Origin of the sequence: Marinobacterium profundum (assembly GCF_001528745.1) — a bacterium.
GTDB classification, from domain to species: Bacteria; Pseudomonadota; Gammaproteobacteria; order Pseudomonadales; family Balneatricaceae; genus Marinobacterium_A; species Marinobacterium_A profundum.
Genome location: NZ_BCNS01000208.1, coordinates 1 through 52,847, shown reverse-complemented (window position 1 = coordinate 52,847; position 52,847 = coordinate 1). Strand labels below are relative to the sequence as shown.

Annotated in this window: 48 protein-coding genes and 3 tRNA genes; 28 read left to right on the top strand and 23 right to left on the bottom strand. The window is 58.2% G+C overall.

What is annotated here, in order from left to right; all coding sequences use genetic code 11:
* Positions 1–88: 88 nt before the first annotated feature.
* Positions 89–2,944: an insulinase family protein gene (locus MPRO_RS23465; protein ID WP_067298742.1), complete on the bottom strand. Its 2,856-nt coding sequence runs from the start codon at positions 2,942–2,944 to the stop codon at positions 89–91.
* Positions 2,945–3,194: 250 nt separating this feature from the next.
* On the opposite strand from MPRO_RS23465, the gene MPRO_RS23460 reads away from it, so the two are divergent.
* The 10 genes from MPRO_RS23460 to MPRO_RS23410 all read left to right on the top strand — a co-directional run bounded on the left by MPRO_RS23460 (position 3,195) and on the right by MPRO_RS23410 (position 13,419).
* Complete coding sequence (locus tag MPRO_RS23460) at positions 3,195–3,575, top strand: DUF6394 family protein (RefSeq protein ID WP_067298741.1); 381 nt, start codon at positions 3,195–3,197, stop codon at positions 3,573–3,575.
* A gap of 13 nt (positions 3,576–3,588) precedes the next feature.
* A complete protein-coding gene (locus tag MPRO_RS23455; RefSeq protein ID WP_067298740.1) occupies positions 3,589–5,286 on the top strand; it encodes a potassium channel family protein in 1,698 nt (565 codons plus the stop codon).
* Positions 5,286–6,206, top strand: a complete 921-nt coding sequence (locus MPRO_RS23450) for a DMT family transporter (protein WP_067298739.1) — start codon at positions 5,286–5,288, stop codon at positions 6,204–6,206. The genes MPRO_RS23455 and MPRO_RS23450 overlap by 1 nt, the downstream gene beginning before the upstream one ends.
* Positions 6,194–7,081: a Tim44 domain-containing protein gene (locus MPRO_RS23445; protein ID WP_067298738.1), complete on the top strand. Its 888-nt coding sequence runs from the start codon at positions 6,194–6,196 to the stop codon at positions 7,079–7,081. The genes MPRO_RS23450 and MPRO_RS23445 overlap by 13 nt, the downstream gene beginning before the upstream one ends.
* 100 nt (positions 7,082–7,181) lie before the next feature.
* A tRNA-Met gene (locus MPRO_RS23440) sits at positions 7,182–7,258 on the top strand.
* A 799-nt stretch (positions 7,259–8,057) separates the two neighbouring features.
* Positions 8,058–8,134: transfer RNA gene (locus MPRO_RS23435), tRNA-Met, on the top strand.
* Between the two features lie 843 nt (positions 8,135–8,977).
* Positions 8,978–9,838: a formyltetrahydrofolate deformylase gene (gene purU / locus MPRO_RS23425; protein WP_067298736.1), complete on the top strand. Its 861-nt coding sequence runs from the start codon at positions 8,978–8,980 to the stop codon at positions 9,836–9,838.
* A 66-nt stretch (positions 9,839–9,904) separates the two neighbouring features.
* Complete coding sequence (gene folD / locus MPRO_RS23420; protein ID WP_067298735.1) at positions 9,905–10,807, top strand: bifunctional methylenetetrahydrofolate dehydrogenase/methenyltetrahydrofolate cyclohydrolase FolD; 903 nt, start codon at positions 9,905–9,907, stop codon at positions 10,805–10,807.
* Positions 10,808–10,946: 139 nt separating this feature from the next.
* On the top strand, positions 10,947–11,462 hold the full coding sequence (locus tag MPRO_RS23415) for a cyclic nucleotide-binding domain-containing protein (RefSeq protein ID WP_067298734.1): 516 nt from the start codon (positions 10,947–10,949) through the stop codon (positions 11,460–11,462).
* A gap of 145 nt (positions 11,463–11,607) precedes the next feature.
* Positions 11,608–13,419 carry an ABCB family ABC transporter ATP-binding protein/permease gene (locus MPRO_RS23410; protein ID WP_067298733.1) on the top strand — a complete coding sequence of 604 codons (1,812 nt, stop codon included), beginning with the start codon at positions 11,608–11,610 and terminating at the stop codon, positions 13,417–13,419.
* Here MPRO_RS23410 and MPRO_RS23405 read toward each other — a convergent pair whose 3' ends face one another.
* From MPRO_RS23405 to MPRO_RS23395, 3 genes are all read right to left on the bottom strand, one after another.
* Positions 13,420–15,126 carry a SulP family inorganic anion transporter gene (locus tag MPRO_RS23405; protein ID WP_067298732.1) on the bottom strand — a complete coding sequence of 569 codons (1,707 nt, stop codon included), beginning with the start codon at positions 15,124–15,126 and terminating at the stop codon, positions 13,420–13,422.
* 142 nt (positions 15,127–15,268) lie between these two features.
* Positions 15,269–15,574, bottom strand: a complete 306-nt coding sequence (locus tag MPRO_RS23400; RefSeq protein ID WP_067298731.1) for an HlyU family transcriptional regulator — start codon at positions 15,572–15,574, stop codon at positions 15,269–15,271.
* A gap of 128 nt (positions 15,575–15,702) precedes the next feature.
* On the bottom strand, positions 15,703–15,924 hold the full coding sequence (locus MPRO_RS23395) for an acetyltransferase (protein ID WP_067298730.1): 222 nt from the start codon (positions 15,922–15,924) through the stop codon (positions 15,703–15,705).
* A 483-nt stretch (positions 15,925–16,407) separates the two neighbouring features.
* On the opposite strand from MPRO_RS23395, the gene MPRO_RS23390 reads away from it, so the two are divergent.
* A complete protein-coding gene (locus tag MPRO_RS23390; protein ID WP_067298729.1) occupies positions 16,408–17,148 on the top strand; it encodes an aspartate/glutamate racemase family protein in 741 nt (246 codons plus the stop codon).
* A 155-nt stretch (positions 17,149–17,303) separates the two neighbouring features.
* Complete coding sequence (locus MPRO_RS23385; RefSeq protein ID WP_067298728.1) at positions 17,304–18,665, top strand: NCS1 family transporter; 1,362 nt, start codon at positions 17,304–17,306, stop codon at positions 18,663–18,665.
* Between the two features lie 118 nt (positions 18,666–18,783).
* On the opposite strand, the gene MPRO_RS23380 is transcribed toward MPRO_RS23385, so the two are convergent.
* Positions 18,784–19,434, bottom strand: coding sequence for a glutathione S-transferase family protein (locus tag MPRO_RS23380; protein ID WP_067298727.1), 651 nt, complete (start codon positions 19,432–19,434; stop codon positions 18,784–18,786).
* A gap of 521 nt (positions 19,435–19,955) precedes the next feature.
* Here MPRO_RS23380 and MPRO_RS23375 point away from each other — a divergent pair.
* Positions 19,956–20,327 (top strand): YMGG-like glycine zipper-containing protein, encoded by a 372-nt coding sequence (locus MPRO_RS23375; RefSeq protein ID WP_067298726.1) that lies wholly within the window; start codon positions 19,956–19,958, stop codon positions 20,325–20,327.
* Positions 20,328–20,447: 120 nt separating this feature from the next.
* Here MPRO_RS23375 and MPRO_RS23370 read toward each other — a convergent pair whose 3' ends face one another.
* Positions 20,448–21,116: a YceH family protein gene (locus MPRO_RS23370; protein ID WP_067298725.1), complete on the bottom strand. Its 669-nt coding sequence runs from the start codon at positions 21,114–21,116 to the stop codon at positions 20,448–20,450.
* Between the two features lie 159 nt (positions 21,117–21,275).
* Here MPRO_RS23370 and MPRO_RS23365 point away from each other — a divergent pair, with 159 nt between their 5' ends.
* The 3 genes from MPRO_RS23365 to MPRO_RS23355 all read left to right on the top strand — a co-directional run bounded on the left by MPRO_RS23365 (position 21,276) and on the right by MPRO_RS23355 (position 24,107).
* Entirely contained in the window at positions 21,276–22,478 is a 1,203-nt protein-coding gene (locus MPRO_RS23365) for a glycine C-acetyltransferase (protein WP_067298724.1), read from the top strand.
* Between the two features lie 24 nt (positions 22,479–22,502).
* On the top strand, positions 22,503–23,531 hold the full coding sequence (gene tdh, locus MPRO_RS23360) for an L-threonine 3-dehydrogenase (protein ID WP_067298723.1): 1,029 nt from the start codon (positions 22,503–22,505) through the stop codon (positions 23,529–23,531).
* A gap of 114 nt (positions 23,532–23,645) precedes the next feature.
* Complete coding sequence (locus MPRO_RS23355; RefSeq protein WP_067298722.1) at positions 23,646–24,107, top strand: LEA/WHy family protein; 462 nt, start codon at positions 23,646–23,648, stop codon at positions 24,105–24,107.
* Positions 24,108–24,244: 137 nt separating this feature from the next.
* Here the strand turns inward: MPRO_RS23355 and ppa are convergent, their stop codons facing one another.
* Positions 24,245–24,778: an inorganic diphosphatase gene (gene ppa, locus MPRO_RS23350; protein ID WP_067298721.1), complete on the bottom strand. Its 534-nt coding sequence runs from the start codon at positions 24,776–24,778 to the stop codon at positions 24,245–24,247.
* Positions 24,779–24,897: 119 nt separating this feature from the next.
* Positions 24,898–25,872, bottom strand: coding sequence for a class 1 fructose-bisphosphatase (locus MPRO_RS23345; RefSeq protein ID WP_067298720.1), 975 nt, complete (start codon positions 25,870–25,872; stop codon positions 24,898–24,900).
* Positions 25,873–26,044: 172 nt separating this feature from the next.
* Between MPRO_RS23345 and mpl the strand changes: the two genes are divergently transcribed.
* The 6 genes from mpl to MPRO_RS23315 all read left to right on the top strand — a co-directional run bounded on the left by mpl (position 26,045) and on the right by MPRO_RS23315 (position 30,947).
* A complete protein-coding gene (mpl, locus tag MPRO_RS23340) occupies positions 26,045–27,454 on the top strand; it encodes a UDP-N-acetylmuramate:L-alanyl-gamma-D-glutamyl-meso-diaminopimelate ligase (RefSeq protein WP_067298719.1) in 1,410 nt (469 codons plus the stop codon).
* On the top strand, positions 27,451–28,080 hold the full coding sequence (locus MPRO_RS23335) for a flavin prenyltransferase UbiX (RefSeq protein ID WP_067298718.1): 630 nt from the start codon (positions 27,451–27,453) through the stop codon (positions 28,078–28,080). The genes mpl and MPRO_RS23335 overlap by 4 nt, the downstream gene beginning before the upstream one ends.
* A gap of 157 nt (positions 28,081–28,237) precedes the next feature.
* On the top strand, positions 28,238–28,921 hold the full coding sequence (gene tsaB, locus MPRO_RS23330; RefSeq protein WP_067298717.1) for a tRNA (adenosine(37)-N6)-threonylcarbamoyltransferase complex dimerization subunit type 1 TsaB: 684 nt from the start codon (positions 28,238–28,240) through the stop codon (positions 28,919–28,921).
* Between the two features lie 2 nt (positions 28,922–28,923).
* Complete coding sequence (locus MPRO_RS23325; RefSeq protein ID WP_067298716.1) at positions 28,924–29,724, top strand: undecaprenyl-diphosphate phosphatase; 801 nt, start codon at positions 28,924–28,926, stop codon at positions 29,722–29,724.
* Between the two features lie 80 nt (positions 29,725–29,804).
* On the top strand, positions 29,805–30,089 hold the full coding sequence (locus MPRO_RS23320; RefSeq protein WP_067298715.1) for a hypothetical protein: 285 nt from the start codon (positions 29,805–29,807) through the stop codon (positions 30,087–30,089).
* A 63-nt stretch (positions 30,090–30,152) separates the two neighbouring features.
* Positions 30,153–30,947, top strand: coding sequence for a class I SAM-dependent methyltransferase (locus tag MPRO_RS23315; protein ID WP_067298714.1), 795 nt, complete (start codon positions 30,153–30,155; stop codon positions 30,945–30,947).
* Positions 30,948–31,383: 436 nt separating this feature from the next.
* Here the strand turns inward: MPRO_RS23315 and MPRO_RS23310 are convergent, their stop codons facing one another.
* Both MPRO_RS23310 and MPRO_RS23305 read right to left on the bottom strand, forming a co-directional pair.
* Positions 31,384–33,672, bottom strand: a complete 2,289-nt coding sequence (locus MPRO_RS23310) for a 1-acyl-sn-glycerol-3-phosphate acyltransferase (protein ID WP_067298713.1) — start codon at positions 33,670–33,672, stop codon at positions 31,384–31,386.
* A 1-nt stretch (position 33,673) separates the two neighbouring features.
* Positions 33,674–33,883: a SlyX family protein gene (locus MPRO_RS23305; RefSeq protein WP_067298712.1), complete on the bottom strand. Its 210-nt coding sequence runs from the start codon at positions 33,881–33,883 to the stop codon at positions 33,674–33,676.
* A 192-nt stretch (positions 33,884–34,075) separates the two neighbouring features.
* Between MPRO_RS23305 and MPRO_RS26535 the strand changes: the two genes are divergently transcribed.
* The gene (locus MPRO_RS26535; protein WP_067298711.1) at positions 34,076–34,519 is read left to right on the top strand and encodes a cold-shock protein; all 444 of its coding nucleotides are present in this window, start codon (positions 34,076–34,078) and stop codon (positions 34,517–34,519) included.
* A gap of 13 nt (positions 34,520–34,532) precedes the next feature.
* On the opposite strand, the gene MPRO_RS23295 is transcribed toward MPRO_RS26535, so the two are convergent.
* On the bottom strand, positions 34,533–35,150 hold the full coding sequence (locus tag MPRO_RS23295; RefSeq protein ID WP_067298710.1) for a DsbA family protein: 618 nt from the start codon (positions 35,148–35,150) through the stop codon (positions 34,533–34,535).
* The gene (locus tag MPRO_RS23290) at positions 35,150–36,010 is read right to left on the bottom strand and encodes a DUF72 domain-containing protein (RefSeq protein ID WP_067298709.1); all 861 of its coding nucleotides are present in this window, start codon (positions 36,008–36,010) and stop codon (positions 35,150–35,152) included. Before MPRO_RS23290 ends, MPRO_RS23295 begins: the two co-directional genes overlap by 1 nt.
* A gap of 158 nt (positions 36,011–36,168) precedes the next feature.
* Here MPRO_RS23290 and MPRO_RS23285 point away from each other — a divergent pair.
* Positions 36,169–36,245 (top strand) — tRNA-Met (locus MPRO_RS23285).
* Between the two features lie 935 nt (positions 36,246–37,180).
* On the opposite strand, the gene MPRO_RS23280 is transcribed toward MPRO_RS23285, so the two are convergent.
* The 4 genes from MPRO_RS23280 to uraD are packed head-to-tail and all read right to left on the bottom strand — an operon-like array spanning position 37,181 to position 40,597.
* Entirely contained in the window at positions 37,181–38,461 is a 1,281-nt protein-coding gene (locus tag MPRO_RS23280) for a TRAP transporter large permease (protein WP_067298708.1), read from the bottom strand.
* Positions 38,458–38,943 (bottom strand): TRAP transporter small permease, encoded by a 486-nt coding sequence (locus tag MPRO_RS23275; protein ID WP_067298707.1) that lies wholly within the window; start codon positions 38,941–38,943, stop codon positions 38,458–38,460. The genes MPRO_RS23280 and MPRO_RS23275 overlap by 4 nt, the downstream gene beginning before the upstream one ends.
* A 4-nt stretch (positions 38,944–38,947) precedes the next feature.
* Entirely contained in the window at positions 38,948–39,940 is a 993-nt protein-coding gene (locus MPRO_RS23270) for a TRAP transporter substrate-binding protein (protein ID WP_067298706.1), read from the bottom strand.
* A gap of 6 nt (positions 39,941–39,946) precedes the next feature.
* Positions 39,947–40,597 (bottom strand): 2-oxo-4-hydroxy-4-carboxy-5-ureidoimidazoline decarboxylase, encoded by a 651-nt coding sequence (gene uraD / locus MPRO_RS23265; protein WP_067298705.1) that lies wholly within the window; start codon positions 40,595–40,597, stop codon positions 39,947–39,949.
* A gap of 28 nt (positions 40,598–40,625) precedes the next feature.
* On the opposite strand from uraD, the gene MPRO_RS23260 reads away from it, so the two are divergent.
* Complete coding sequence (locus tag MPRO_RS23260; protein WP_067298704.1) at positions 40,626–41,555, top strand: LysR family transcriptional regulator; 930 nt, start codon at positions 40,626–40,628, stop codon at positions 41,553–41,555.
* A 381-nt stretch (positions 41,556–41,936) separates the two neighbouring features.
* On the opposite strand, the gene MPRO_RS23255 is transcribed toward MPRO_RS23260, so the two are convergent.
* The 3 genes from MPRO_RS23255 to MPRO_RS23245 all read right to left on the bottom strand — a co-directional run bounded on the left by MPRO_RS23255 (position 41,937) and on the right by MPRO_RS23245 (position 45,693).
* Complete coding sequence (locus MPRO_RS23255; protein WP_067298703.1) at positions 41,937–42,950, bottom strand: XdhC family protein; 1,014 nt, start codon at positions 42,948–42,950, stop codon at positions 41,937–41,939.
* 84 nt (positions 42,951–43,034) lie between these two features.
* Positions 43,035–45,221: a xanthine dehydrogenase family protein molybdopterin-binding subunit gene (locus tag MPRO_RS23250; RefSeq protein WP_067298702.1), complete on the bottom strand. Its 2,187-nt coding sequence runs from the start codon at positions 45,219–45,221 to the stop codon at positions 43,035–43,037.
* 13 nt (positions 45,222–45,234) lie between these two features.
* Entirely contained in the window at positions 45,235–45,693 is a 459-nt protein-coding gene (locus MPRO_RS23245; protein WP_067298701.1) for a (2Fe-2S)-binding protein, read from the bottom strand.
* 176 nt (positions 45,694–45,869) lie between these two features.
* On the opposite strand from MPRO_RS23245, the gene MPRO_RS23240 reads away from it, so the two are divergent.
* Entirely contained in the window at positions 45,870–46,751 is an 882-nt protein-coding gene (locus tag MPRO_RS23240; protein ID WP_067298700.1) for an AraC family transcriptional regulator, read from the top strand.
* Positions 46,752–46,782: 31 nt separating this feature from the next.
* Here the strand turns inward: MPRO_RS23240 and MPRO_RS23235 are convergent, their stop codons facing one another.
* Positions 46,783–47,943 (bottom strand): acyl-CoA dehydrogenase family protein, encoded by a 1,161-nt coding sequence (locus tag MPRO_RS23235; RefSeq protein ID WP_067298699.1) that lies wholly within the window; start codon positions 47,941–47,943, stop codon positions 46,783–46,785.
* A gap of 170 nt (positions 47,944–48,113) precedes the next feature.
* Between MPRO_RS23235 and MPRO_RS23230 the strand changes: the two genes are divergently transcribed.
* Together MPRO_RS23230 and mobA are read left to right on the top strand one after the other, a co-directional pair.
* Complete coding sequence (locus MPRO_RS23230; protein WP_067298698.1) at positions 48,114–49,190, top strand: TIGR04552 family protein; 1,077 nt, start codon at positions 48,114–48,116, stop codon at positions 49,188–49,190.
* A gap of 524 nt (positions 49,191–49,714) precedes the next feature.
* Entirely contained in the window at positions 49,715–50,338 is a 624-nt protein-coding gene (gene mobA, locus MPRO_RS23225) for a molybdenum cofactor guanylyltransferase (RefSeq protein ID WP_067298697.1), read from the top strand.
* A gap of 4 nt (positions 50,339–50,342) precedes the next feature.
* Here mobA and MPRO_RS23220 read toward each other — a convergent pair whose 3' ends face one another.
* From MPRO_RS23220 to MPRO_RS23210, 3 genes are all read right to left on the bottom strand, one after another.
* Complete coding sequence (locus tag MPRO_RS23220) at positions 50,343–50,756, bottom strand: gamma-glutamylcyclotransferase family protein (RefSeq protein WP_067298696.1); 414 nt, start codon at positions 50,754–50,756, stop codon at positions 50,343–50,345.
* 117 nt (positions 50,757–50,873) lie between these two features.
* Positions 50,874–52,178, bottom strand: coding sequence for a TRAP transporter large permease (locus MPRO_RS23215; protein ID WP_067298695.1), 1,305 nt, complete (start codon positions 52,176–52,178; stop codon positions 50,874–50,876).
* Entirely contained in the window at positions 52,178–52,762 is a 585-nt protein-coding gene (locus MPRO_RS23210; protein WP_067298694.1) for a TRAP transporter small permease subunit, read from the bottom strand. Before MPRO_RS23210 ends, MPRO_RS23215 begins: the two co-directional genes overlap by 1 nt.
* Between the last annotated feature and the right edge of the window lie 85 nt (positions 52,763–52,847).

Sequence of the window (52,847 nt, the reverse complement as noted above, 5' to 3'; positions counted from 1 at the left end):
TCTGGCGTGACGGACAAATAGGAAGGGAACCTATTTGTCCACCGGGTTAATAGTCACGAGCCACTTTTCAGATAACCGCTATGCGCAATCAGGCGCCCGGCACATAGGCATCCGCGGCCTTGAGTGCGCTGATTGCGGTATCGGCGCGTTTGTTGGTTTCCAGGGTCTCGAATTCGGTGCGAATGCTCTTGCCAAAGCTTCTCACCAGCAGGCTGCGTTCGGAAAGCGTGGCGAACTGGCGCTGCAGATCCGCAACGCTGAGGGCTTCTATGGCGGCGGCGAGTTGCTCGCGGCTGTTAAAACCCAGTTCTCCCCGATCGAGCTCCTGCCAGTAGCGGCCACTGCGCTGGCTCAGGCTGGTTTCCTTTTGCAGCAAACGCGACAGGGCGCTGGCTTTCACTTCGTCCAGGGAGACGGCATCGAGCTGGCTGAACAGTGGCTGGATATCGTCCAGGAACTGCCCCATCTTTTGCTCCAGTGTCAATGGGTCTGCGACCGGTGACTGCACCACCAGGGCGAGTCCAGGTACATTCAGCAGCGACATTGAACTTGCGAAAACGACATAGCCCAGTTGCTGTTCGGTACGCAGTTCGTTGTAGAACGGCGACGACAACATCTCTCCCAGCAGCATATAGGCGGCGCGAGTACCTAAGTCGGTATCTTGTCCCTGCAGATAAAGGGTGACGGCGGAATCTTCGTGCTCCAGCTTCAGCGTCTGTACCAGCGCCTCCAGAGGATTTAGCTGTACGACGTCGATGCTGGCGGGCTCCGCCAGTTCTGCGTTGCGGCGCAGTACCTGGTTGGCGGTTTGCGCCATGGCGAGGGCTTCATCGGCCTGACGGTTGCCGTGGGACAGTACCCGCAGGCGGGTGCTGGCCAGCAAGCGGGGGACGAAGTTCTGTAACTGCGTGCGCGTAACTGACTGCAGTGCCGTGAGTTTTTGCTCACTGGACCACTGTGGCAGCAACAGGTTGTAAAGTTCCCCGGTGGTTTGGCTATAGGGTGTGTCGTTGCGCTCGTTGGCCAACTCCTGGGCGTACTGGCGACGGATTAGCTCAAAGCGGTCGGTATCCAGTTGCGGCTTGACCATGGCCTGTAGCAAGGCATCAAGCAATACCGGCTGGCGCTCGTTGTAGCCGGATACCCGCACGCTGATACCTTTCATATGCGGATACAGGTTTACCGAGAGTCCTGCCAGCGCTGCGTCGTAGAGGGTTTCGTTGAGTTGGTCGTTCACCATGCGGGTATAGAGCGCTGTCAGTACGGCGCCGGTGGCATCGGCATTGGCGGGCTGTGACAGCAGCGAGAAGTAAAAGTCGGCCTTGGGGATACGAAATTCACTGTCTTGCTGGTGCCACAGTTCCAGTCCTGACTGGGACAGTAACGCCTGGGGTCGGTTGCTGGCAGCTAGTGCCAGGGGCTTAAGCTCCAGATCCTGTGCCAGATAGGGATTGAGCGCACGGATGCTCAGCCTGTCGTCGCCCGCAGGATTGCGGCGCCACTGTGACAGCTGGGCATCGGCCAGCGGCGTAATGCGATAGCCAGTCTGGTACCAGGGGTCAATCTGGTCAGTGTCCAGATCCTGTGCCTTTAGCGTAAGCTGCATGTTGTCCGGGCGCACCTGTGCCAGAAAGCGGCGGATCAGCTCGGCGTCGAAGTCGGCAAATACATAACCTGCATCCAGTATGTGTGCGGCCGGGTATTCCTGCAGTCCGCGGGCGAGCTGGCGCACATAGTGCACGGGGGAGCTGGGTTCGACAAAACGAAAGCGGGTGGCGTTGAGCTGTCGCTCTTCGGCAAAGAGCTGCTCGTCGATACCGCTCTGGCGCAGCAGGCGTATGTAGCTGAAAAAGAGCGCTGTTACCTCTTCGTAGTGCTCAAAGCCCTGCTCGGTGAGATCAATATTGACCGCCAGTGATGAGGCGTTGGGCAGGTCCATGCCCTGGGACGCGCCCAGCTCATTGGCCCAGCCCCGGGCCTTTAAGGCCGATAGCAGGCTGCCCTGGCCTTCATAGCCGATCAGGCTCGACAGGTAGTACAGCGGCTTTTGCGCCCAGTAGTCCTTGGCCGGCGGCAGCGGAAAGCTCAGGCTGAGCTCGCGGGTATCATCCAGGGTGCGGATATCCAGCTTTGCCGGGAGGGTACCGGGCGTATAGAGCGGTGCCATGTCGCGAAAGGGAGCGGCATCAAAATTCTTTACGTCGGCAAAGCGGGCCTCGATCAGTGCGCGCAGTTCTGTGACGGGTTCGCGGCCCAGCACCACCAGTGTCATCAGATTGGCGGAGTAGTAACGCAGGTAGAAGTCGAGCAGATCCTGGCGCAACGCGCCGGGTTCGTCGTTGGACAGGGTATCCAGGTTGCCGACATTGAACTGGCTAAAGCTGTGCTGCGGGTTGGTCAGGCGCTTGTAGGTACTCCAGATGCGCCGGCCGTCATCACGCAGGCCGCTCTGGTATTCGGAGTTGACGGCATTGCGCTCGCGGTCGACGTAGGTTTCATCGAACAGCGGTGCGATAAAGAACTGCGAGAAACGATCCAGCGCCGGTGCCAGGTTCTCGGCGCTGACATCGAAGAAATAGTTGGTGTTCTCATAGGATGTATAGGCGTTGTGACTGCCGCCACTGGCGCGGATAAATGCCTGGTAGGCGCCGGCCTCGGGGTACTTTTCGGTGCCCAGAAACAGCATGTGTTCCAGAAAATGCGCCAGCCCCATGCGTGCTTTGGGGTCGGCATTGGAGCCGACATCCACATCCAGCGAGGCAGCGGCCTTGTCGGTGTCGGGGTCTGATATCACCAGCACCTTGAGCTGGTTGTCCAGGGTGAAGTTCAGGTAGTCGCGGGTGTCGTTGGGGCTGACGCTGATTTGGCTCTGGGCCAGCGCCGGCAGACTGAACAACCAGAAAAATAGCAATAGCAGGGGGGCGGCGAAGTTCGTTTGTCTCATGGTGTCTCTGGATCCTTGGGTGCCGGCAACAGGGTCAACATACTACTGAGGCTGCATATGACTTGTCACTCAGAGTTGTGAGCCTTGTGACTGTACCCGGTGTGCAAAGTTCGCTTGCATCTGCCTCAAGCTGCCAGGGCGGCAACACCCGCTGATTCTGTGGGCAGGTCGACACCGCGCGTGGCAGCAACGGGCTACAGTCGATACAATCAGGCATCTATCTGGCCTTTCGATCACGCAAGGGAATTCCATGAACCGTGAGAAAGTGATTTTTGCCTTCTTTATTGTGCTGGCGCTGACCCTGAACTTCGGTTTTTTTGTCGGTGATACGAGTAATCCCAATCACCACAATGTATACGAGCTCTATGCCGCCCTGGTGATCAGCCTGATCTGCACGGTGCTGAAGTTTGGCGACCGGACCCATGTTGGTGCCATGATGCTGGCGACCAGCCTGGTGGCGGATCTGCAGCTGGTGGCCGCGGCGGTTATCTGGGGTTATGCCGCCCAGGTGGGCGGGGGTGTCGACGAGATGATTCTGGCCAGTGTGGTCTCGCTGTCGGGCGGTGCGCTCATGGCCAATATTCTGTCGGTGGTGCTGCTGGTGGTCGAGACAGTGATGGTTCGGCGCTGACAGGCGCGCCGCGATGAACGATGTCATTTATATACTGCTGCGCCGACTGCGGGCGCCGCTGATTACGCTTATTGTGGTCTATGCGTTGTCGGTGCTGGGGCTGGTGCTGATCCCGGGAGAGGATGATCAGGGGCAGCCCTGGCGCATGGATTTTTTCCATGCTTTCTACTTTGTTTCCTTTATGGGGTCGACCATCGGTTTTGGCGAGGTGCCTTACCCCTTTACCGATGGTCAGCGCTTCTGGACCCTGGCCTGCATCTACGCCACTGTCGTCGCCTGGTTGTATAGCATTGGTACCCTGCTGACGTTGCTGCAGGAGCCGGCCTTCGGACGCCTGATGCGCAGGCGGTCTTTCGTTAATGAGGTGCGCCGGTTACGGGAACCGTTTTATCTGATCTGCGGTTACGGTGTTACCGGCTCTCTGGTGGTGAAAAAGCTGGCGGCGCGGGAGATTCGCACCGTGGTGCTGGATCTGAAACAGGAGCGTATCGACGGCCTGGAGATGGACGGTCTGTCGATTCGGGTGCCACGCCTGTGTGCTGATGCCTCTTTGCCCGATGTGCTGCACGATGCCGGGTTGCGGCATCGTCACTGCATCGGTGTACTGGCGCTGACCAATGAGGACCAGACGAACCTGGCCATTGCCATTGCCAGTAAGGTGCTGGTGCCCGAACGGATGGTGATTAGCCGCACTGAATCCGATGTAACCACCGCCAATCTCGACTCCTTTGGCACCGACCTGGTGGTGGATCCGTTTCGCTCCTATGCCGAATATCTGGTGCTGACAACCCACGCCCCCTATACCCATCTGGTGTATGACTGGCTGCTCAACCCCTTGCACCGCCATATGGCGACGGTTAACAAACGCAGGGAAGGGCGCTGGATTATCTGCGGTTATGGCCGTTTTGGTCGCGCACTTTGTGGAGCTTTCCGCAAGGCCGGTGTCGAGTTGACGCTGATCGATGAGGGCAGTGAGAATTTGGTACCGCCAATGCACCGGGTGCGAGGTATAGGCACCGAGGCCGTGACGCTGCAGGATGCAGGTATCAGTGATGCCGTGGGTTTAGTGGCGGGCACCTTTCACGATGCGGATAACCTTTCGATCATCATGACGGCACGGGCGCTGAACCCGAAGCTGATCACGGTGGTGCGACAGAATCTGGGCGAGAACGATCTGGTATTTCAGCATTCCCACGCGGATTTTGTGATGGAGCCCGGTCGGATTATCGCCAACCGCATTCTGGCGCAGATCAAAACGCCGTTGTTACCGGTATTTATCGAACGCATGCTGCGCGAGCACGATGATGTCTGGGCCCATGTGTTGCTCAATCGCATGAGTCATGTGGTGGGGGACCGGGAGCTGGATAGTTGGGGTATCCGGCTGTGTCCGGAAGAAACCCCAGCACTGCTGATGTGCCAGCCCGAGCAGACGCTGAAACTGCGCACCCTGATGAAGGATCCGCGGGATCGTACCCGCAGCCTGGCCTGTCTGGCGCTGATGCATAGGCGTGGTGCCGAGGTGCGTTTGCTGCCGGGCGAGCTGTGGGAGTTGCAGGAAGGTGATGAAATTTTGTTTTGTGGCTTGAGCGAAGCACTGCATCAAATGGAGTGGACAGTGAATAATTACAACCTGTTGCAATACCTGCTGACGGGGCGGGAAAACAGCGATACCTTGCTGTCGCGCCTGCTGAACCTGGGAGGCAGGCGCTGATGGCTCATCTGTTACTGGTGTTCACCGTGCTGTTCTGGGTTGGAAACTCGGTCATGGCGCGGGCGATTCATCTGGAATTCCCGCCGGTAAGCCTGGCTGCCTCGCGCTGGACCCTGGCCATGCTGATTCTGCTGCCCTTTGTGCTGCCGCGCATCAGGCGCGAATGGCCGGTGATCCGTGCCAATTGGCCCATCATACTGCTGCTCTCGATACTGGGCGTTTCCTGCTTCAATACCCTGATCTATACCGGCCTGCAGACCACGACTGCGACCAACACCACCCTGATGCACTCGATGATTCCTGTGCTGATTCTGATTATCAGTCGGGTCTTTCTGCGCCACGCCGTCAGCGGGCGCCAGTGGGTGGGGGTCTCGTTATCGATGTGCGGCGTGCTGGTGCTGCTGAGTCAGGCCAATCTCGAGACCCTGTTGAGTCTTGAATTTAACCGCGGTGACCTCTGGATATTTGCCGCCGTGGCCGACTGGGCGCTCTACTCGGTGCTGCTGCGCTACAAGCCGGCTGAGCTCAGTGGCATGGCTTTTCTGGGGATTACCATCACTATTGGGGCGCTGATGCTCTGGTTGCCGGCGCTGCTGGAGTTGAGCCAGGGGCGTATGCCAGAGCTTTCGCTGCATACAGGGTCGACGGTGCTCTACATGGCCATATTTCCGTCAATTCTTGCTTATATGTGCTGGAATCGCGGTGTTGCGGAACTTGGGGCCCCGGTGGCGGGTCTGTTTATCCATCTTATGCCGCTGTTTGGGCTGCTGATGTCGGTAATCTTTCTTGGAGAGCAGGTTCAGGCTTTTCATTTTATCGGCATAGCCCTAATATTCGGGGGCATTTTTCTAGCCGTGGTTACTGATACACTGCGTAACCTGCGACCGACCAAAACAAAGGAGCCTTCATGCAAAAGCTGATGACCATCATGTTTGCCGTTTTTCTGAGTTTTACCCTGCTGACGCCAGAGGCCGACGCGGGCAAGCGCTTTGGCGGCGGTAGCAGCATTGGCAAGAGCTTCTTTACGTCCAAGAAAACCACAACGCCGACTGCTACTACTCCAACCACGCAGCAGAAAGCGGTTGCGCCTGGGGCTGCACCGCGCAAGGCGGGTTTTGGCGGCATGCTCGGCGGCCTGCTGGCCGGTGGCTTGCTGGCCTCCCTGTTCATGGGTGGTGCCTTTGAAGGCATGCAGATGATGGACTTCCTGCTTATCGCGCTGCTGGCCTTTGCGGCCTTCAAGCTGTTTGGCATGTTCCGGCGCCAGAACGCACCGGCCTATGCCGGCGCGGGTGGCGCGCCTGTACAGGAGCGTGCAGCGACTTCCTACAGCGAGCCGATGGCGCGTACCAGTGCCCAGGAAGGGCCCGCAGCTGCGCCGGCCGGCGGTTTTGGTGCGGCTCTTGGCAGCACTGAAATTGAAACGCCGCAGTGGTTCAATCGCGATGCTTTCGTCGCGGGTGCCCAGAAACACTTCAGCCATCTGCAAAAATGCTGGGATGAGCAGAACTGGGATGAGATCCGCAGCTACGTGTCTCCCGAACTCTTCGCCGAACTGCAGGCCGAACGCGGCAAGCTGGGCGCGCAGAACACCGAGGTGGTGTCTGTGATGGCGGAGCTGGCGGGCTTTATCGACAACAAGGATCACGTGGTGGCCAGCATCAACTTCTATGGCTGGCTGAAGGAAGAATCCGATCAGACCACCGAGTTCAGTGAAGTCTGGCACCTGCAGCGTGACATGTCGGTTGAAAATGCTGACTGGGTTATCGTCGGTATCGATCAGCCGGAAGCCTAGTAAGTTTGTTGCTATAGGGCTAATTTGCTGTTTTTTCAGGTAAATTGGCAAATGGGGTTGCGCATCAGTGGGGCCCTCTATACTATACGCCCCACGTTGATGCGGGGTGGAGCAGTCTGGTAGCTCGTCGGGCTCATAACCCGAAGGTCATAGGTTCAAATCCTGTCCCCGCTACCATATTTAGAGATCGATAATCATCGGTTATCAATCTTGCGAAAAAGGCCTGGAGTCGAAAGATTTCGGGCCTTTTTCGTTTCAGAGCGGTGAGCAGCAAGAGCGTAACGCGTCGGGCTCGCTCTTTATAACTGCAGCGAAGGTCTTAGGTTCAAAGCCTGTCCCCGCTACCACATTCAAGAGTTGGTAATCGAAAGTTATCGGTTCTGCAAAAAAGGCCTGAAGTTGAAAAGCTTCAGGCCTTTTTTGTTATTTGTCGTTAGTAGAGGAGCAAAGAAGACGTCGGGCTCGCTCTTTATAACTGCAGCGAAGGTCACAGGTTCAAATCCTGTCCCCGCTACCACATTCAAGAGTTGGTAATCGAAAGTTATCAGTTCTGCAAAAAAGGCCTGAAGTTGAAAAGCTTCAGGCCTTTTTTGTTATTTGTCGTTAGTAGAGGAGCAAAGAAGACGCCGGGCTCGCTCTTTATAACTGCAGCGAAGGTCACAGGTTCAAAGCCTGTCCGCGCTACCCTATTTAGAGAGAAGGCTGGAGTCGAAAGATTGCAGCCTTTTTTTGCTTTTGAGCAGTGAGGGCATAAAGCGTCGGGCTCGCCCTTCACCGCTGCAGCGAAGGTCGCAGGTTGAAGACTGGTTCTGCTGCCTTGGTTTAGGGGAGAATCTCGTCGGGGCAGGTCGCGACCGTTTTTCGTTTAAAATCATGAAATTGTTGGTTTTGAGGGATTCCTTCGAATTAAAGAGGGCTACGGTTGGATAAGGGGTTGCGCTTGCGGTTGGGCCTCTATACTATACGCCCACGTTGATGCGGGGTGGAGCAGTCTGGTAGCTCGTCGGGCTCATAACCCGAAGGTCATAGGTTCAAATCCTGTCCCCGCTACCATATTTAGAGAGAAGGCTGGAGTCGAAAGATTCCAGCCTTTTTTCGTTTTTGAGCAGTGAGGGCATAAAGCGTCGGTCTCGCTCTTCATAACTGCAGCGAAGGTCATAGGTTCAAATCCTGTCCCCGCTACCATATTTAAAAGTCAGATAGCAAATCGTTATTTGTCTTGAGAAAGGCCTGAATTCGAGAGGATTCAGGCCTTTTTTGTTTTCCAGAAAAAGCCAAAAGCCAAAAGCCAAAAGCCAAGCGTCGGGCTCGCTCTTCATAACTGCAGCGAAGGTCACAGGTTCAAATCCTGTCCCCGCTACCATATTTAGAGAGAAGGCTGGAGTCGAAAGATTCCAGCCTTTTTTCGTTCAAATCGACGTTTGGGTTAGTTTGCCGGCACAGCTTTTTGGGAGAATTGGTCGGGCTCGCTCTTTATGACCCCGGGCGAAGGTCACAGGTGCAAATCCTGTCCCCACGGCCGTATTTAGAGATCGATAATTATGGGTTATCGGTCTGGCGAAAAAGGCCTGAAGTCGAAACACTTCAGGTTTTTTTCGTGCTGATGCGTAAAACCGGTTTTCTTGTGCGCTGCGGCGCAGGAAGGCTTCGTTCTCCATCACTATCGCGGGCGCTGGGCTGGTAAGATAGGCGGCTGATAAGTGCATAGCTGAGGGTATCACTGCTGTCATACAGTACCGGGCCGGCAAGGGTGCATTGAACATAGCCCCATGCTGAGTGGCCAGGGTGTCGAAGCGCTTTTTTCAGGTGGCTGATTGATTATGGTTGGTGATCTGCCTGAACTATGCCCCAGCGTGCAGCTGTGCTCTAACGTATTGAGAAAGAACGAGAACTCTAATGAAAGACAAGCCCGCATACATCCTCCGGGTATCCTGCCCCGGCCGCGTCGGAATCGTTGCCGCCATTGGCAACTTCATGGCGGATCGTGGTTGCTTTATCAAGGAACTGCATCAGTACGATGACCTGAACACGGGGCGATTTTTTTCGACCATCGAGTTCGTTTTCGAAGGTAGTCAGAAGCCCAGTGTTAATCAGGTGAAAGCGGCGTTCGAGGTTACGGCACTGCGCTTTGATATGGAGTGGGAAATCCATGACGCCACCGAGCCTGCCAAGGTGCTGATCATGGTCTCCAAATATGACCATTGCCTGCGCGACCTGCTGTACCGCCGTGCCACCGGCGAGCTGAATATTGAGATTACGGCGGTAGTGTCCAATCACGAAGATCTGCGTTACATGGCAGAGCGCGAGGGCATCCCCTTTGTGTACCTGCCCGTAACCAAGGCCAACAAGGTCGAGCAGGAAGCCGCTTTGTTGCAGCTGGTTGAAGATACTGGCACCGAGCTGGTGGTACTGGCGCGCTATATGCAGGTGTTGACCGATACGCTCTGCACGGCACTGGCCGGGCGCTGCATCAATATCCACCACTCCTTTCTGCCGGGCTTCAAGGGCGCCAAACCCTATTACCAGGCCTATGAGCGCGGCGTGAAGCTGATCGGTGCCACGGCGCATTATGTAACGGGGGACCTGGACGAAGGCCCGATTATCGAGCAGATGGTGGAGCGTGTCGACCATGGCCATGACCCGCAGCACTTGACTCAGGTCGGCCGCGATATGGAAGCCCAGACACTGGCCCGCGCAGTGAAGTATCATGTGCGCCGCCGCGTGTTTCAGAACGGACTGCGCACCGTCGTTTTTTAGAACAGAAGCCGGGTGGCAGCGGGCCTTAGCGGACCCACAGCTACCTGCAGCATAAGGGGACAACAGATGAGCGAACTCGCACAGCATCAGCAACTGGCCACCTCTCAGGCAGCCGTGATTGACGGCAAGGCTTTTGCCGCCCAGGTACGGGGTCAGGTGAAAATCGGGGCAGAGGCTTTCAGCGCTTTAACGGGGCGTCGGCCTGGCCTTGCGGTTGTGCTGGTGGGTTCAGATGCTGCCAGCCAGGTATATGTGCGGACCAAGGTGCGCCAGGCCGCAGAAGCCGGTATTGAGTCCTTTGCGCATCTGCTGGATGTCACCACGACCCAGGCACAGTTGCTGGCCCTGATCGACTCACTGAATGCGGACGAATCCGTCGACGGCATTCTGGTGCAGTTGCCGCTGCCCGCCGGGCTGGACGAGGCGGCGGTGATAGAGGCGATTGATCCTGCCAAGGATGTGGATGGGTTCCATCCCGTTAATGTCGGGCGTCTGAGTGCTGGTCAGCCGTCACTGGTGCCCTGTACGCCACTGGGCTGCCTGTTGCTGCTGCAGGACCGTCTCGGTGATCTGTCCGGTCTCAAGGCGGTGGTGGTGGGGCGCTCCAATATAGTCGGCAAACCCATGGGCCAACTGCTGCTTAATGCCAACTGCACGGTAACGATTGTTCATTCACGCAGCCGTGATCTGGCTGCTGAGTGTCGCCAGGCAGATATTCTGGTGGTGGCGGTGGGGCGCCCCGGCATGATTACGGCGGATCACATCAAGCCCGGCGCCACTGTGCTGGATGTGGGCATCAATCGGCTGCTCGACGAGTCTGGCAGTTCCCGCCTGGTCGGCGATGTTGATTTTGCTGCCGTCAGCGCCCTAGCAGGTGCCCTGACGCCGGTGCCGGGCGGCATTGGGCCCATGACGGTGGCCTGTTTGCTGCGCAATACTCTGACGGCGGCGCAGCTGCGCCGCGCCTGAGAGCAGCACACCTTTGCATAAACCCTGAGCGCCAGTGCATAGCCACAGGCGTGCAGGGGTTGCTGGCATATCCTGCTCGGCACTATAGTCAGGGTTGTCACTGGGCTGTTTACAGGCTCGGTCCTGCGGGATTTTGCTGATGAAAACGCTGGAAGTCGATTTTGTCACTGAGTGGCTCGGTCGAGCCTATTTTCACGACCTCTCAACCTTTGGTGCGCTGTCCGAGGCGGCGGTGCGCTTTTTGCTCTGCGGTGGGCGTTTGCTGCAGTTGCAACAGGGGGATCTGCTGTACCGTGCCGGTGATCCTGCGGCCGAGTTTTATGTGGTGCTGCACGGCGATCTGAGCTTCTACAAGCAGTCCGAGGGGCAGGATGTACTGACGCGGCATTTTCAGCGCGGCGAGCTGCTGGGCTTCGATGGCATGATTGGGTTGCACGCCCGTTCAGGTACCGCGGTGGCAGGCGAGGAAGTGGTGGTGCTGGAGGTCGGCAGCGCGCTGTTTTTCGACCTGCATACGCTTTTCCCCGCCGACTTTGGCCTCATGATGATCAACTTGTCGCGCGAACTGTCGCGGGAGATCGCGCTGCTGGAGAATGTGATTGGGCAGAGCATTGGCTGGCAGTCCCCGCAGGATGAGGCAACCTCCAGTGACTGACCCTGCCGGGCTCCTGTGACGGGACCTGAGCTCAACTCCCTGATGAATCCCCTGACTCATGCTGCTACTTATTACAGAGCCTGCGCGCCGCAGCGGGTATGATGGCTGACTTCAGACTCTTTTCACCCATCAGCAGGGCCGCGCCATGAAACATCGCTCCTATCATCCGGAGGCGGACGATTCCAGCATCAATCTGCAAACCCTCAAGGCGCTGATACCCTATCTGCTGGAATACCGTAGCCGCATTCTGCTGGCGCTGGGCTGTCTGGTGGCGGCCAAGGTCGCCAGCGTCGGCATGCCCTTTATTCTCAAGCATATAGTGGATGCCATGGATGCCGGTGCCGGCACCCTGGTGGCACTGCCCCTGGGGTTGCTGCTGGCCTATGGCTCGGTGCGGTTTGTCAATGTGCTCTTTGGCGAGATCCGCGACACCCTGTTCGGTCGCGTAACCGAGCGGGCCATGCGTCGTATTGGGCTGGCGGTATTCAACCATCTGCATGCGCTGGAGCTGGATTTTCACCTTAATCGCAGCACCGGCGGTTTGTCGAGGGATATAGAACGCGGCGTGTCCGGCGTCAGTTTCCTGATGCGTTTCATGGTGTTCAACATAGTGCCGACACTGCTGGAAATTGCCCTGGTGATCGGTTTGCTGTTTTACAACTATTCGGCCTGGTTCGCGGTGATCACGCTGGTGGCTGTGGTGGCCTATGTGGCCTATTCGGTGGTCGCCACTGACTGGCGTACCGGTTATGTGCGGGCCGCCAACAAGGCTGACTCACAAAGCAATTCGCGGGCCGTGGACAGCCTGCTGAACTACGAAACGGTCAAATACTTCACCAACGAGAGCTATGAAGCCGGCCGTTACGACAGTGATCTGGAAGAGTGGGAAGTGGCCAGGCGCAAGAACCGCCTGACGCTCTTTGCCCTAAATGGGGGTCAGGCGCTGATTATTGGCCTGGCAATGACCGCCATGATGGTGCTGGCCGGGCGCAATGTGGTGGCGGGCAACATGACGCTGGGCGACTTTGTACTGATCAATGCCTTCATGATGCAGCTGTTTATGCCGCTGAATTTTCTGGGCTTTGTCTATCGGGAAATGAAAGGTTCCCTGGCCAACATCGAGCGCATGTTTGCCCTGATGCGCCGCACGCCTGCGGTCATGGATGCGGCCGATGCCAAAACACTGCAGATCAGCCGCGGCGAGATTGAGTTTCGCGGTGTCGACTTTGGTTATGGCCCAGACCGGCAGATACTCAATGGCATCAACCTGCGCGTGCGGCCGCGACAGAAGGTGGCGGTGGTGGGGGCCAGCGGCTCCGGCAAGTCTACCCTGGTAAAGCTGTTGTTCCGTTTTTACGACGTGGGCACCGGGGCTGTGCTGATCGACGGTCAGGATATCCGCTCGGTGAGCCAGGACTCGCTGCGCCGCGCCATCGGTATAGTGCCGCAGGATACGGTGCTGTTTAACGCTTCTATCTATGAAAACATTCGCTATGGCCGTATTGATGCTACCGAAGCGGAGGTGAAAGAGGCCATTCGGCTGGCGCATCTGGATGATTTTATCGCCCGTCTGCCCAACGGGCACGACACCCTGGTAGGAGAGCGCGGACTCAAGCTCAGTGGCGGTGAAAAGCAGCGCGTCGCCATCGCCCGCACCATTCTCAAGCGCCCGCCTATTCTGGTGTTCGATGAGGCGACCTCATCCCTGGATAGCCGTTCGGAGCGCAGTATTCTGCAGGCCATTCGCGAGGTCTCCCGTGGTCAGACCAGTCTGGTGATAGCCCATCGCCTGTCCACCATTGTTGATGCGGATCATATTGTAGTCATGCAGGAGGGGCGCATCGTTGAGCAGGGCAGCCACGAAGCACTGCTGGCGCAAGGCGGCAGCTATGCGCACCTGTGGCAGATTCAGCAGCAAAAACAGCATGAACCCGCCGGTGACGAGGTTGCGGGCTAGTTAAGCCCTTGTGCTCAGTGCCTGCCAGGCCTGGTAGGTGCTCAGAAAGATGCGCCCGCTCAGGTGCTGCAGGAAGTCGCTGTTGCGCAGAGCATCCGTCACAGGCCCTTTTACCTCGCTCAGGTGCAACTCAATGCCTGCGTCCTGCAGGCGGGCGTTAATGGCCTCCAGTGCTTCCAGTGCCGAGGCATCTATATGATTGACCGCAGGACACATCAAAATCAGGTGTCGCAGTGATTTCTGCGCCGCCATCTGGGCGTAGATGCGGTCTTCCAGAAAGCGGGTATTGGCAAAATAGAGCCCTTCATCGATGCGCAGAATACAGAGCGAAGGGTCAGTTTCAACCTGGTGGCGCTCTACGTTGCGAAAGTGCTCGCTGTCGGGGACTCGGCCGACAATGGCGCTGTGGGGGCGGCTGGTGCGGTGCAGATAGAGCAGCAGTGACAGCACAACGCCGATGATAACCCCCGAGGTCACGCCTGTGATCAAGGTTGCCAGCAGTGTCGCCAGCAGAGCCAGTCCATCGTGACGCGAATAGCGCCAGGTGCGCGGGAGGGCGCCAAGGTCCACCAGGCTGAGCACGGCCACCATGATGGTGGCGGCCAGTACGCTCAGTGGCAGGAAGTAAATCAGTGGCGTCAGAAAGAGTGTCGCCAGCGCAATTCCGACCGCGGTAAAGGCACCCGCGGCAGGGGTGGCGGCACCGGCATCGAAATTTACCACGGAGCGGGAAAAACCGCCGGTCACCGGGAAGCCGCCGGACAGCGACGAGGCGATATTGCAGGCTCCAAGGCCGATCAGTTCCTGGTCTGGATCAATACGCTGACGGCGTTTGGCGGCCAGGGTTTGCGCCACCGAGACCGACTCCACAAAGCCGATGGTACTGATCAGCAGTGCCGGCACCCACAGCTGCTCAAGCAGCGTCAGCGATATGGAGGGAACGGTCAGGGCGGGCAGACCAGCAGGCACAGCTCCAAGAATTCGCAGTCCCTGGGTATCCAGGTTTAGCCAGGCGGTCAGGGCCGTCGCGCTTATCACGGTGATTATAGGGCCGGCTTTGGCAATAAGGTCGGCAAGCTGCAGCGGGCATCCGAGGCGCAGCAGTGCGGGTTTGAGCCAGCGGCGTACCAGCAGCAGAAACATCACGCAACCGGCCCCAAGCGTAAGCGTTATACCGTGAATACTGTGGCGGTTTTGCCACAGGCTTTGCAGCAGTTCCCACAAGTTGTGCCCCGAGGCTTCAACCCCCAGCAGATGCTGTAACTGGCTGGCGGCGATAATCAGGCCAGAGGCTGAAATAAACCCCGATATCACCGGATGACTCAGGAAGTTGGCGACAAACCCGAGTCGTAACAGCCCCATGGTCAGCAGCATCAGGCCGCTAATCAGTGCCAGCAGGATGGCCGCGTTGAGGTAGCCGATACTGCCCTGCAGTGCGATTTGTCCCACTACGGCGGCGGTCATCAGGGAGACCACGGCTACGGGGCCCACGGCCAGGGTGCGGCTGGTGCCAAAGAGGGCATAGGCGATCAGTGGCAGTATGCTGGCGTAAAGGCCGGCTTCGGCAGGCAGGCCTGCCAGCAGGGCGTAGGCCAGTGACTGCGGGATTAGCATGATGGTGACGATGACGGCCGCCAGCAGATCAGCCGCAAGGTCAGTGCGTTTGTAGCCGGGCAGCCATTGCAGTATGGGAAAGTAACGTTGCATGGCGCACCGGGTACCTTGCTGACAGGGGGGCATCAGTTTAGCGGATATTCAATTTAGCGATAGGCTTATTCTTATTTTGAATATAGGTGGCGACAGAGACATGGGCCTGGATGGATCTGCTACAGGCCCATCCGGCAGGGGCTCAGCTTTCCGGGAACAGGCTGTCGCCCAGAGTATCGATAGCATTCTGGGCTTTTTGCAGGGTGATTTCGTTGCACAGGTCTCGGCTTGGTGCCTGATCTGCACGAATAAAAACATGCTCGCGAGTTTCGCCGTCCACTGTCTTGCGAATCAGGCCGCCGACGCCAAATTGGCCACCCAGGTTGCGCGGCTGCAGAAAAATTTCATATCCCTTGTATTCAATGGGCTCGCCGAGGCTTTCGGCTTTCTCGCCCTGGCCGCTGTCGCCCGCCCCCAGTATCCTTTTCAGTAATGTCCCCAGGCCCATCGGGTTCTCCCGTTTCGTGTTTGATGATGTGTGTGCAGTCCGGTGCCCTTTCAGGGGGCGTTTCAGTGCTGCAGCGATGGACAGACGGTAGCCTCTGGTGGGAACAGGAGCAAGGGAATTTAGCCGCCTCAGCGCCTTAGTTCATCGTCGCGGTAATGGGAGTCGGTCCAGCAGCGCGGCAGGCTTTCACCGGAGAGGAAAATCAGATCGCTCTTGTTGAAGTCCTCCGGATCCTGGGCTTCCTCGCCATGATTGTAGCGCCCGGAAATGGATGGGGAGAACGGGTTAAAAAGGTCTGCCAGGGCGAGTATCTCCACCATGTGCCCCGTGGATTTCTGTTTCAGGAACATAACGCACGCCTCCTGCTAATACCGATTGTTGAGCCTGGATTCCCGTTGCTATCGCTCATACGTAGCCTATTGGCTTGAGTGGGAGCCTGCGCCAGAGCCTTTAACACAGCATAGGTGATGTTGATTTGGCGCGCAGTCTATCCCCTGCCAAGTGTTGCGTTCTTGGGTTTGAGTACCGGTATAGCTATCTGGGATAGCGAGAAATTTTTATCAAAGATCCTGGTTCTTCATGCAGCTGTTTCATGTTAATGGGGCTGCAGACACTGATACTGCGCCGGCTTTCAGGCCTTTCCTTTATCTTTAAGCGGTTGAAAAAAAAGCTTTAGTGGTCTTCCTGACGGTGTGGCTTGGCGTCCGTGCCGGCTGTCAAATCGGATTTTTGTCGGCAAAACATTATTGTTAACGATAATGTTATTTATCTTGTGTATTAAATTGTTTTTTTGTAAAACTACATAGGCACCTCAACCAGACGAGAGAGCGACGATGCATATTCGCGTAATAAATCCTAATACGACGGCGAGCATGACCGAGAAGATCGGTGAAGCCGCACAGCATATAGCGGCTCCCGGTACCCGGGTCGTTGCAACCAATCCGCGCAGTGGTCCTGCGTCGATCGAGAGTCATTTCGATGAGGCTATCAGCGCTGTAGGCGTGCTGGAGGAAATACGTGCTGGCGAACTCGAGCAGGCGGATGCTTACATTATCGCCTGCTTTGGCGACCCTGGGCTGCTGGCGGCGCGTGAGCTGACACGGGCGCCGGTGATCGGAATTGCGGAGGCCGCGTTTCACATGGCCACGCTGATAAGCACCCGCTTTTCCATCGTCACGACCCTGGGCCGCACCGGCATCATCGCCGAACACCTGCTGCAGTCTTACGGCTTTGCCCATCACTGCCGGCGAGTACGGGCGGCGGAGATTCCGGTGCTGGACCTGGAAGACGGCGGCAATGCTGCACTGGATCGCATCATCGAGGAATGTCTGCGTGCGAAGGCAGAAGACAACATAGGTGCCATCGTGCTGGGTTGTGGTGGCATGGCGGACCTGCGCCAGCAGATAAGTCAGGAAGTCGGGCTGCCGATCGTCGAGGGAGTCACTGCGGCCATGAAACTGGCGGAATCGCTGGTCAGCCTGGGGCTGGGTACAAGTAAACACGGGGATCTCGCTTTCCCGCGGCCCAAGGCTTTTAGCGGCCAGTTCGAGTATCTGTCTGAGTCTGGGCGCTGAGCTTTTGGTGAAAACAGCTTAGTGACAACAGCTATCGAGACAAGCTGTAAAAAGGCGATTGAGTAAACCGGAGTCGTGTTGGGTGCGCCAAGACAAGCGTCCAGCCGAAATATAATAACAATACGGGCCCAAGGCCTGTTGTATGAGGAAGCATCATGCAAAATGAACAAGTATTAACGGGGGCCGCTTCGGCGCATGAGCCCGTCCAGAGCAAAGCCGCAGGCGAGGAATCACTGGCGCCCCAGGAAACACGCATCATGGGGCGGCTGTCCTATCTGCTGGCCTGGTTCGGTGGCTGTGTCTCCATCGGTACCTTTGCGATGGGTTCCAGCATCGTCGGTACGCTCAACCTGTTGCAGGCCTGTGCGGCCATTGCCATCGGCTGTTTCGTCATCGGTATCGCCCTGGCATTCAACGGCGCCGCTGGTTACAAGTACGGTATTCCCTTTATGGTGCAGGCGCGCAGTGCCTTTGGCTTTGCCGGTACCCGCTTCCCTGGGCTGGTGAGGGCAGTGCCGGCCATTGTCTGGTACGGCTTTCAGAGCTGGATCGGCGCCGGTGCCATTAACGCCGTTTCGGCCAGTCTGTTTGGCTTCGATAATCTGGTGTTTTACTTTGTAGTATTCCAGTTTCTGCAGATCGGTCTGTCGATGCTTGGTTTCCAGGGCATCAAGTGGCTGGAAAACTTCGGCAGTGTCTTCATCCTGGCGTCGCTGGTCTACATGTTCTACAGCGTCATTGACCGCTACGGCGATGAAATTACCACCAATCTGGTGAATATCGAGGGTACCTGGGGCATGCCGTTCTGGGGTGCCACCATGCTGTTTCTGGGTATCTACAGCACCATGATGCTGAACGTGAGTGACTATTCACGCGAGCTCAAAAAGGGCAGTGGCCCGGGTTTGCTAGCCACCTTGTATGCCATGTCTATTCTGCCCTGCACCCTGTTCATGGGCCTGATCGGGCTGATGGTCTCTGGTGCCACCGGTGTATCCGATCCGATTCAAGTGTTTGCCAGTGCGGTGGATAACCAGGCGCTGCTGATCACCACCTTGCTGTTTATTGCCTTTGCCCAGGTCACCACCAACGTGCTGAACAACGTGGTACCGCCGACTTACATCCTGATGGATGTGTTCAAGCTGAAGTTTCGCACCGCCACTATTCTGGTGGGTCTGGCGGCCTTTGGTACCTTCCCCTGGGAATTGGTGAAGGAAGAGTCTTCTGCGGGTCTGCAAACCTTTGTTCAGACTTACTCCGCTTTTCTGGGGCCGATCTTCGCGGTTATGGTAGTGGACTACTTCATCCTGCGTCGTCGCACTCTGGATATTTCGAAGCTATATGACGAGAAGGGTCCTTACCGGGGTGTGAACTATGCTGCCATCATTGCGTCGCTCGTCGGTGCCGTGATCGCACTCTGGTTCTCATCCATTTCCTGGTATGCCAGCCTGATTCCAGCCGGTGTCACCTACTACCTGTTGATGAATAACTGGGCGGCCTGTGCACGTTTTCGTGACTGATGGCAGCGGGCCTGTACGCTGGGCCTGACTGAGTATTCCTGCATAATGCGAAACGCCGGCCCCAGGGCCGGCGTTTCGCCGTTTACGTTATGCAGTGTTGCGTACTGTTAAGACGCAGCTAAGCCTGTTTCGCCATCATGGCTTCGCGGACTTTTTTCTGGGCCGCCAGCACCGTCAGGCTGTGTTCCCGCGCAGCAGCACGCTGCATCCAGTTGGCCAGTTCAGGTTCCTGCGCCAGAATGTCCCAGTCGTACACGGGTTTGATGATGGCGAGTACCAGGCCCATGATATGCAGCAGGGCAATGTCGGCAAGGCTGAATTCAGTGCCTGCAACCCAGGGCTCAAAGCGAGCAATGCGCTTGAGGGCTGTCAGATTCTTCTCAAGCGCGGGTCGCACCTCATCAAAGGCTTGTTGTGGCAGTGGGGCGCCGAAGATCACGTGCCCCAGCAGTCGGCGCGCAGGTCCATCGAGATACAGCTCGGCGTACTTGATGATTTCGCGGGTCTTGGCACGCTGATAGGCATCGCCCGGCAGCAGGCTAGGGGTTGGGTGAGTTTCTTCCAGATACTCGATAATGGCTAGCGACTCAGATAAAAAGCCCTCGGGTGTTTCGAGGCAGGGAATCTTGCCCATCGGGCTCTTGGTCAGAAAGCTCGCGTCCTGCGATGGAGGTGCCGTGATTTCTTCGAAGGCGATGCCTTTTTCCAGCATGGCCTGCTTGACGATGTTGTAGTAGTTGCTGAGCGCAACGCCGTGAAGTTTTAGCATGGGTTACAGGTCCTTCCTGGTCGATTGGTCTGAAGTTGCCCGGGAGCATTAGACAGACAGTGCAGAGGGTGACTCGTTCCCTGTGCGCAGCTCGCTACAAATAGCTCCACAGCAAGGCTGTCCGGTCATCATCATGGACCCGATTGGAAAAACTGGCCAGTCCGCAATGATTGATGAGCTTTAGTGAAAGCCTCTGTGTCGGTATCTCGAGACGTCTGGCATCTGCAGGCGGGTGGCTTTAAAATGCGCGCCTTCATGTTTTGTTCAGTGTTGTTGTTGTTAAATAGGCGCTATTGAGAGACAGGGCAGCAGTTTTTATTTGATTATATTGCTACCTGTTTCATTTAAATGAGAGCCATTCAAATTGGTGCTTGTTTAAAATGTGAAGGTTGTTGCGACAAGACTCAGTTGCAGATTTTAAAACTGTTTAAACTATTGAGGCGGCTGTTAATTCAACGCTTTCACTAAGCTCTTCCATTTTTTTGTTTCGCATAACTCTGGATATCCCGAAGGAGATTCCCATGAAAAAGTCTCTGTTTGCCATAGTGCTTGTATCGCTGCTGCCCGTTATGGCAATGGCCGGCAACAACCTGACCGTTGACTCTGCCATCGGTGGTGCCCTGGGTGGCGCAGTAGGCGGTGCTCTGGGGGCTGAAGTAGGTGGTCGTGATGGCGCCATTATTGGCGCCGGTGTCGGAGCGGCTGTGGGTACCTCGATCAATACCCAGGGGCATCGCAGTGATTATCGTGAAACCAGTTATGAGCGTCGTGAAGTCTATTACTATGACGACGATGATCACGATCATAAGCACAAGAAATACAAAAAACACAAAAAACATCATAACGACGGGCACTTTTGCCCGCCGGGGCAGCACAAAAAAGGTCACTGTTAACTGACCAAATAAAAAAGCCGGAAGGGGAAACCTTTCCGGCTTTTTTATTGTGCAAGTGTGGCTGTGATTCTTTGTTTCCCTCGCACCTCGCACCTCGCACCTTTTCCAGGCTTGCGGTTGTCAGGTGGTCAGCTCTTCGAGCAGGGCTTCGAGCTCGGCAACCTTGGCCTTGAGTTCGAGGACCTCCTGTTCCAGCTGCTCAATGCGGCCGCTGCCTTCTGGCTCGTGGGCAGCTCTTGGCTCCGACAGGGGAGGCGGTGCCTTCTGGCCCGGCTCAATATCGCCATTGAACAGATGGGCATAGCGCGATTCCCGCTTGCCGGGTTCCCGTGCAAGCTTGACGATAAAGGGGCCATCGTCCCGGGTCATGAGCTTGTAAAGTACCTTCTCGACCTTGAGTACATCATCAAAACTACACAGTCGGTTGGTGCGAGTACGCAGTTCGCCAGGGGTTTGGGGGCCGCGCAGGAACATGACGCAGAGGATGCCGAGTTCCTGTTCGCTGAACTGAAGTACGCCGAATTCGGTATTGCAGAAGCGGTGCTTGTATTTCTGTACCCGGCTACCGAAGCCGGATTCTTCCTTGACCATGCGCAGCTGGGTCAGTTCATCCAGGGTTTGCTGCACAGTGCCTTCATCCAGGTCTAGCACCGGGTCACGGTTGCTTTTCTGGTTGCAGGCCATGGTGAGGGCGTTCAGTGACAGCGGATACTGATCCGGTGTGGTGATCTCCTTCTCGATCAGCGCGCCTATGACTCGGGTCTGGTAGAGCGACAGATTCAGGTCCATGGGTACTCCTTATTCAACCGCAGACAGATAGTGCTTGAGAGTAAAGTTAAACGGGAACTTTGACCAGCCTTGCGCGGGAGCCATGTGACTAAGGTTGCGGGCTGCTATGGTTTTGGCAGCAGGTTTTTTCCCGAAATTCGGCTAAGGCGGGAGTACAGCATGGACAATGCCTTTCTAGGTCGGCTGCAAAGCCGACTGGATACACTCAGCGATGCGGGCTTTTTCAAGACCGAGCGAGTTATCGACAGTGCGCAGTCTCCCCTGATCCGCCTGGCCGGCGGTGATCAGGTACTTAATTTCTGTGCCAATAATTATCTGGGGCTCGCGAATGATGAGCGCCTGGTGGAGGCCGCGGTGCAGGGGCTGGAACACCAGGGTTTTGGCATGGCCTCGGTGCGCTTTATCTGTGGTACCCAGCAGCCGCACAAGGACCTGGAAGCCGCGCTGTCGGCATTCCTGGGTACCGACGACTGCATTCTCTATTCCAGCTGTTTCGATGCCAATGGCGGCCTGTTCGAGACACTGCTAGAGGCCGAGGATGCAGTGATCTCCGATGAGCTGAATCATGCGTCCATTATCGACGGGGTACGTTTGTGCAAGGCGAGTCGTTACCGCTATCGCAACAATGACATGGCTGATCTGGAAGCCCAGTTGCAGGCAGCCGATGCCGCGGGCGCGCGCTTCAAGCTAATCGCCACCGACGGGGTCTTTTCCATGGACGGGGTGGTCGCCGATCTGCGCGGTATCTGTGATCTGGCTGAGCGTTATGGTGCCCAGGTGATGGTGGATGATTCCCATGCGGTGGGCTTTGTCGGCAAGGGTGGGCGCGGCACTGTGGAGCATTGTGGCGTTGAGGGACGGGTCGATATCATTACCGGCACTCTGGGCAAGGCGCTCGGGGGCGCTTCCGGTGGCTTTACCGCCGGGCGGCGCGAAATAGTCGCGCTGCTGCGTCAACTGTCGCGGCCCTACCTGTTTTCCAACAGTCTGGCACCCAGCATCGTCAGCGCATCGTTGCGGGTGCTGCAACTGCTCCAAAGCGCCGAGGGCGCAGCCCTGCGAGCCCAATTGCAGCGCAATACGGCACGCTTTCGCGCAGGTCTGCAGGCAGCGGGCTTTACCCTTGCTGGCGCCGGCCATCCGATTATCCCCGTCATGCTGGGGGATGCTGCCCTGGCGGCGCGTATGGCCGACGCACTCTTGCAGGAGGGTGTCTATGTGATCGGCTTTAGCTTCCCGGTGGTTCCCAAAGGCAAGGCGCGCATTCGGACCCAGATGAGCGCCGCCCATACCGATACCCAGATCGATGCCGCCATAGGCGCTTTTGCCCGGGTGGGGCAGGCGCTGGGGGTGCTGTCATGAGGATACAGCCATGAGGACTCAGTCATGAAAGCGCTGGCCAAACTGCAGGCAGGCCCTGGGCTGAGCCTGATTCGAACGCGCATGCCCAAGGTCGGGCACAACGATGTGATGATCAAAATCCGCAAGACGGCTATCTGCGGCACCGACATGCATATCTGGAACTGGGACGACTGGGCGCAAAAGACGATTCCAGTGCCCATGCATGTAGGGCATGAATATGTGGGAAAGATCGTCAAAATCGGCCAGGAGGTGCGCGGCTTCGAGATCGGTGACCGGGTGTCGGGGGAGGGGCATATAACCTGCGGTGCCTGTCGCAACTGTCGTGCCGGCAGGCGGCACCTGTGTCGAAATTCGGTGGGAGTGGGGGTGAATCGCGAGGGTGCCTTTGCCGAGTATCTGGTCATTCCCGCTTTCAATGCGTTTCGTATTCCGCCCGATGTGTCGGATGATCTGGCGGCGATATTCGATCCGTTTGGCAATGCGACCCATACGGCGCTGAGCTTTAATCTGGTGGGGGAGGATGTGCTGATCACCGGCGCGGGCCCCATTGGTATTATGGCGGTGGCTATTGCCCGCCATGTGGGAGCGCGTACGGTGGTAATCACCGATGTAAACGATTACCGCTTAGGGCTGGCGACGCAGATGGGGGCGACCCGCGCGGTGAATGTGCAGCGCCAGTCACTGACTGATGTGATGCAGGATCTGCATATGCTGGAGGGCTTTGATGTCGGGCTGGAGATGTCCGGCGTGCCAGCGGCGTTCACCGACATGCTGGCGCACATGAACCACGGCGGCAAGATCGCCCTGCTGGGCATCCCTCCGGGCAATACCGCGATTGACTGGAACCAGGTGATTTTCAAGGGGCTGGAGATAAAGGGTATCTACGGGCGTGAAATGTTTGAAACCTGGTACAAGATGGTGGCCATGCTGCAAAGTGGACTCAACCTGGCGCCGGTCATTACCCATCACTTCAAGGTGGATGAGTTCGAGGCGGGCTTTGCCGCCATGCAGTCGGGCCTGAGCGGCAAGGTAATTCTCGACTGGACCGCCTGAGGGAAGTCCGCGTCTGCGCGCCGCATTGTGGCGTTCAGACGAGGGCTGCGATACTGTGCAGCACTTGCCGTCCAAGAGATGGCCCCTGAAACGAACACGCTGGAGACTCAAGCAATGTTGAGCCTTAAACGGGCACTGCTGGTGCTGTGGATATTAATGCTGGGTGGCTGTGCCGCAGTACAGTCTGATTTCGAAAAGCCGCAGGTTTCGGTCACTTCCTTCAGGTCCTTGCCCTCCGAAGGCATGGCGCCGCGTTTTCTGATCGGGCTGCATATTATCAATCCCAACCGGGAGGCGATCAGTCTGCAGGGCATCAGTTACCAGGTGTCGCTGGAAGGGCGCAAGCTGCTCAACGGCGTGGCCAATGATCTGCCCGAGGTGCCGGCCTACGGTGAGGCGGACTTCAGTGTGACTGCTACGGCGGATCTGCTGAACGGCTTCAGGCTGCTGACCGATCTGCTGCAGTCCAGGCGTGACAGTGTGAACTATGAGTTGAATGCGCGGCTTGATCTGGGCGGCTACCTGCCCTACGTCAATGTGGTGGAAAGCGGGAAGTTGAACTTGGGCACGCTCTGATGGGCGTGGGTCAAGATGTGTGCGGGGTCTGATCAGAGGCTCTTGCTGGAGGCTCTTGCAGGCAGTTGGCTAAGGCAAAGTGTTAAAGCAGTGCCGGGTGGGCCCTGAGGGCTCCACCCGGCAGAGTGCGACAAGTCTTACTTGGCGGCTTCGTAAGCGGCGGCGGCCTCAACGATAGCAGCACGCGCGGCATCGGCATTCGCCCAGCCTTCAACCTTGACCCATTTGCCTTTTTCGAGAGTTTTGTAGTTCTCGAAGAAGTGGGATATCTGATCCAGCAACAGCTTGGGCAGGTCTTCAACGTCCTTGACGTCGTTGTAGGCCTGGCTCAGCTTTTCGTGGGGCACGGCGATGAGCTTGGCATCTTCGCCAGCTTCGTCGGTCATGTTCAGCACACCCACAGGGCGGCAGCGAATCACGGAGCCCGTGATGACCGGGTGCGGGGTCAGAACCAGCACGTCCAGCGCATCGCCATCATCGGCCAGGGTGTTGTTGATGTAGCCATAGTTGGCCGGGTAAAACATGGGGGCAGCCATGAAGCGGTCAACGAAGACGGCATCGGCATCCTTGTCGATCTCATATTTGACCGGGGAACTTTGGGCCGGAATTTCGATGATCACGTACAGATCGTTCGGCAGGTCTTTACCGGCAGGCACTTTAGCAAAGCTCATGCGTATCTTCCTGTTAGCAGTTTAAAGGTCGGGACTGAATGCAGTGGGGGATTATAGTCACAGACGGCCGTTCAGTTATATTCGACTTATGGCCGTCTGGTTCTGTGCATCCGGATAAATTATTTGTCCGTGCGGTGATAGCTCAGCAGAGCTTCCACTTCGTCACTTGAGCCCAGGGCGATGGAGACGCGTTCGTGTATCTCTTTTGGCTGGACGTCAAGGATCGGAGCGTAACAGGTGCTGGCAATGCCACCGGCCTGTTCTATCAGCAAGCTCATGGGGTTGCCTTCGTACATCAGGCGCAGCTTGCCGGGCTTGGCCGGTTCACGCGCGTCCCAGGGATAGCTGAAAATGCCGCCGCGAGTCAGTACACGATGCACTTCGGCCACCATGGAGGCGATCCAGCGCATGTTGTAGTTCTTGTTGCGAGGGCCGTCGCTGCCCAGTAGCAGGTCGCCGATGTAGTTCTGCATGGCCGGTTCCCAGTGACGCTGATTCGACATGTTGATGGCGAACTCGCGGGTCGTCGGCGGAATTTTGACGTTTTCACGGGTAAGGATGAAATCGCCCGTGTGGGCCAGGGTGAAGAAGTTCACGCCCTGGCCTGTGGTCATCGCCAGTACGGCGGAGGGACCGTAAAGTACGTAGCCTGCGGCTACCTGGCGGCGGCCGCTCTGCAGGTAGGTTTTGTGCAGTGCAGGGTCTTCACCGGGGGCCATTTCCAGCACCGAGAAGATGGTGCCGACCGAAACATCGATGTCGATATTGGACGAACCGTCCAGCGGGTCGAAGGTCACCAGGAAGCGGCCATTCGGGTTGCCGGGAACAGGATCGTCTTCCTCTTCCGACGCCAGGCCAGCCACCAGAGGGTTGTCCAGCAGGAGCTGTTTCAGTACATCGTTGGCGATGACATCGAGCTTCTTCTGGGTTTCGCCCTGCACATTGGTATTGTCGGTGGTGCCCAATACGCCGGCCAGCTCACCTTCACGTAGCTGCAGTGCAATTTCCTTGCATGCGACCATCAGCGTGTTGATCAATTCGACCAGTTGTTCGTCAGTCTTCTGGTGTTTCAGGAACTGGCTCAGGAGCTGCATCTTTATGCTTAAACCTTTAGGGTTCTGGAAGGGGGTTTCGGCGCAAAATTATACGGGACTTGGTGGCCATTTGCATGGTTCGGCGGCAAATTTATGCAGATTTAAACGGGTGCGAGCCAGGCCGTAAAACGGGTATCATGCCCCAATTCGATGTTGAACAGGATTCTGTTGCGTGCATATCCATATACTGGGCATTTGCGGCACCTTCATGGGGTCGCTGGCCATTCTGGCCAAGGAACTGGGGCACCGCGTCACGGGCTCCGACGCCAACGTTTATCCGCCCATGAGCACTCAGCTGGAGCAGCAGGGGATCGAGCTGACCCAGGGGTTTGACCCGCTGCAGCTTGAGCCTGCGCCCGATATGGTCATTGTTGGCAATGCCATGTCCCGCGGCAACCCCTGTGTCGAGTATGTGCTCGATCGCGGGCTGCGCTATCAGTCGGGTCCGCAGTGGCTGTCGGAGAACCTGTTGCACGAGCGCTGGGTGCTGGCGGTGGCTGGAACCCACGGCAAGACCACCACGGCCACCATGCTTGCCTGGGTGCTGGAGCACACCGGCATGGCACCGGGCTTTCTGATCGGTGGAGTGCCGAAGGACTTTCCGGTTTCGGCACGCCTAGGGGATTCACCCTTTTTCGTTATCGAAGCTGATGAGTACGACACGGCTTTTTTCGACAAGCGTTCCAAGTTTGTGCATTACCATCCGCGCACGCTGATCCTGAACAATCTTGAATACGATCATGCCGACATTTTTCCCGATCTGGCGGCTATTCAGCGCCAGTTTCATCATCTTGTGCGCATAGTGCCGGGAAATGGCCAGCTGGTGGTGCCCCGGGATCAGCCTGCACTGGACGCGGTTCTCGAGATGGGCTGCTGGTCTGAACTGGTACGCACCGGTGTCGCCGGCGATCCTGATGATGGCGTCAATGGCGGTGATAACACTGATGCGGCCTGGCAGGCGCGCCTGCTGAACGAGGACGGCAGCCGGTTCGAAGTCTGGTTTCAGGGCAAGTGCCAGGGCATCGTCGACTGGGCGCATACCGGCCGGCATAACGTCAGCAATGGCCTGGCGGCGCTGGTGGCGGCGCGCCATGTGGGCGTACGGCCGCAGCACGGCATTGAGGCGCTGTGCCGTTTTGGCGGCGTAAAAAGGCGCATGGAGCTGGTGGGCGAGGTCGGCGGGGTCTGTGTGTACGATGACTTTGCCCACCATCCCACTGCCATCGAAACCACCCTGGCGGGCCTGCGTGCTCGAGTCGGCGAGGCGCCGATCATCGCCGTGGTGGAGCCGCGTTCCAATACCATGCGGCTTGGCGCCCATAGAGCAGCACTCGCGCACTCGATTGCGGCCGCAAGTCAGGTGTACTGGTATCAGCCGCAGGGGCTGGACTGGTCCCTCGATGAGGTGGTGGCGCAGTCGCCGGTGCCAGCGAGTCTGGCACGGGACACTGCGGCCTTGATCGAGGAGCTGGTGCGCCAGGCACGCAGCGGCAGCCATATCCTGGTCATGAGCAATGGCGGCTTTGAGGGTATTCATCTGCGTCTGGTGCAGGCGCTGCGTGAACGGGAGGCCTTGGCATGAGTCAGAGCGATCCGCGCCGCGTCACCCTGGCCATTACCGGAGCCTCAGGGGCTCAGTACGGTCTGCGGCTGCTGCAGTGTCTGGTGGCGGCGGATATTCAGGTCATGCTGATGATTTCCAAGGCAGCCCAGGTGGTGATTGCCACCGAAACCGACCTGGCGTTGCCGGGCCGGCCAGACGAGCAGCAGACCTTTCTGAGTCAGCTCTATGGTGCCAAAGCGGATCAGATTCGGGTGTTCGGGCGCGAACAGTGGATGGCGCCAGTGGCGTCGGGTTCAGGCGCGCCTTCGTCCATGGTGGTCTGTCCCTGCAGCACCGGCTGTCTGTCCGCCATTGCCACCGGTGCCAGCAACAACCTGATCGAACGTGCCGCCGATGTTGCCCTCAAGGAGCGACGTCAGCTGATACTGGTTCCCCGCGAGGCACCCTATTCGGAAATTCACCTGGAGCACATGCTCAAACTTACCCGCATGGGTGTGGTGGTGGTGCCTGCAAGTCCAGGTTTCTACCATAGGCCGCAGTCGGTGGAGGATATGGTGGACTTCATCGTCGCCCGTATTCTCAATCAGCTGGGGGTTGAGCAGGCGTTGTTGCCGCGCTGGGGTGAAGGGTTGCTCTCTTCCTGAGTCTGTTTGCGATAATGAAATGTAACAGTGTCGCGGGTAGAATGCCGGCTGTCGTATCGTCAGGCTGTTGTGCCTGCCCTTAATTTTCCGGGTCTGTGTTCGCTGTGTTTGTTGGCCAGGGCCTGTGCCTCAAAAGTTTGTGTTCAAGAAGGTCGTAATGAGCAAGATACTCGCACTGGATACCTCCACCGACGCCTGTTCCGTTGCCCTTTGGCAAGACGGTGAAGTGGTGGAAGATTTTCGCGTAGTGCCGCGCAAGCATATACAGCTGCTGCTGCCCATGACGGATGCGCTGCTGAGTGAGGCGGGCTTGAGTGCCCGTGATCTGGATGCGGTTGCCTTTGGCCGTGGGCCGGGCTCCTTTACCGGTATTCGTATCGCCACGGGCATTGCCCAGGGGCTGGCGTTCGCCGCGGATATACCTGTATTGCCCATCTCCACACTGGCTGCCATGGCGCTGGAACAGGGGCGCTTGCTGGGGGCTGAGCGGGTGATTGCAGCCCTGGATGCGCGCATGAACGAAATTTACTGGTGCGCCTTTCGGCTGGAAAACGGTCTGCCCGAAGCCATGCTGGATGAGCAGGTCTGTGCCGCTGACGAACTGCGGCTGATGGAAGAGGCGCGCTGGGAGGGTGTCGGCCCCGGTTTTAATTACCTGGCGGACATGAGTGCTGCGGTGCAGGCGGTTATTACCGCGCCTGTGCTGGATGTGTACCCAAGGGCCAGTTCGATGCTGCCGATTGCAGCACGGGATCTGGCCTGTGGGCGAGGGCTGGCACCCGAGGATGGTCTGCCAGTGTATATTCGTGAAGGTGGCTGGAAGAAAAAGGAACAGCAGTAAGCATGGATATTTACCAGGCCATTATATTGGCCGTGATTCAGGGATTGACCGAATTTTTACCGATCTCGAGCTCTGCCCATCTTATCCTTCCATCGCAGCTGTTTGGCTGGCCAGATCAGGGGCTGGCCTTCGATGTAGGCGTGCATGTCGGCACCCTGGTGGCGGTAATGTTCTATTTCCGTACTGATCTGGTGCGTTTGCTAAGTGCCTGGTTGCGCTCTCTTGCCGGCACCCGATCGGCGGACTCGGCCTTGGCCTGGTATCTGTTGCTGGCAACGCTGCCGGCGGTATTTGCGGGCTTTTTCCTCAGCAATATGATCGAACACCTTGCTCGCTCTATTCTGGTGATTGCCGGCACCACGCTGGTTTTTGGTGCCTTGTTAGGCTGGGCGGACAGCCGGCGCCGGGAAGTGCGTACACTGGGGAATCTGGGCGTGAGTGATGCGATCTGGATCGGTCTGGCCCAGGCCATGGCGCTGATGCCGGGTACATCGCGCTCCGGTATTACCATGACAGCGGGTCTTATGCTGGGATTTGAACGTGATGCGGCGGCACGATTTTCCTTCCTGCTGTCCATTCCGATTATCGTGGGTGCCGGTGTTTTCAAGGGCATCGATCTGGCGCAGTCTGGCACAGCGGCCAGTTGGGAGCTGGTGGGCCTGGGTGCGGTGCTGGCGGCACTCAGTGCCTGGGCCTGTATCTGGCTGTTTTTGAGCTGGCTGAACCGTATAGGCATGCTGCCCTTTGTTATTTACCGGATGCTACTGGGTGTCGCCTTGCTGGCGGTGTATTTCGTCGGTTGAAACGCTTTGGCGGGGCGCTGGCGTTTATTTCCGTTGCGGTATTGGCGATACTGAGCCCCTTAATATGCGGGGTGATATGAATGCAGATAGGCTCCAGTTTTCGCCTGCCGGCACCCAGGGCTGCGCGCAAGCGTCGTCAGGCGGATCGCAGCACTGTGGCCGAGCCGCAGGGCCCGGTGCGCGAAGGGGAATGGGAGCCGCGCCTGGCGAGCGAAAGAGCGGGGCGTCGGCGCGATGCCGAGACTGACGCACGCTTTGCTTCGCTGGATTACCACAGTCAGCGCGCCCTGCTGGCCTATGACGCTACCCAGTCGAGCAGCGCCTCAGGCCTGGCCGACGCCGCCTTTGTTGATGTGCTTATCTGATCATCAGTCTCCGCCCTTTTTTATTCGCAGCGCATGCCAAAGCTGCCACTGAACAGACCCCTCATGACAGAATCCGCCAGTCTTGCCGTTGAGTACGTTCATCCTGATCATCTTTCCCGTGCGCGGGCGCTGTCTGAGCAGCTGGGACTGGATTTGCTCTGTGGCGCAGATCTTGGCCGCTGTGACTATGAGTCGCTGCTGCGTGTCACTGCGCAAGGACTGCAGTTACAGCCCACTGGGCGCAAGGCGCCGGGCCCTGTATGGGTGGATTTTGTCGGCGGCGCCGTGGCCCATCGTCGGCTGCAGGGCGGTGGCTCTGGCCAGCTTATTGCCAAGGCTGTGGGCGTGCGCCAGGGTGTGCGGCCCAGGGTGGCGGATGTGACCGCGGGTCTTGGGCGCGACAGCTTTGTGCTGGCGAGTCTAGGCTGTGAGGTGCAGTTGATTGAGCGGGTGCCGGTGATTCAGCTGCTGCTGGCCGATGGCCTGGGTCGGGCCTGGCAGGATCCGGAGGTGGCGGAAATTGTCGCCCGCATGCAGCTGATCGAGACGGACAGCATTGCCTGGCTGGCCGAGCAGGCAGGGCGTGAAGACAGACCCCAGGTGGTGTATGTGGATCCGATGTTTCCACACTCGGACAAAAGCGCTCTGGTGAAAAAGGAAATGCGCCTGTTCCGCGATCTGGTGGGCGATGATGCGGATGCCGGTCTGCTGCTGGAGGCGGCGTTGGCCGCTGCAGCCAACCGGGTGGTGGTGAAACGCCCGCGCAAGGCGCCGGTGATTCCGGGCCCGGCGCCCAGTGTGCAGCTGGCGGGCAAGTCGAGTCGTTACGATATTTATGCGCTGAAAAAGCTGGTCTAGAGCACTTTCATCTTACCTCGACCCATTGCGATGGTTGAGACGAGATTAAGATGACCGTGTTGGAGTCTGTGCAGGCTGGGGTGTCGGAGCGGCTTGGTGGCTCATGTTGCGCCTTGCTGGCGCGGTACTGTCTTTGCTCGTGCAAAGACAGTAACCAAAGAAAGCACGCCCCAATGACGCCTTTTCGCTGCGCTCTGAGATCATTCGGCGGGCTGCGCTGAAGGTACATCCATGTACCTCATCGCAGGCGCATCAGTCCCTGCTGCGCCCCTTCGGGCCTATTCGTCGAATGACCTCAGTGCTCGCCGGCTTCATAAGGGGGAGCAAGAGCACGCTCATCTTACCTCGACCCATATTCGGACACCTCTAAGTAAGACAGCATTCAAAGCAACCTCGATCGACAGATAAGTGTTTCGTGAAAATGCTTTAGCAGGCTTCAGTCGTCCAGCTGCTGGTCGATGAAGTTCAGCCTGCGCTCTGTCAGCAGGCTCCGTGCCTGTTGCATCAGGCCATCAAGTGATACCCGTGGCTGAATTTGACTCCCCTTGAGTTGCAGAATCTCCCGGTCCAATAACTGCTCCACAAATCCGTTCAGTACCCGCTTGTCGGCATACTCCGCCGAATCAAAGCCGAACTCGCGTTGCAGCTTTGTCGCCAGTCGCAGAGACCTGTCCATCAGTTCGTCCAGCTCCAGCGCCTTGTAGCGCTGCAGTATTCTGCACAGCAGGTAGTAGCGCAGCAGCACGGGCTCGGCATTGCGCATCAGACACAGGGCTGTGTCGCTGTCACTGGCGTGCAGTTGTTTGCCCTCAGGTGTCAGCAAGCCCTGATCCAGCAGACTCTGGCGCAGTTGCACCGCCACGGCGCTGAAGTCCGGCTCGGGCCAGGGCAGGAAGAGCTCGGCCTGCAGGTAGGGATACAGCACTCGCAGCATGCGGGTAATCAGCTGCGGCATCGGCTTGGCGCTGCGCCTTACCAGCAGCAGGAGCAATCCTGGCAGCACGAACAGGTGCATCATATTGTTGCGATAAAAGGTCATTTCCCGCCCCTGGGCAGGCTCCAGTAGTACCTGGTTGCCGGACTGTTCGAGCTGTTTGCGGTCGCGGGCGCGGGCTATCCAGTGGGTTGGGGTTTCGGGCGGTACGCTTGCCGGGGCGTTCGGGAGCCGCTGAGCAAGCTGGCGCAGCTGGTCGCATTGCAGGGCCAGGCTGTCGCTATCCAGGATCAGCTGGGGTTGGCCCAGCATGACGGTCGCCAGCACTCCCGTCTCGGTCAGTACTGAAGCCTGGTTGATGCGTTCCAGTAGCAGGCGGCCAATAGCGTTGGCCTGGGGGCGGGTGGGCATATGGGGGTTGACCGCATCTGCCAGTGTTATGGGCTCGCCGATACTGACAGACACGCGGCCGAAGCGCTGGCGCAGCACCTGCCAGGCGCTTTGCAAGCTGTTGAAAGTGCCGGGATGGCGGCTGCTAGCACCGCTCAGCTCGCGCTGATAGCTATGGGCTTCGACCACCCGGTCATAGCCGATCCAGACGGGTACCAGTGCGACAGGGCGCTCAGGGCTTGCACACCAGGCATCCAGCGTCATGTTCAGCAGTCCTGTGCGGGCGGGCAGCAGGCGACCGGTGCGGCTGCGGCCGCCCTCGATAAAGTACTCCAGGGCATGGCCATGGCGCGACATCAGAGCCATGTACTGCTGGTAGAGCGCGCGGTAAAGGCCATCGTTCTGAAAGCTGCGGCGCATAAAGATGGCGCCACCACGTTTGAGTATCGGGCCTATGATCGGGATATCCAGATTGTCGCCGGCGGCGACGTGGGGCAGCATCAGGCCGTGGCGGTACAGCGCCCAGGACAGTAACAGGTAGTCCATGTGGCTGCGGTGGCAGGGCAGATATACCAGCTGATGGTCCAGGGCGTGTTCGCGCAGCCGATCGAGTCCGAGAATTTCAACATCGTCGTAGAGCCGGCGCCAGGTGGCATTGAGCAGTGGATGCAGCAGCCTTGCGGTGACCGGGCTGAAGTTGGCCGCAATGCGCTGCAGTTCGCGTGCAGCATAGCGACTAGCCTGGTGCAGGTTCTCGCGCTTTTCCCGGGCGCGCGTTGCGATGGCCTGCTGTACGCCTGGGTGGTGCAGGATCATGCTCATGAGTGTGCGGCGATGAGACAGATCGGGGCCGACTACAGCACGGCGCCGGGTGCGAAAGTGCTGCAACAGCAACAGGCTGGCTTTGCGCGTCAGGGCTCTGGCGTCGGGGGCGTTGCTGGTCAGATCCTGCAGCTGCAAGGGTGGGTCTATGTGAATCAGTGTCTGGCGGCCGTTGACCAGCAGCTGCATCAGGCGCCCGATGCGCCCGCCCTGATCCCAGGCCTCGGCGTACAGCAGATTGAGCCAGGAGGTTTCGCGGATTGGCAGGCGGCCGTGAAAGATGGACACCGGGATCAGTTCAACCTTGTATTGCGGATCTTGCAGGCTCAGCTGGCAGAGTTCGTCCAGATACTGTTTCAGTACTTGCTGGCCGCCGCTGCGGGCAAAAATGATCTGCTCGGTCTTAATGTCCACGCCTGCGCGGCGAGCCTGCTCGAGCAGCAGCTGCACATGGCTCCAGCGCTCGCTTTCCAGCACATAGCGCACCCGCGGACCGCCGTGCAGGTGGGTGCTTCCCAGGGTGGTCGCGGTAACGATCCAGGACAGTAGCGGGCGGCCGACCAGCTCGAGCAGCTTCATATCAGTAGTGCGGTGGCGGCGGTTCGTCGGCCATATCATCGGCCGATGCCGGTGCCAGCTGCTTGACCTGGCCGCTGAGGGCTTTGACCATGCTGGTAAGGCGCTGAATCTCGATATCCTGGCGTGCCACTATCGCGTTTAGCGTATCGAGGGTATCTTCCTGAAAGGCGATCCGGGACTCCAGATCGTCCAGTCTTGGTGTGTCGCTCATGTGCAATCGGTCCCGTGCAGGCGTGAAGGTTGCAGTCTATTCAGCCAGTATTCTACAGAGAATAGTCTATTAAAAGGCTTAAGCTGTTGAAAAAATACGCAAAATTCGCTATATGTTGCGATCGTCCCCCGTTCCGTTGGTGTGGGCGGGTTTATATTGATGTAAATGTATTAATACAAGAGATGACTATAAATGAGTGGTAATCAACTGATACGCGGTCTTGTTGTCAGTGCTTTAGCTGCAGTATTGATTCCGATTTTGTTGGCCGCTGTTGCCAACGTAGATGTAGCGCTGAGTGTTCCGGTACTGGCGGTAGTCTTTGCGGTTGTTCTGGCGGCTTCCCTGGCGTCGGGATGGGGTGTGAAATCCCAGACCCAGGCTACTGAAATGGAGTTGGGTGAAGAGGAGTATGATGACGAAAACGATGCCCGTGAAACCGGTCAGGTAAAGTGGTTCAACGTGTCCAAGGGTTTTGGCTTTATCACCCGTGAGAATGGCGACGATGTATTCGTGCATTTTCGAAACATTCGCGGTCGTGGACACCGTTCGCTGACAGAAGGTCAGCAGGTTCGCTTCAATGTACGTGAAAGCGACAAGGGTTTGCAGGCGGAAGACGTTTCAGTCGCCCGTACCTGATCCCAGGGGGAGCTCAGTGCTCCCCTGTTAATTTCTCCAGCTGCGCAATAATGCCGTCTGCCTGACGGTAACCTGTACTGAGCCAGTGCAGTTCCTCGCCTTTTTGCAGCAGTAGCGTCGGAAATCCCTGTACGCCCAAACTCCCCTTGATTGCCAGGTGTTGCTGCAGCATGCCCTGGGTCATTTCGTCGCCCAGATACTGGCCGAAAAGCTCGCCATCCAGCCCGATCTGTTGCGCCATTTCTGTCAGCACTTCTCTGTCGGACGGATTCTTCGCCTGCAGGTAATAGCCCCGCTGAATCGTATCGATCATGGTTTCCTGCGCACTCGGCTGAATGCGTGTGGCGGCAATCACCGCACGACAGGCGTCGTAGGTGGCGCGGCGCGGCTTGTTCAGGGTCCAGAAATCGTGATTGAAGGCGGTGCCCGTACGGTCTTCTATCTGCTGCCAGGTGGCCTGAATCTGGTGAGCCAGGCCTGCGTCCATCGGGTCGGTGTTGTCCGGTGCCAGCCCGCCCATGATGAAACTGACCTGCAGGTCGGGGAAGCGGCTGCGAACCGCCTGCAGCTCGGGGGCGAATGCCCAGCACCAGCTGCACATGGGGTCCATGATATAAATCAGAGCATTCATCAGAACAGCGTCTCCTGTTGTTGCACGGTTTGCACCCAGGGTATCAGTCCCTGGGCATCGGGGCATTCTGTGGCCAGTTCCCGGGCAAAATGCTCGGCCAGCAGAGGTGATTCACGGTTGTCCGGCGTATGAAAGAACAGATAGGGTTGGCGACCTTCATTCAGCCAGCTCGCGACCTTGCCAACCCAGGGCGCGAGCCAGGGGTCGGCGCTGCGATAATCCAGCGGGCTGATAAAGCGTACCATCGGCGTCTGCCCGGTGGCGATGACATGCAGCGGTACTCGTGGCTTCTTTTGCAATGCGTCCTGTGTCGCGGCATCGTCCCGCGGCAGTGCAAAGAGCGCCCGGGTATCGAACAGGGTACGGTTGATGCCTCGTTCGATCAGCAGGCGGTTGAGCGCACGTTCCGCATCGCCCTTGGCGAAAAAGTCGGGGTGCCGCACTTCCAGGGTGTAGCTGAAACCTTCCGGCAGCTGCGTGATAAATTGCCTCAGGGTATCGAGGCCGTCAGGCCCAAAGCGTGCCGGTAGCTGAATGAACAGCTGACCGAGCTTTTCCTGCAGCGGGCTGATGCAGTCAATAAAGCCGCGCAGTTCGTCCTGGCAGTGACGCAGTTGCAGGTGATGGCTGATTTGCTGCGGCAGTTTGAGGCAAAACCGGAAATGCTCAGGTGTTTCCTGTCGCCAGCGCTCAATGGTGGTGGCGTTGGGCAGCGCATAGAAGGTGGAGTTGCCCTCTACCGAGGAAAAGTGCGAGGCGTAGCGTTGCAGGGTCGACTGTGCGGTCGGGCCACTCAGGGCGCTGCTGCCCCAGTCTGAATGGTTCCACTGGGGCAGGCCTATGTAATAGCGTTTGGGCACCTGAAGATCCGCTCGTCCGCTCTGGTTGGAAGACCTGAGTATACCGAGGTTGCGAGCGGGCGTGGCTGTTACCGCGCCCTGTCAGGTGCTATAAAAAGTATTTTGTTTCAGAGGGTTGCGCTATTCGGAAAAGGCGCGTAATATTCGCTCCACGTTGATGCGGGGTGGAGCAGTCTGGTAGCTCGTCGGGCTCATAACCCGAAGGTCATAGGTTCAAATCCTGTCCCCGCTACCATATTTTTAAGTCAGTAATTAGTATTATTGGCTTTACAAAAAAGGCTCGAAGTTGATGAAACTTCGAGCCTTTTTTGTATTTGTACAGAAAAAATAAAAGCGTCGGGCTCGCTCTTTATAACTGCAGCGAAGGTCATAGGTTCAAATCCTGTCCCCGCTACCATATTTTTAAGTCAGTAATTAGTATTATTGGCTTTACAAAAAAGGCTCGAAGTTGATGAAACTTCGAGCCTTTTTTGTGTTTGTACAGAAAAAATAAAAGCGTCGGGCTCGCTCTTTATAACTGCAGCGAAGGTCATAGGTTCAAATCCTGTCCCCGCTACCATTTTTAAGAAAAAAGGCTGAAGTCGAAAGATTTCAGCCCTTTTTCGTTTTGAACCGTAAGCCGTAAGCCGTAAGCCGTAAGAGCGTAAAGCGTCGGGCTCGCTCTCTATAACTGCAGCGAAGGTCACAGGTTCAAATCCTGTCCCCACTACCTCATTTAGAGACCGGTAATTGTTGATCATCGGTTTCGCAAAAAAAGGCCTGGCATCGAAAAATTTCGGGCCATTTTTGTATGATTTCCGATCTGTAGAAGAGCAAAGCAGGCGTCGGTTTCGTTCCTCTGTACCGCAACGACGCAGTGCTACTGGCAGGTGCTATACCGAAGTGCAAAGGGGGTGGGGTCCTGTTGGACGGAAGGGCCTCTGCATACCTGCAATTGGACAGTCGGGCCTTTGCTCGGTCAGCAGCCAGGGTCACCGAAGGCGCGATGATCGCGGCGTCGCAGACCGCCGCCCGCTTGGCCAGGTTTTCCTGTGCATGTGTCTCTGCGGTCTGCGCTTCGACGGGAGGCTGGATGTGCGGAAATACAGTCTCGGTCGCACTGCCGACACTGTCTCTGCGATACGTTAAGTCAGAGCCTCGATCGTGCTGGGGTCGATTAGCAGAAGAGCATCAGTAGCCCAGCCGTTCCGGCAGCCAGGTGACCACGCCTGGAACCAGCATGCACAGCAGCAGGAGGGCATACATCGCCGCGATGAAGGGCCAGCTTTCGCGCACGAGATCGCCCATCTTGACCCCTGTGATACCGCAGACCACGAAGAGGATCACACCAACCGGTGGCGTCAGCATGCCGATAACCAGATTCAGCACGAAGAGAAACCCAAAGTGCAGAGGGTCGATCCCGTATTGCAGCGCGATTGGATGAAACAGCGGCACCAGCATGATGTAGGCTGCGTTGGATTCAAGGAACATGCCGACCACCAGCAGCGTGACTGCGATCAGGCAGAGAAAGGCGAAAGGGCTATCGGTGATGCCCTGAAGCAGTCCTGCGAGCTTGAACGGCAGCATGTCGATGGTGAAGAGGAACGTCACAGTTGAAGCAAAGGCGATCATGGCCCCGACAAGGGCCGAGGTCTTGGCTGCCGTCAGCAGGACTTCGGGCAGGTCGGCGAGCTTAAGTTGCCGTGTGACAAAGAAGCCAAGAAACAGCGCGTAGCAGACGCCGATGGCCGCGCCCTCCGTCGGAGTAAACGCGCCGGCGATGATACCGCCGATGACGAGGATCGGCATCAGGAATACCAGGAAGGAACGGCGCAATTCGCGCAGGATGTTGCGCAGGGTGACCGGGTTACCTGACAGCGGATAGTCTCGCTTCCAGGCGATAAGCCAGCACAGTGCCATGAAGGTGAAGAACAGAATCAGGCCCGGGAGCACCCCGGCCATGAACAGCCCGCCGACCGAGACGCTTGACCCGGCCATGAAGGCATAAACGATCATCGCGCCCGACGGCGGAATGATCGGTCCCAGGTTGGAAGCCGCAGCAACGATGCCGGTGGAAAACCCCAGTCCGTATTGCTTTTTCAGCGACGGCACCAGGGTTGAGGATAGGGCTGAGGCATCAGCCACTGCTGCCCCCGACACAGACGCGAGGCCCGCGCCCGAGATGATCGCCACCTGTGCCAGGCCGCCGCGCATTCGCCCGATGAAGGCGTTGGCGAAGTCGACCAGCCGGGTCATGATCCCGCCCTTAAGCATCAGCTCGCCCGCGATCATGAACAGCGGGATCGACATCAGTGGAAAGGAATTAACCGCATTCATAAGCCGGGGCGGCAGGACCAGCAGATCAAACCCGGCAAGCCATAGCCCGGCGAGAGCCGAGACACCCAGAGAAAAAGCCAGTGGCATCCCCAGAAAGGCACATACAAGGAAGGCTCCGATGACGAACAGGCTCATGAAGCAGGCTCCGACGGAAAAAGGGCCATCTGGGCAAGATGCAGGGCGCAATGCAGCGCGCCAATGATGACCGGAAAGAAGAAGATGCTTGAGGTCAGGTTGATGGCGCCCAGTCGTTCAGACCAGGTGGCCAGCGCCACGACGATAGATGTCCAGAACATCACCAGCATCATCGCGGCGGCGATAGCGTTAGTAGCGCGGGCGACGAGCGACCGCAGGCCTGAGGGAAAGCGCTTGACCAGCAGTTCGATGCCCACATGGGTGCCGTCACGAATGCCTAGCGGGATAGCGAGAAAAATTGTCCATACAAAGGCGATTCGCGAGACTTCGTCCGCCCAGTCGAAGGAGCCGTTGAATACGTAGCGCATGACCACCTGCGCCGACACGACAGCAACCATCGCTGCCGCGCCGAGGATCACCAGGTAACGCGCGCCTGTATCGGCGCGCGTCAGGATCAAGGTTAAGATGCGATCCACCCCCATCGGATCACATACCAAGCTTGGCAGTTTCTGCGTCCAGCAGAGTGACGAGAGCCGGGTCGAGACGGGCCTTGGTGTCAGCTGCGACGCCAGCGGTTTCTTCGCGCAGAGCCGCTGCCAGTTCGGGTGACACTTCGTTATAGGTCATGCCCTTTCCGATCAGCGTATCAAGGCCTGCAGCGTCCTGTTCGGCCGCCAAAGTGCGCTGATAGGCGATGGCGGTATCCATGGCTTCACGTACCATGGACTGGGTGTTGGCATCGAGTCCATCGAACCATTTCTTGTTCGACACGACCGAGATGAAGTCGAAGAAATGCCCCGTGTTGGACACGTATTTCTGCACTTCCGCGTAGCCCGCCACGTTGATGATGGCAAAGGGGTTTTCCTGGCCGTCAATCACGCCCTGTTCCAGCGCCGAGTACAGCTCCTTCACGTCCATCGCTACAGGGTTGGCGCCCAGAGCGCGGAAGGTGGCAAGGTGGGTTTCATTTGGCTGAAGGCGGACCTTGAGGCCTTCGATATCTTTGACGGACACAATCGGGTGGTCATTGTTGGTCAGCTGGCGAAAGCCAAGTTCCATGTAGCCCATGGAGGTCATGCCCTCAGCGGACATTTTCTGGTCCAGTGCGGCGCCGACCGGGCCGTCAACCACCGCAAAGGCGGTGTCGCGGTTCGGAAACTGGAATGGCAGGCCGATCACTTCCAGCTCGGGCACGGTGCGGGTCAGGTAGGCTGTGCCGACCCACATTAGCTCAATGGCGCCAATCTTGACGGCCTGCACGTTTTCGGCTGCGCCACCAAGCTGTTGGGCGGGGAATATGTTGACGTCGATTTCACCTTTTGACAGTCGCTCGAGCTCTTCCTCGAACTTCACCATGGCGAGGGACGAGGAATGTTCGCTGGCGAAGTTACCGGCAACGCGGATGACATCCTGAGCCTGGGCCGAGGCGGCGGTCAGGGCAATGACAGAGGTGGCGAGAAGTGTTTTGATGAAGGTCATGGGCGTTTACTCCAGTCTATCGATGAATTTGAAAAAGTCAGTTTCGATTGTTTCTGCGCAGGGTCCGAAAGTCCGGGCCGCTCTGGCGTGGATCACCGAGGCGATCTCGGCCAGAGTGGTGGTATGTGCTTCGAGCCGTGTCGCGCCGAGGCGGCATTCCAAAATGGCAAACAGCACCTGTAGATCAGCAACGCGGTGCAAGGCGATGATGAACGGATACCCGAAGCGCCCGCGATATTCGGCATTGAGCCGGGCAAGGCGCGCCACGTCATCTGACGCAAGATTCAGCAGGCCGAGGCGACTCTGTTCACCCGTGGAGGCTGCGGTCATGCAGCCCTCCAGCGCCTCGCGTCCTGCCAGCTCAGGATGAGCCTTGAAGAGCTCAATGCGCCGCGGCGCGCCGGCGGCGAGAATCGTCTCTACGAGCGCCTCTGCCACTGCTTCGCCGCTTTCAAAAGGGCGGTCGTCAATGGTCGCCTCGCCGACCCAGGCGGACCGTTCGACCAGAGGCGCGATCATCGCGACTGCGACTGCGCGGGGGGCGGTATTTAGAACTTCGAGGGGGTTTGGCATCGATTCGGTGGCTCGGAGTTTTGCTGCGTTGACCTCAGTTAGCCAGAGATCTGCATTGTAATCCATGACATTATCAGCAATCATCCGTTCGCATAATTAGTATGGACGCATCATGGCTCTTCACCTTACCCCACGCGGATTGCACTACGTGGTTGCTGTGGCCGAACACGGTTCTATCCAGGCCGCGTCCAGGGCCATAGGCATCGCCGCCTCTGCGATCGACCGCCAGATCAAGATTCTGGAAGAACGATTGGGAGTCCTGCTGTTTGATCGGATGACGACCGGCATGTCACTGTCGCCAGCGGGCGAGATGTTCGTTGTCCTGGCGCGGCGCTGGAAAGCCGACGAGAACCGGATCTTGTCTGACGTAAAACAGATGCAGGGCCTCGACATGGGCCATATCCGGGTTGTAGTAATGGACAGCCTGGTCAACGGGCTGGTGCCGCAGTTCCTGTCGAAGATGGCAGAACGCTATCCGCGTGTTCGCATCGATGTCGATGTAGTAACACCGGATGGCGCCGTGACAGCCTTGGAAGAAGGGCATTGCGATATCGCCCTTGCTTTCAACTTGCGGCCGCAACGGGACGTGCATGTCCTTTGGTCAGCTGACTTGCCGCTTTATTGTATTGCCAGTCCGGATCACCCATTGACCAGCAGCACTAAGGTGGCGTTGAAGGATGTACGCGATCATTCGATCGTGGTGCAGAGCCGCGCACTGCCGATCCGACGGATCCTTGAAGCACGGCACTCGTCGATGTTCTCGGACGGCCCGCGTCTGGTGGTCACTAATTCCCTGCAGCTGCTGAAGTATCTTGTGGTTGCTGGAAGTCACATTGCATTGACGTCGGAAATGGATGCTGCACCAGAACTTCTGGAGGGTCGAGTGGTTGCGATTGCAGTGACCGGCATCAACATGCCTTCTCAGAATATTAGCGTCGCCATTAATTCCCATCGCACTTTGCCGAGGATCGCGATGGTTGTCGCCGACATTCTGGCGCAAGAGGCAAAAACGATGCTGGAGGCGGTGCGCGCTCGGTCCTGATGTTCAGTTGCTGTAGCCTGAACTCAGCAAAGTCTCTGACGTTTCTGCATGATATCGGTTGTTGCTGAAGGGCAAGCGAAAGGCCGCAATGCACAAGCTGGACCGTGGCGAGCTAACAACAGGTCAGCGGCCGATTTGGGCCCAGACTGAACCCATCGCAATCTGATTCAATGAACGATCCGAGCTTCTCGGGTTTTTGCGAACCAGTGTCCAAGTGGTATCCCCGCTAGCCTACTTAGAGATCGCTAATCTGTGGTTTGCAGTTTTGCGAAAAAGGCCTGAAGTTGAAAGACTTACGGCCATTGCGTGGTTATTGGAAAGGCAAAGCAGGCGTCGGTTTGGGTCCTCTGAATCGCAACGAAGTGGTGCTACGAGGGGGATCTATACCGAAGTGCTGAGGGAGCGGGCGCTACGTTGGTGTAGCCGGGCGTGGCATTCGGCGAGTATGGCCAGGGCGATGCTTTCGGGCAGTTCGGCGCCTATGTCGAGTCCTGCGGGGCCGGCGACTGGGGTGGCGAGCTGGGCTTCGTTCAAGTTCGCGGCCTGCAGTACCTGGTCACGGCGGTGGTGCGGGCCCAGCAGGGCGCAGTAGTGCAGCGGCGTGCTGTTGAGTGCTGCCAGGGCGGCGGCATCAAGGCCTATGTTGTGTGTCATCAGTACAGCGGCATCGACCTTCTCGGTACGGGCATAGTCGGCGAGGCCGTCGACGGACGTCTGGATGATGCGATTGGCTGTGGGAAAGTGTTCACGCCTGCCATTGGCGGGGCGCGGGTCCCACAGGCTTGTGTGCCAGCCCAGCTGGTGCGCCATGGCGACCAGGGGGCGAGCATCAAGGCCGCCGCCTGCGATCAGCAGGTGGGGGGCGGGGCGGATCCGTGTTACCAGCCACTGTTGCTCGGCTTCCATGATCAGGCGGGATGCCGGGGTCATGGTTTCGCTGGACGCGTCTGTGGCAATAAAGCGGCTTTCTGTCTGGCCGGCGGCATCGGGAATGCGCTGGTACAGATAGCCGCCGGTGCGGTTAGCGAGCGCCTGGTGCAGGGTATCGAGCTGCAGGTACTGCTGCTGCGCCTGAATGGGTTGCAGCAGAATATGCACGGTGCCGCCGCAGCCGATGCCCAGCTGATACGACAAATCGTCCTCGTCACTGCCGTCGTAACAGAGTGTCATGGCTTTGTGGCTGTGCATGACCTGGCGGGCATGACGGTGAATGTCGGACTCCAGGCAGCCACCGCTGAGCAGGCCGAACTGCTGCCCCAGGCTGTTGAACAGCATGGTGGCACCGGGCTTGCGGTAGCAGGGGCCCTCTGTCTGGTAAACGGTACCCAGCACCCAGTCGGCACTGTCCCGCTGGGGGTACCATTGCTGCAGCAGGTGGGAGAGGTCATTCGCCATTATCAGGGCTCATTCTTTATAAAGCATTGTTCATAAATAGAAAGGGATGACCGGGCACGCCCTGGGGTGGCCCGGTAGTGTCGTTTAGCTGCTGAGCTTGAGTGGCAGGCGCTGGAAGCGCTGGCCGGTGGCGGCACTAAGTGCATTGGCAACGGCCGGTGCTATGGGTGGCGTACCGGGTTCGCCCACGCCCGTAGGGGCTTCTGCCGAAGGCATGATATGTACCTCGATGGCCGGCATCTGGTTAATGCGCAGCACCTGGAAGTCGTGGAAGTTGGACTGCACGACCTGGCCCTCGTTAAGGGTGATTTCACTCAGTAATGCCGCAGACAGGCCAAAACCGATACCGCCTTCGATCTGGGCGCGGATGATATCCGGGTTGATGGCCAGGCCGCAGTCCACCGCGCAGACGACGCGTTCCACTTTGAAGCTGCCGTTTTCCTGTACCGAAACCTCGGCCACCTGGGCCACGAAGCTGTTAAAGGATTCGTGCACGGCGACACCGCGTCCCCAGCCTTCGGGCAGCTTTGTGCCCCAGTCGGCCTTCTCGGCTGCCATTTTCAGTACTGCATGGTGACGGGGGTGCTGGCTGAGCAGTTGGAGGCGAAAGTCGACAGGGTCCTGCTTGGCGGCTCGAGCCAGTTCATCGACAATAACTTCGGTGGAAAAGGCGGTGTGGCTATGGCCTACCGAGCGCCACCATTGCACCGGCACTGGGTGATCCACGCTATGCAGTTCTACCTGCAGATTCGGAATTTGGTAGGGCAGAGTTGATGCGCCTTCGACCGAGGTGGAGTCAACACCATCCTTGATAGAGTAGCTCTCGAAGGCCGTGCCCTTCATGATGGACTGACCAACGATGCGCTGCTCCCAGGCGATGGGCTTGCCGCTGGCGTCAAGGCCTGCGCGGACCTTGTGCACGTACATCGGCCGGTAATGGCCAGCGCGGGTATCATCTTCGCGGGTCCAGACCAGCTTCACCGGGGTGCCGCGTTTGGCATTCGCGATCAGGGCGGCTTCAAGCACGTAGTCTGCCTGGGGGTTGGCGCGCCGGCCAAAGCTGCCACCGGCAAACAGCATGTTGATCCTGACCTGTTCGGGCTTGAGGTCCAGGGCGGAGGCGACAGCATTCTGGTCGATACTCTGAAACTGCTCGCCATTCCAGATTTCACAGCCAGTATCGTTCACCAGCACCACGGCATTCATGGGCTCCATGGGTGCATGGGCCAGGTAGGGCATTTCGAATACGGCCTCCACCACTGTTGTTGCGCTGGCAAGCGCTGAAACCGCATCACCGTCGGCGCGGGCGACGGCGCCTGGCTGATCGGCCAGGGCGCGGTACTCGCGCAGCATCTCATCGCTACTGGCCATGAAGGCGTGGCTTTGATCCCACTTAATGTCGAGCAGGTCGCGGCCCTTCTTGGCGCTCCAGAAATCCTTTGCCAGCACTGCGATGCCGCTGGGAATCTGTACAACATCGACCACACCCGGCGATGCCAGAGCCTTGGTAGCGTCATAGTGCTGGACGCTGGCGCCAAAGCGCGGTGGATGGGCGACCAGGGCCGTCAGCATGCCCTCCAGCTGTACATCCTGGGTGAACAGGGCGCCGCCGTCGGTTTTACCGCGATCGAGCCGTGGCAGTGACTGGCCTATGTAGGCAAAGTCTGCCGGGTCTTTCAGGCGCAACGATTTCGCATCCGGAATGGGTTGCTGCGCGGCTAGCTCCGCCAGTTCACCAAAGCCGGCACTCTTGCCTGAGGCGCTGTGGCTGAGAATGCCCTGGCTGACCTGAATCTCGGCGGCGGGGACTTTCCAAAGCTTGGCTGCGGCGGCGACCAGCATGGCCCGTGCGGTGGCGCCGGCGGTGCGCATTTGCATAAAGGAGTTGGCCATGGCGGTGCTGCCACCCGTGCCCTGTACGGTGCCAAAGAGCAGATTATTGTAACGTGAGGCATCGGCCGGCGCGCCTTCTGCAACGAGCGCAGACCAGTCTGCATCGAGTTCTTCGGCCACCAGGGTGGCAAGGCCGGTGAAGGTGCCCTGGCCCATTTCCAGGTGTTTCATTAGTACGGTGACGCGGCCATCGGTGCCGATGCGGACAAAGGCATTGGGCTCAAAGTCGACGCCAGCGGCGGCAGTGGATTCGGCGGCCAGTGCCAGTGGCAGGTTCATGGCCAGGGTCAGGCCTGCACCTGCGGTGGTGATGAGTTTCAGAAAGTCGCGGCGGCTGGTGCTATGGCTGCGGGGCTGGCTGGGAGTAATTCGGCGCATCTGGATAGTCCTCTTATGCCAGCTGAGCGGCGGCTTGCTTGATGGCGCTGCGAATGCGGACATAGGTGGCGCAGCGGCAGATATTACCCGCCATTGCGGCGTCTATGTCGGCATCGCTGGGCTGGCGGTTTTTTTCCAGCAGGGCGGTGGCCGACATGATTTGCCCTGACTGGCAGTAACCGCACTGGGGGACTTCAAGTTCGATCCAGGCCTGCTGTATCGCCTGTGCGACCACTGATTCGATACCTTCGATGGTTGTGATTGCCTTGCCTTGCACCGCCGAGATCGGGGTGACGCAAGAGCGCGTTGGCTGGCCATCAACATGAACGGTGCAGGCACCACACATGGCCATGCCGCAGCCGAATTTTGTACCGGTCAGGTGCACATGGTCGCGGATGGCCCAGAGCAGGGGGGTGTCGGGCGTGGCGTCCAGCGCATGGCTGGCACCGTTTACCTGGATCGTAATGGGCATGGGATTCTCCTGAACTGGCATAAGTGGATAATCTAGCCGCGATCACTGCGCAGCTGATAGCGTGATCATCCGAACTACTTGCCTAAAACTCCAGAATTGCTATTTAGTCATGGCACGCCTTTGCCGGCGCGGGGCATAATTATCGCCATTGTGGAGCATATGCGCTGGAGGGTTTGATGGGGTTAAATTCAGAGTTGGCGCAGGCCATAGCGGCTCAGGGCAAGGCCGATGGGGCCTGCCTCACGGCGGTGAATGGTCTGACGCTCTACCGCAGTGGTGGTGTTACGGCGCGCATGCCTGCGGTCTATGAGCCATCGATATGCGTGATTGCCCAGGGGCGCAAGCAGATTTTTTACGGTGAGCATACCTGCAGTTATGATCAGCACAATTATCTGATCAGTTCCCTGACGCTGCCGGTGGATGTACAGGTGGTCGATGCCGCTGAAGACAAGCCCTATCTGGGGCTGAGCCTGGCGGTGGATCGAGACCTTGTGGGCCAGTTACTGCAGGAAATGGAAGCGCTGGGAAGCCTGCCATCGGGGGCCGCTGCAGCGCCGATTATCAGTGCCACTCTGGTGACCGAGCGGTTGCAGCAGTGCCTGGTACAGCTCGTTGGAACGCTCTCTGATCCGGTGGACCGACAGGTGCTCGGCCCTGTGCTGCAGCGGCAGATTTACTATGAGGTGCTCAAGGGCCCCTGCGGCTACCTGCTGCGCAACTGTGTGACCAGTCACGCAGGTGCCAACCGTATTGCGCCGGTGGTGCATTTTATCGAGGCTCATTTCCATGAGTCGCTGGATATCGACAGCATTTCGCGCTTTGCCGGCATGAGTGCCTCGTCACTGCACGAGCATTTCAAGCAGGTCACCTCGATGTCGCCGATGCAGTTCGTCAAGAATCTGCGCCTGCACCGCGCCCGCGCCATGCTGCTCAGTGGCAACCAGGCCAGTGATACCTCCTATCGGGTGGGCTACAGCAGTCCGTCCCAGTTCAGCCGCGAGTTCAAGCGTCTGTTCGGTGAGCTGCCCCGCGATGTTCAGGCCAGCGCTGCCCCTTGATTGGGGTAGGTGAAGAGCGGGAGAGGGGCTTCTAGTTAACGTACTGGCGCAGTATGTCCCGGGCGATCACGATGCGCTGTACTTCGCTGGTACCCTCGTAAATAGTGGTAATGCGTGCATCCCGCGTCATGCGCTCCAGCGGGTATTCGCACATGTAGCCGTAACCGCCGAGCAGTTGCAGCGCGCTGTAGCAGGCCTGGTTGGCCTTTTCGCTGGCGAACAGCTTGGCCATGGATGCTTCCCTGGCAAAGCTTTGTCCCTTCTCCTTGCGATCGGCTGCGCTCATCAATAGCAGGCGTGCGGCTTCTAGCTCAGTGGCACGATCGGCAATAATCCACTGCAGGCCCTGAAAATCGGCGATAGCGTGGCCGAACTGCTTGCGCTCGGTGGCGTAGCGGGTGGCGTAGTCCATTGCTGCCAGGCCAATACCCAGGGCCAGCGAGCCTACGCCAATACGACCACCTGCAAGCTCCGAAACAGCAATGCGAAAGCCATCATTGAGCTTGCCTAGTAGTGCGTTTTTGGGGATCTCGACGTCGTCAAAATGCACTTCGTTGGTGGCTGAGCCACACTGCCCCATTTTGTGTTCGGCCGGGCCTACACTGATACCGGGCCTGTTCGCTTCCACCAGAAAGCAGCTGATGCCCTTGCCCTTGGCGGCCGCAGGATCTGTGACAGCCCAGACTACAAAAACTCCGGCAAATTCTGCGCTGGTAATCCACTGCTTGGTGCCACTGATGCGCCAGCCATCGGCCGTTTGCTCGGCGCGGGTGCGCATTGAGGCCGGGTCTGAACCTGCACCGGCCTCGGTCAGGCAGAAACTGCCACTGAGGTACTCACCACTGCAAAGCTTGGGCAGATAGGCGGCTTTCTGTGCGTCGTTCCCCACCGCCTGTATCACTTCGGCCACCATGTTGGTGACCGACATGGTAACGGCCGTGGCGGCGCAAGCTCTGGCGATTTCGGTAATCGCCAGGCTAAAGGCCACCACGCCGGCCTCGGTGCCGCCGTACTCGCTGTCGATGTTCAGACCCATGAAGCCGAGTTCCGCGAGCTTGGCGCAGTGCTGTTTGAGCAGCGCATGATTGGCGGTGCGATCGAGCTCGGCGGCGACGGGGGCCAGCTCTGCTTCTGCAAAACGGCGCGCTGTGTCCTGAATCAGGCTTTGTTCTTCGGTCAGTGACAGGTCCATGGCGGGCTCCGCAGCTTTTTGGGGGACAGGGTGGATGATAAGGGAATATACCTATTTATACGTGAGCTTTACCTTAACGTAAAGTTTGCTATTGCAGGCGTTGCGCCACGCTTGACAGCATTGGCTATCGGCAGCATGGTGGGCTCTCTGGCTGTAAATGGACTGACTCGATGGCAAAACGCGAAGAGGGGGCGACTCTGGCGCCCAGACTCAGCAGTGCGGCGGAGCTTGATATTCCCTGGTCCACGCTTGAAACCCTGATTGGTGGCCGTTCTGTAGTGGATCTGCAGCAGTTGCCGGCGGCGGACGAGCGCTCAGCCGTCCGTTTCCTGCAGGCCTACGGTTTTGATCCCACCGATCCAGGCGATTGCCGCGCCATGGAGCAGATTCATGCGCGCGCCATTCGCTATCTGGATGAAGTGGTGTTGCCCTGGCAGTGGCTCGGGGCCGTGCCCGAGCCCTGGCGCAGCATGCCGATCGAGGATCTGCTGGTCGCCGCAGCAAAGCCGCCCAGCGGTGAGTGGCCCAACTGGCCCTGTGTCCTGCTAAAGGTGCTGCACTGTGCCACTCATGCGCTCTTCAGTTTGGACATCGAAGCGCACCAGGCGGCGCTGCAGAGTGTGCGCGCGCGCTTCTTGCCTTTTCTGTTCGAGCAAGGGGGGCAGCAGTGGATTGGTGATGAAAACTGCAAGATTCCGCTGGTGGATTTCCACATCAAGGAGGAAAAACCCTTCGAGCGCTTTATGACCAAGTTGCTGCACAAACCCGGCAACCTGGCGCTGGAGGTGTTCGATCGCCTGGGTGTGCGGCTGGTGACGCACGATATTTTTGCGGCGGTGCTGCTGATCAAGTTCCTGCGCAGCCGCAATATCATCATGTTTGCCAATCAGCTGCCTGAGCGCAGCCGCAACTCCCTTGCCGAGCTTGATGAAATACATAGGCTCTATGGCGTCAGTGCGCCGCCCTTTATCCTTGAACAGCCAGCGGGCGCCATGCTGCCGTCATCGGAGTTGTCCAGTGACAACCCTTTTAGTGACCGCGCCTTTCGCATGTTCAAGTTTGTCGAACGGCTTATCGTCAAGCTGCCGGATGGCCGGCGCAGCATCTATCCCTATGAAATCCAGCTGCTGGATTGCAATGCCTGGGAGTCGTCGCTCAGCGGTGATGCTACGCACTCAGCCTATGAAGCCCGTCAGCTAAAAAGGGTGCGTCAGCGCCTGTTTGGTCACCTGCCGCAGGGTAGCTGAAGTGTTCGTGCTGTTTTGGTCGCGCAAGGGGAGCGGCGGTGATGCCAGCATGGTATCCAGCCTATGAAGCCCGTCAGCTAAAGAGGGTGCGTCAGCGCCTGTTTGGTCACCTGCCGCAGGGTAGCTGAAGTGTTCGTGCTGTTTTGGTCGCGCAAGGGGAGCGGCGGTGATGCCAGCATGGTATCCAGCCTATGAAGTCCGTCAGCTAAAGAGGGTGCGTCAGCGCCTGTTTGGTCACCTGCCGCAGGGTACCTGAAGTGTCCGTGCTGTTTTGGTCGCGCAAGGGGAGCGGCGGTGATGCCAGCATGGTATCCAGCCTATGAAGTCCGTCAGCTAAAGAGGGTGCGTCAGCGCCTGTTTGGTCACCTGCCGCAGGGTAGCTAATCATCCATTTAGATGCAGCAGTCACCTGCAGTTGCTTGAGTCACGCCGGTCGCTGGTATATGGTCGCGAATCTGCGTTTCTGGCAGCGGCTTTTTTGCGCTCTGCCTGGGCACTTTCTTATCTGATAACAGGGGTTGGGTGTGAAGCTGGATGCGCTGATTCTGGCCGGTGGTGAAGGCCGGCGAATGGGAGGGAGCGACAAGGGACTGCTCAGCCTGGCGGGGCGGCCCATGATCGATCATCTGGAGGCGCGTCTGCGGAGCTGTGCCGAGCATGTCTGGATTAGCTGTCGTGCCGATCAGGCGCCGGATTACGCAAATGTTGCCGATGGTCTGCTGTTGGACCAAGGCGACAGTCTTGGTCCTCTCAGCGGCATTAGCCGGGCGCTGCATGGGCTGAGCTGCAGCCATCTTCTGATTACGCCCTGTGATACGCCGCTGGTGTCGCTGACAAGTTTCCAGCAAATGATTGCGCATAGCACGGCGGCGCCCGAGCAAATAGTGGTGGTGCACGATGGTGACTACCTGCAGACCCTGCACCTGATAGTGCCGGTAGCGAAGGCGGCATCGCTGGATAGGTTTCGGACTACAGGCCGGCGGGCGGTGCGGGGCTGGCTGGAGCAGGAGGGCTATGTTGAATGTCACTGCCAGTCTGCGCAGGAGTTCATGAATATCAACACTCAGGCAGCGCTTGCACAGGCGCAGGCGCTGCTGAATGAGTCCGGGACCGGAGTGTTGGATGGAGAGCTGAGGACTGAGGATTGAGGGATCAGGTCTGCGGTTGAGCGCAGCCATGTAAAAACTGGGTGAGTTGCCGTTCGACAAAGTAGTCCAGCTGCCAGGGCTGGTCAGTGAGCTGAACACATGCCTCGGGTGTGAACACGTAAGTCCAGGCGTCGAGCTTCGTCCCATCAGGCATTTGAACCTTTACCTGGCAGCGCAGGTAGAGGCTGCCCTCGTAGAAATCAAGCCGTTCCAGCGCGTCCTGGTCAATCGCCTGGTACAGTCGGCCCAGGGTCTGTTGGCCACTATCGGGCACGATTGCCGGGAAAGCCTTGCCCCGTACCTGATAGCAAACATATTCCTTCAGTGTCGCACTCAGGCTTTCACCCGCCGGACGGCCAATCACGGTTTCAATCACTTCAGGCACCATCAGGGTGCCATAGGTAAAAAGTCTGTTCATGTCAGGCTCTGCAGCTGTTCTGTGATCTGTGTTTTTCTGGGGTGATTAACACTATCACAGAACAGCGTGACGGGCGGCTGACTGCGGGTTACAGCGAGCTGCTTTCCCGCCCAAGCCTCAGTTAAGCATCCAGAGCGCGGTTTGTGGCCACGCCAGTAATAGCGCAAGTACACAGAGTTGCAGGGCGATAAAGGGCAGCACGGCGATAAAAATATCCTTGAGGCTGACCTCCGGCGGGGCTACGCCCTTGAGGTAAAACGCGGCCGGGCCAAAGGGTGGCGACAGGAAGGATACCTGCATGTTTACGGCGAACAGGATACCGAACCACACCGGATCAAAGCCCAGTTGCACTACGATGGGGACGAAGATCGGCAGGGCCAGCATGGCGATGCCGATCCAGTCGAGGAAGAGCCCCAGTACCAGCAGTATGGCCATCATCACCAGAATGATAACGATCGGTGCCACGTCCAGTCCGTTAATCATGCCGGACACAAAGCGATTCCCGCCCATCAGGTTGTAGACGCCCACCAGGGCTGCAGCACCGATGCCGATCCAGATAATCATGCCGCAGGTGATCATCGTCTGACCCAGGCTGATATGCATCACCTTCAAGGAGAATTCGCCGCGCAGTACTATGGCCAGCAGCACACCGAATACGCCCATGGCGGCGGCTTCAGTCACCGAGGCAATGCCGCCGTAAATGGTGCCCAGCACCAGGCCTGCAATCATCCCCGGCACAATAATCGCTTTTAGTGCCTGGCGCTTGCTGTTAAAGCCGGTGTTGTCATCTTCCGGGCGCAGCGGCGGCCCCATGGCGGGATTGCGGATGCAGCGTACCAGCACATAGGCGATGTAGGAGGCCATCAGAATGACCGCAGGCGTAATGGCGGCGGTAAAGAGGTCGGCGATCGACACGCTGGCGATCATGCCGTAGATGATCAGCACGATGGAGGGCGGCATCATGGTGCCGAGCGCCCCGCCGGCACAGACCACGCCTATGGACAGGTGTTTGTCGTAACCCAGGCGCAGCATCTGCGGCAGGGCAAGAATACCAAGCAGTACAATCTCACCGCCGATAATGCCGGACAGTGCCGCCAGGAAAAAGGCCACCACTATGGTCTGTACCGCCACGCCACCGGGCAGGCGACCGGCAAACATGCGCATGGCATTGAACAGATCCTTGGCGATGCCGGAGCGATCCAGCAAGGACGCCATTAGTACAAACATGGGAACCGCCACCAGCGAATACTCAGTAACAAAACCGTACACCCGGCTGGTGACCAGCGGCAGGGCGTTGCTGCCGAACCAGCCAAAGGTAAAGGCCATGGCTATCAGGCCAGTAATAAAGGCCAGCGGCAGGCCGGTGACCAGCAGGGCGAAAATCAGCCCGACCATCAAAAAGGTAGCGTTGGCAATATCCATTAACGGGACTCCTCGGTGCCTTGTGCGCGCTGGCACGACTGGATCAGGTGCAACAGCGCCTGCAGCATCATGAGGCCCAGGGCAAACAGGATGATACCCTTGGTGAGAGCAGGCATAGGTGGGTTCCAGGATGTGCCCGAGCGCTCGAGTTGCCATTCACCCAGCGGATTGTGAGAAGCGCGCCAGAACATGTTGAAAGCCGCATAGGACATGGCGACGCAAAAGCCAAGAGTTACAAAGTCGTTGAAACGGTCGAACCAGATACGAAATTCCGGTTTGACGCTGTCGTAGAGTACGCGCACGCGAATATGCCGGTTTTTGGCCAGGGTTGCAGGCCCGCCAAGGGCAAAGCTCACCGCGACCAGAAAGACCACGCTTTCGTGTACCCAGGATGTGGGCGAATCGAAGACATAGCGCATGATGACTTCGAATACGCTGATGGCCATGGCCAGAAAAACCAGCCAGGCCGCTGCTGCACCAAAGCGTGAAATGACCCGGTCCAGGCCATTGCGTTCGCCGCCGACCATAGAGTCGTGAATAGGGCTGTCTTCGGCAGGTGTTGGGGTGTTGGAAAGGGTAGACATGAAGCCTCCGCACGGGCTGCAGTGCAGCCCGTCATTCGGATTGAAAACGGAGCGGGTCAAGGAGGTTGTCCGACAATACTCAACC

What these genes read in the sequence shown, in the direction of transcription:
- MPRO_RS23465 (WP_067298742.1), bottom strand. Translation starts at nt 2,944, where the DNA reads ATGAGACAAACGAACTTCGCCGCCCCCCTGCTATTGCTATTTTTCTGG.
- MPRO_RS23460 (WP_067298741.1), top strand. Translation starts at nt 3,195, where the DNA reads ATGAACCGTGAGAAAGTGATTTTTGCCTTCTTTATTGTGCTGGCGCTG.
- MPRO_RS23455 (WP_067298740.1), top strand. Translation starts at nt 3,589, where the DNA reads ATGAACGATGTCATTTATATACTGCTGCGCCGACTGCGGGCGCCGCTG.
- MPRO_RS23450 (WP_067298739.1), top strand. Translation starts at nt 5,286, where the DNA reads ATGGCTCATCTGTTACTGGTGTTCACCGTGCTGTTCTGGGTTGGAAAC.
- MPRO_RS23445 (WP_067298738.1), top strand. Translation starts at nt 6,194, where the DNA reads ATGCAAAAGCTGATGACCATCATGTTTGCCGTTTTTCTGAGTTTTACC.
- purU (WP_067298736.1), top strand. Translation starts at nt 8,978, where the DNA reads ATGAAAGACAAGCCCGCATACATCCTCCGGGTATCCTGCCCCGGCCGC.
- folD (WP_067298735.1), top strand. Translation starts at nt 9,905, where the DNA reads ATGAGCGAACTCGCACAGCATCAGCAACTGGCCACCTCTCAGGCAGCC.
- MPRO_RS23415 (WP_067298734.1), top strand. Translation starts at nt 10,947, where the DNA reads ATGAAAACGCTGGAAGTCGATTTTGTCACTGAGTGGCTCGGTCGAGCC.
- MPRO_RS23410 (WP_067298733.1), top strand. Translation starts at nt 11,608, where the DNA reads ATGAAACATCGCTCCTATCATCCGGAGGCGGACGATTCCAGCATCAAT.
- MPRO_RS23405 (WP_067298732.1), bottom strand. Translation starts at nt 15,126, where the DNA reads ATGCAACGTTACTTTCCCATACTGCAATGGCTGCCCGGCTACAAACGC.
- MPRO_RS23400 (WP_067298731.1), bottom strand. Translation starts at nt 15,574, where the DNA reads ATGGGCCTGGGGACATTACTGAAAAGGATACTGGGGGCGGGCGACAGC.
- MPRO_RS23395 (WP_067298730.1), bottom strand. Translation starts at nt 15,924, where the DNA reads ATGTTCCTGAAACAGAAATCCACGGGGCACATGGTGGAGATACTCGCC.
- MPRO_RS23390 (WP_067298729.1), top strand. Translation starts at nt 16,408, where the DNA reads ATGCATATTCGCGTAATAAATCCTAATACGACGGCGAGCATGACCGAG.
- MPRO_RS23385 (WP_067298728.1), top strand. Translation starts at nt 17,304, where the DNA reads ATGCAAAATGAACAAGTATTAACGGGGGCCGCTTCGGCGCATGAGCCC.
- MPRO_RS23380 (WP_067298727.1), bottom strand. Translation starts at nt 19,434, where the DNA reads ATGCTAAAACTTCACGGCGTTGCGCTCAGCAACTACTACAACATCGTC.
- MPRO_RS23375 (WP_067298726.1), top strand. Translation starts at nt 19,956, where the DNA reads ATGAAAAAGTCTCTGTTTGCCATAGTGCTTGTATCGCTGCTGCCCGTT.
- MPRO_RS23370 (WP_067298725.1), bottom strand. Translation starts at nt 21,116, where the DNA reads ATGGACCTGAATCTGTCGCTCTACCAGACCCGAGTCATAGGCGCGCTG.
- MPRO_RS23365 (WP_067298724.1), top strand. Translation starts at nt 21,276, where the DNA reads ATGGACAATGCCTTTCTAGGTCGGCTGCAAAGCCGACTGGATACACTC.
- tdh (WP_067298723.1), top strand. Translation starts at nt 22,503, where the DNA reads ATGAAAGCGCTGGCCAAACTGCAGGCAGGCCCTGGGCTGAGCCTGATT.
- MPRO_RS23355 (WP_067298722.1), top strand. Translation starts at nt 23,646, where the DNA reads ATGTTGAGCCTTAAACGGGCACTGCTGGTGCTGTGGATATTAATGCTG.
- ppa (WP_067298721.1), bottom strand. Translation starts at nt 24,778, where the DNA reads ATGAGCTTTGCTAAAGTGCCTGCCGGTAAAGACCTGCCGAACGATCTG.
- MPRO_RS23345 (WP_067298720.1), bottom strand. Translation starts at nt 25,872, where the DNA reads ATGCAGCTCCTGAGCCAGTTCCTGAAACACCAGAAGACTGACGAACAA.
- MPRO_RS23335 (WP_067298718.1), top strand. Translation starts at nt 27,451, where the DNA reads ATGAGTCAGAGCGATCCGCGCCGCGTCACCCTGGCCATTACCGGAGCC.
- tsaB (WP_067298717.1), top strand. Translation starts at nt 28,238, where the DNA reads ATGAGCAAGATACTCGCACTGGATACCTCCACCGACGCCTGTTCCGTT.
- MPRO_RS23325 (WP_067298716.1), top strand. Translation starts at nt 28,924, where the DNA reads ATGGATATTTACCAGGCCATTATATTGGCCGTGATTCAGGGATTGACC.
- MPRO_RS23320 (WP_067298715.1), top strand. Translation starts at nt 29,805, where the DNA reads ATGCAGATAGGCTCCAGTTTTCGCCTGCCGGCACCCAGGGCTGCGCGC.
- MPRO_RS23315 (WP_067298714.1), top strand. Translation starts at nt 30,153, where the DNA reads ATGACAGAATCCGCCAGTCTTGCCGTTGAGTACGTTCATCCTGATCAT.
- MPRO_RS23310 (WP_067298713.1), bottom strand. Translation starts at nt 33,672, where the DNA reads ATGAAGCTGCTCGAGCTGGTCGGCCGCCCGCTACTGTCCTGGATCGTT.
- MPRO_RS23305 (WP_067298712.1), bottom strand. Translation starts at nt 33,883, where the DNA reads ATGAGCGACACACCAAGACTGGACGATCTGGAGTCCCGGATCGCCTTT.
- MPRO_RS26535 (WP_067298711.1), top strand. Translation starts at nt 34,076, where the DNA reads ATGAGTGGTAATCAACTGATACGCGGTCTTGTTGTCAGTGCTTTAGCT.
- MPRO_RS23295 (WP_067298710.1), bottom strand. Translation starts at nt 35,150, where the DNA reads ATGAATGCTCTGATTTATATCATGGACCCCATGTGCAGCTGGTGCTGG.
- MPRO_RS23280 (WP_067298708.1), bottom strand. Translation starts at nt 38,461, where the DNA reads ATGAGCCTGTTCGTCATCGGAGCCTTCCTTGTATGTGCCTTTCTGGGG.
- MPRO_RS23275 (WP_067298707.1), bottom strand. Translation starts at nt 38,943, where the DNA reads ATGGGGGTGGATCGCATCTTAACCTTGATCCTGACGCGCGCCGATACA.
- MPRO_RS23270 (WP_067298706.1), bottom strand. Translation starts at nt 39,940, where the DNA reads ATGACCTTCATCAAAACACTTCTCGCCACCTCTGTCATTGCCCTGACC.
- uraD (WP_067298705.1), bottom strand. Translation starts at nt 40,597, where the DNA reads ATGATTGCTGATAATGTCATGGATTACAATGCAGATCTCTGGCTAACT.
- MPRO_RS23260 (WP_067298704.1), top strand. Translation starts at nt 40,626, where the DNA reads ATGGCTCTTCACCTTACCCCACGCGGATTGCACTACGTGGTTGCTGTG.
- MPRO_RS23255 (WP_067298703.1), bottom strand. Translation starts at nt 42,950, where the DNA reads ATGGCGAATGACCTCTCCCACCTGCTGCAGCAATGGTACCCCCAGCGG.
- MPRO_RS23250 (WP_067298702.1), bottom strand. Translation starts at nt 45,221, where the DNA reads ATGCGCCGAATTACTCCCAGCCAGCCCCGCAGCCATAGCACCAGCCGC.
- MPRO_RS23245 (WP_067298701.1), bottom strand. Translation starts at nt 45,693, where the DNA reads ATGCCCATTACGATCCAGGTAAACGGTGCCAGCCATGCGCTGGACGCC.
- MPRO_RS23240 (WP_067298700.1), top strand. Translation starts at nt 45,870, where the DNA reads ATGGGGTTAAATTCAGAGTTGGCGCAGGCCATAGCGGCTCAGGGCAAG.
- MPRO_RS23235 (WP_067298699.1), bottom strand. Translation starts at nt 47,943, where the DNA reads ATGGACCTGTCACTGACCGAAGAACAAAGCCTGATTCAGGACACAGCG.
- MPRO_RS23230 (WP_067298698.1), top strand. Translation starts at nt 48,114, where the DNA reads ATGGCAAAACGCGAAGAGGGGGCGACTCTGGCGCCCAGACTCAGCAGT.
- MPRO_RS23220 (WP_067298696.1), bottom strand. Translation starts at nt 50,756, where the DNA reads ATGAACAGACTTTTTACCTATGGCACCCTGATGGTGCCTGAAGTGATT.
- MPRO_RS23215 (WP_067298695.1), bottom strand. Translation starts at nt 52,178, where the DNA reads ATGGATATTGCCAACGCTACCTTTTTGATGGTCGGGCTGATTTTCGCC.
- MPRO_RS23210 (WP_067298694.1), bottom strand. Translation starts at nt 52,762, where the DNA reads ATGTCTACCCTTTCCAACACCCCAACACCTGCCGAAGACAGCCCTATT.